At 38.6% G+C, this 56,889-nt stretch carries 47 protein-coding genes, 1 pseudogene and 2 other annotated features; of the genes and pseudogenes, 9 read left to right on the plus strand and 39 right to left on the minus strand.

The annotated features are described in order from the left end of the window. Positions 1-1,338: transposase (locus tag NC797_RS14080; RefSeq protein ID WP_272437445.1), on the minus strand; the 1,338-nt coding region annotated here is incomplete at its 3' end. Between the two features lie 343 nt (positions 1,339-1,681). On the opposite strand from NC797_RS14080, the gene NC797_RS14085 reads away from it, so the two are divergent. Further along, entirely contained in the window at positions 1,682-2,929 is a 1,248-nt protein-coding gene (locus tag NC797_RS14085; RefSeq protein ID WP_417168716.1) for an Nramp family divalent metal transporter, read from the plus strand. A gap of 314 nt (positions 2,930-3,243) precedes the next feature. Here NC797_RS14085 and NC797_RS14090 read toward each other — a convergent pair whose 3' ends face one another. After that, entirely contained in the window at positions 3,244-3,597 is a 354-nt protein-coding gene (locus NC797_RS14090; RefSeq protein WP_272437447.1) for a hypothetical protein, read from the minus strand. Positions 3,598-3,749: 152 nt separating this feature from the next. Between NC797_RS14090 and NC797_RS14095 the strand changes: the two genes are divergently transcribed. Next, complete coding sequence (locus NC797_RS14095; RefSeq protein ID WP_272437448.1) at positions 3,750-5,282, plus strand: Na+/H+ antiporter NhaC family protein; 1,533 nt, start codon at positions 3,750-3,752, stop codon at positions 5,280-5,282. 401 nt (positions 5,283-5,683) lie between these two features. Here NC797_RS14095 and NC797_RS14100 read toward each other — a convergent pair whose 3' ends face one another. The 13 genes from NC797_RS14100 to NC797_RS14160 all read right to left on the minus strand — a co-directional run bounded on the left by NC797_RS14100 (position 5,684) and on the right by NC797_RS14160 (position 17,279). Then, the gene (locus NC797_RS14100; protein WP_272437449.1) at positions 5,684-6,469 is read right to left on the minus strand and encodes an urease accessory protein UreH domain-containing protein; all 786 of its coding nucleotides are present in this window, start codon (positions 6,467-6,469) and stop codon (positions 5,684-5,686) included. Between the two features lie 158 nt (positions 6,470-6,627). Further along, positions 6,628-7,431, minus strand: coding sequence for an RnfABCDGE type electron transport complex subunit D (locus NC797_RS14105; protein WP_272437450.1), 804 nt, complete (start codon positions 7,429-7,431; stop codon positions 6,628-6,630). Beyond that, positions 7,428-8,021, minus strand: coding sequence for a peroxiredoxin family protein (locus NC797_RS14110; RefSeq protein WP_334313207.1), 594 nt, complete (start codon positions 8,019-8,021; stop codon positions 7,428-7,430). Before NC797_RS14110 ends, NC797_RS14105 begins: the two co-directional genes overlap by 4 nt. A 368-nt stretch (positions 8,022-8,389) precedes the next feature. Then, positions 8,390-9,775 (minus strand): sensor histidine kinase, encoded by a 1,386-nt coding sequence (locus NC797_RS14115; RefSeq protein ID WP_272437451.1) that lies wholly within the window; start codon positions 9,773-9,775, stop codon positions 8,390-8,392. Then, positions 9,768-10,481 carry a response regulator transcription factor gene (locus NC797_RS14120; protein ID WP_272437452.1) on the minus strand — a complete coding sequence of 238 codons (714 nt, stop codon included), beginning with the start codon at positions 10,479-10,481 and terminating at the stop codon, positions 9,768-9,770. Before NC797_RS14120 ends, NC797_RS14115 begins: the two co-directional genes overlap by 8 nt. Positions 10,482-10,714: 233 nt before the next feature. After that, entirely contained in the window at positions 10,715-11,296 is a 582-nt protein-coding gene (locus NC797_RS14125; protein WP_272437453.1) for a cell wall hydrolase, read from the minus strand. Positions 11,297-11,506: 210 nt separating this feature from the next. Beyond that, positions 11,507-12,685, minus strand: a complete 1,179-nt coding sequence (locus NC797_RS14130; RefSeq protein WP_272437454.1) for a D-alanyl-D-alanine carboxypeptidase family protein — start codon at positions 12,683-12,685, stop codon at positions 11,507-11,509. An 8-nt stretch (positions 12,686-12,693) separates the two neighbouring features. Beyond that, positions 12,694-14,154, minus strand: coding sequence for a UDP-N-acetylmuramoyl-L-alanyl-D-glutamate--2,6-diaminopimelate ligase (locus NC797_RS14135; protein ID WP_272437455.1), 1,461 nt, complete (start codon positions 14,152-14,154; stop codon positions 12,694-12,696). A 155-nt stretch (positions 14,155-14,309) separates the two neighbouring features. Further along, positions 14,310-14,516: a capping complex subunit for YIEGIA gene (locus tag NC797_RS14140; protein WP_272437456.1), complete on the minus strand. Its 207-nt coding sequence runs from the start codon at positions 14,514-14,516 to the stop codon at positions 14,310-14,312. A gap of 1 nt (position 14,517) precedes the next feature. Continuing rightward, the gene (locus NC797_RS14145) at positions 14,518-15,426 is read right to left on the minus strand and encodes a YIEGIA family protein (RefSeq protein ID WP_272437457.1); all 909 of its coding nucleotides are present in this window, start codon (positions 15,424-15,426) and stop codon (positions 14,518-14,520) included. Positions 15,427-15,586: 160 nt separating this feature from the next. Next, positions 15,587-15,946, minus strand: coding sequence for a hypothetical protein (locus tag NC797_RS14150; protein WP_272437458.1), 360 nt, complete (start codon positions 15,944-15,946; stop codon positions 15,587-15,589). A gap of 165 nt (positions 15,947-16,111) precedes the next feature. Then, positions 16,112-16,444, minus strand: a complete 333-nt coding sequence (locus NC797_RS14155) for an ArsR/SmtB family transcription factor (RefSeq protein WP_272437459.1) — start codon at positions 16,442-16,444, stop codon at positions 16,112-16,114. A 94-nt stretch (positions 16,445-16,538) separates the two neighbouring features. Next, the gene (locus tag NC797_RS14160; protein WP_272437460.1) at positions 16,539-17,279 is read right to left on the minus strand and encodes a ZIP family metal transporter; all 741 of its coding nucleotides are present in this window, start codon (positions 17,277-17,279) and stop codon (positions 16,539-16,541) included. A gap of 207 nt (positions 17,280-17,486) precedes the next feature. Between NC797_RS14160 and NC797_RS14165 the strand changes: the two genes are divergently transcribed. Then, positions 17,487-18,452 carry a cation diffusion facilitator family transporter gene (locus tag NC797_RS14165; RefSeq protein ID WP_272437461.1) on the plus strand — a complete coding sequence of 322 codons (966 nt, stop codon included), beginning with the start codon at positions 17,487-17,489 and terminating at the stop codon, positions 18,450-18,452. Positions 18,453-18,617: 165 nt separating this feature from the next. Next, on the plus strand, positions 18,618-20,237 hold the full coding sequence (locus NC797_RS14170; RefSeq protein ID WP_272437462.1) for an ABC-F family ATP-binding cassette domain-containing protein: 1,620 nt from the start codon (positions 18,618-18,620) through the stop codon (positions 20,235-20,237). A 142-nt stretch (positions 20,238-20,379) separates the two neighbouring features. On the opposite strand, the gene trpA is transcribed toward NC797_RS14170, so the two are convergent. The 10 genes and pseudogenes from trpA to NC797_RS14220 form a co-directional block, all read right to left on the minus strand. Beyond that, positions 20,380-21,168 (minus strand): tryptophan synthase subunit alpha, encoded by a 789-nt coding sequence (gene trpA, locus NC797_RS14175; RefSeq protein ID WP_272437463.1) that lies wholly within the window; start codon positions 21,166-21,168, stop codon positions 20,380-20,382. Continuing rightward, positions 21,161-22,366: a tryptophan synthase subunit beta gene (trpB, locus tag NC797_RS14180; protein ID WP_272437464.1), complete on the minus strand. Its 1,206-nt coding sequence runs from the start codon at positions 22,364-22,366 to the stop codon at positions 21,161-21,163. The genes trpA and trpB overlap by 8 nt, the downstream gene beginning before the upstream one ends. Continuing rightward, complete coding sequence (locus tag NC797_RS14185) at positions 22,344-22,997, minus strand: phosphoribosylanthranilate isomerase (protein WP_272437465.1); 654 nt, start codon at positions 22,995-22,997, stop codon at positions 22,344-22,346. The genes trpB and NC797_RS14185 overlap by 23 nt, the downstream gene beginning before the upstream one ends. A 13-nt stretch (positions 22,998-23,010) precedes the next feature. Further along, on the minus strand, positions 23,011-23,781 hold the full coding sequence (gene trpC / locus NC797_RS14190; protein ID WP_272437466.1) for an indole-3-glycerol phosphate synthase TrpC: 771 nt from the start codon (positions 23,779-23,781) through the stop codon (positions 23,011-23,013). A gap of 2 nt (positions 23,782-23,783) precedes the next feature. Then, the gene (trpD, locus tag NC797_RS14195) at positions 23,784-24,806 is read right to left on the minus strand and encodes an anthranilate phosphoribosyltransferase (RefSeq protein ID WP_272437467.1); all 1,023 of its coding nucleotides are present in this window, start codon (positions 24,804-24,806) and stop codon (positions 23,784-23,786) included. A 30-nt stretch (positions 24,807-24,836) separates the two neighbouring features. Beyond that, positions 24,837-25,427 carry an anthranilate synthase component II gene (locus tag NC797_RS14200; RefSeq protein ID WP_272437468.1) on the minus strand — a complete coding sequence of 197 codons (591 nt, stop codon included), beginning with the start codon at positions 25,425-25,427 and terminating at the stop codon, positions 24,837-24,839. Then, positions 25,411-26,823, minus strand: a complete 1,413-nt coding sequence (gene trpE / locus NC797_RS14205; protein WP_272437469.1) for an anthranilate synthase component I — start codon at positions 26,821-26,823, stop codon at positions 25,411-25,413. The genes NC797_RS14200 and trpE overlap by 17 nt, the downstream gene beginning before the upstream one ends. A gap of 275 nt (positions 26,824-27,098) precedes the next feature. Beyond that, positions 27,099-27,371, minus strand: a binding site (T-box leader). Positions 27,372-27,408: 37 nt separating this feature from the next. Further along, positions 27,409-27,658 (minus strand) — a binding site (T-box leader). 83 nt (positions 27,659-27,741) lie between these two features. Continuing rightward, positions 27,742-28,851, minus strand: a complete 1,110-nt coding sequence (locus NC797_RS14210; protein WP_272437470.1) for a DEAD/DEAH box helicase — start codon at positions 28,849-28,851, stop codon at positions 27,742-27,744. A gap of 396 nt (positions 28,852-29,247) precedes the next feature. Continuing rightward, positions 29,248-30,360: a transposase gene (locus NC797_RS14215; RefSeq protein WP_272437471.1), complete on the minus strand. Its 1,113-nt coding sequence runs from the start codon at positions 30,358-30,360 to the stop codon at positions 29,248-29,250. An 11-nt stretch (positions 30,361-30,371) separates the two neighbouring features. Beyond that, positions 30,372-30,615: pseudogene (locus tag NC797_RS14220) on the minus strand (transposase). A 202-nt stretch (positions 30,616-30,817) separates the two neighbouring features. Between NC797_RS14220 and NC797_RS14225 the strand changes: the two are divergent. Next, complete coding sequence (locus NC797_RS14225) at positions 30,818-30,982, plus strand: hypothetical protein (RefSeq protein ID WP_272437472.1); 165 nt, start codon at positions 30,818-30,820, stop codon at positions 30,980-30,982. A gap of 14 nt (positions 30,983-30,996) precedes the next feature. Here the strand turns inward: NC797_RS14225 and NC797_RS14230 are convergent, their stop codons facing one another. Beyond that, positions 30,997-31,707 carry a LysM peptidoglycan-binding and 3D domain-containing protein gene (locus NC797_RS14230; protein ID WP_272437473.1) on the minus strand — a complete coding sequence of 237 codons (711 nt, stop codon included), beginning with the start codon at positions 31,705-31,707 and terminating at the stop codon, positions 30,997-30,999. A 567-nt stretch (positions 31,708-32,274) separates the two neighbouring features. Here NC797_RS14230 and NC797_RS14235 point away from each other — a divergent pair. The 4 genes from NC797_RS14235 to NC797_RS14250 are packed head-to-tail and all read left to right on the plus strand — an operon-like array spanning position 32,275 to position 37,070. Next, positions 32,275-33,450 (plus strand): galactokinase, encoded by a 1,176-nt coding sequence (locus NC797_RS14235; RefSeq protein WP_272437474.1) that lies wholly within the window; start codon positions 32,275-32,277, stop codon positions 33,448-33,450. A gap of 57 nt (positions 33,451-33,507) precedes the next feature. Further along, positions 33,508-34,500: a UDP-glucose 4-epimerase GalE gene (gene galE / locus NC797_RS14240; protein WP_272437475.1), complete on the plus strand. Its 993-nt coding sequence runs from the start codon at positions 33,508-33,510 to the stop codon at positions 34,498-34,500. 7 nt (positions 34,501-34,507) lie between these two features. Further along, on the plus strand, positions 34,508-36,019 hold the full coding sequence (gene galT / locus NC797_RS14245) for a UDP-glucose--hexose-1-phosphate uridylyltransferase (RefSeq protein WP_272437476.1): 1,512 nt from the start codon (positions 34,508-34,510) through the stop codon (positions 36,017-36,019). A 4-nt stretch (positions 36,020-36,023) separates the two neighbouring features. Then, positions 36,024-37,070 (plus strand): aldose epimerase family protein, encoded by a 1,047-nt coding sequence (locus NC797_RS14250; protein WP_272437477.1) that lies wholly within the window; start codon positions 36,024-36,026, stop codon positions 37,068-37,070. Between the two features lie 1,151 nt (positions 37,071-38,221). Here NC797_RS14250 and NC797_RS14255 read toward each other — a convergent pair. The 13 genes from NC797_RS14255 to NC797_RS14315 form a co-directional block, all read right to left on the minus strand. Continuing rightward, positions 38,222-40,006 carry an L-lactate permease gene (locus NC797_RS14255; RefSeq protein ID WP_272437478.1) on the minus strand — a complete coding sequence of 595 codons (1,785 nt, stop codon included), beginning with the start codon at positions 40,004-40,006 and terminating at the stop codon, positions 38,222-38,224. 127 nt (positions 40,007-40,133) lie between these two features. Further along, positions 40,134-40,910, minus strand: coding sequence for an IclR family transcriptional regulator (locus NC797_RS14260; RefSeq protein ID WP_272437479.1), 777 nt, complete (start codon positions 40,908-40,910; stop codon positions 40,134-40,136). Positions 40,911-41,055: 145 nt separating this feature from the next. Then, the gene (locus tag NC797_RS14265; protein ID WP_272437480.1) at positions 41,056-41,835 is read right to left on the minus strand and encodes a fumarylacetoacetate hydrolase family protein; all 780 of its coding nucleotides are present in this window, start codon (positions 41,833-41,835) and stop codon (positions 41,056-41,058) included. A gap of 342 nt (positions 41,836-42,177) precedes the next feature. Beyond that, positions 42,178-44,358, minus strand: coding sequence for a malate synthase G (locus tag NC797_RS14270; RefSeq protein WP_272437481.1), 2,181 nt, complete (start codon positions 44,356-44,358; stop codon positions 42,178-42,180). Between the two features lie 181 nt (positions 44,359-44,539). Beyond that, positions 44,540-45,997: an FAD-linked oxidase C-terminal domain-containing protein gene (locus NC797_RS14275; protein ID WP_272437482.1), complete on the minus strand. Its 1,458-nt coding sequence runs from the start codon at positions 45,995-45,997 to the stop codon at positions 44,540-44,542. Continuing rightward, positions 45,997-47,355, minus strand: coding sequence for a (Fe-S)-binding protein (locus NC797_RS14280; RefSeq protein WP_272437483.1), 1,359 nt, complete (start codon positions 47,353-47,355; stop codon positions 45,997-45,999). Before NC797_RS14280 ends, NC797_RS14275 begins: the two co-directional genes overlap by 1 nt. A 2-nt stretch (positions 47,356-47,357) precedes the next feature. Next, the gene (locus NC797_RS14285; protein ID WP_272437484.1) at positions 47,358-48,680 is read right to left on the minus strand and encodes an FAD-binding oxidoreductase; all 1,323 of its coding nucleotides are present in this window, start codon (positions 48,678-48,680) and stop codon (positions 47,358-47,360) included. Positions 48,681-49,118: 438 nt separating this feature from the next. Further along, positions 49,119-50,276 (minus strand): multiple monosaccharide ABC transporter permease, encoded by a 1,158-nt coding sequence (mmsB, locus tag NC797_RS14290; protein WP_272437485.1) that lies wholly within the window; start codon positions 50,274-50,276, stop codon positions 49,119-49,121. 3 nt (positions 50,277-50,279) lie between these two features. Then, positions 50,280-51,812: a multiple monosaccharide ABC transporter ATP-binding protein gene (gene mmsA / locus NC797_RS14295; protein ID WP_272437486.1), complete on the minus strand. Its 1,533-nt coding sequence runs from the start codon at positions 51,810-51,812 to the stop codon at positions 50,280-50,282. Between the two features lie 87 nt (positions 51,813-51,899). After that, positions 51,900-52,976, minus strand: a complete 1,077-nt coding sequence (gene chvE, locus NC797_RS14300; protein WP_272437487.1) for a multiple monosaccharide ABC transporter substrate-binding protein — start codon at positions 52,974-52,976, stop codon at positions 51,900-51,902. A gap of 383 nt (positions 52,977-53,359) precedes the next feature. Then, the gene (locus NC797_RS14305) at positions 53,360-54,487 is read right to left on the minus strand and encodes a GntR family transcriptional regulator (RefSeq protein ID WP_272437488.1); all 1,128 of its coding nucleotides are present in this window, start codon (positions 54,485-54,487) and stop codon (positions 53,360-53,362) included. 153 nt (positions 54,488-54,640) lie between these two features. After that, positions 54,641-56,125 carry an L-arabinose isomerase gene (gene araA / locus NC797_RS14310; protein WP_272437489.1) on the minus strand — a complete coding sequence of 495 codons (1,485 nt, stop codon included), beginning with the start codon at positions 56,123-56,125 and terminating at the stop codon, positions 54,641-54,643. 43 nt (positions 56,126-56,168) lie between these two features. Continuing rightward, positions 56,169-56,889 (minus strand): FGGY-family carbohydrate kinase (locus NC797_RS14315; protein ID WP_272437490.1); only part of this gene is annotated, 721 nt, incomplete at its 5' end.

Below are 56,889 nucleotides of genomic sequence, written 5' to 3' on the forward strand. Positions count from 1 at the left end.
TATCCCCGCTTTTTCAGCTCTCGCCTTAATGGCTGTTGTCATTTTGTTGTAAGCAAACATAGAGAGACGAAGGTTCGCTTTCTTATTGCCATAAGGATGAGATGCTTTTGAAGTTGTTGTATCTAGCATTTCCATGGCAATTGGTTTCTTCAACCTTTCGGCAACGTTTACTAATTGAATGGCTTCTGCTTCGATTATTTTTGTAATTTGACCAGAAGTTTTGCCGAAAATGTCAAATGTTTGAGTCCAAGAGGAAACAAGTTGTCCCTTCCCATTTATATTGGAAATCGCAAAGTGATCCACATTGCAGTCAATGCCGATGACACCATCCGATTTAGAAAAATTACGATATTTCTTATCCTTTTCTCTTATGATACACTTAAAAATGTAATAGTCCCCATGGTCTTCTATAGACCACGCGATAGGTTGTCCATCTTTCTTTTTATTTTTACATTGATTTTGGGTTGCCATGGCGGCCTTAACTTTTTCTTGGCCATATGAAAAATGCAGATTTGGAATTTCTATTTCCTTGCCTTCTGGTGTTTTGAAATGTAATGTGCGGTGTTCTGGATGGTAGTGAAATACAAAATTGCCTGAGGAACCATCTTTCCGACCTGAAATGGTCATCGTATGATAACGGGCTTGCTTCCATTTGTTCAACCATTGTTGACGGTCGTCCATATACTTGTCGTTTGTATATTGTGATTGAAATAGTCTTTTTGTTCCAAAGACGACACTAGGTATGATGGTTTGGAGTCGTTGTAAGTCTTGTTCCAATTTATGTCGTTTAAAGGTTAGAAAACCAAGTCTTGCTTCTAACCTTTTGATTTCTGGTTCTAAGTAACTGTGTTCAAATTGATAGGGGTGATCATAGATGTCTGTTCGCTTCCTATACTTTACAACAAAGCGTTTCCCTTGTTTTTGTTCTTTCGTGTTCTTAGGGAAAGTAGGCTTACCCATGACAAAAGAAGCCTTCATCTTCTTTACCGTTGTTAGACGACTTTTCACTTGCTTCTGTTTCGTTTTAACCGCCTGGATCTGTGCCTGTTTATTCGTTTTATATAATTTATTTAGCTCTTGCAAGCTTTTTTGTTTGGCCTTTGCTTCTTGCACGGCACTGTTTGCATAGTAGTCATCCAAACCAAAACGTTCTTTGACGGTGAGATGGATGGATTTATTTCGCTTGCTATGGCCAGAACGTTTTTCTTTCGTAGATGTATCAAAGGCAAAATGTTTGGCACGATTGAAGTTAACAAGAACATCCGTAATGGCGTTGACATATGTAACGGCAATCTTGTTTTTATAGACTCGATTAGAGAAGTACGTTTTTGTGCCCATCGCCATTCTCCTTTCCCTTCATAACTGAATGATATCAGAACAAACGTTCCGTGTCAACAAAATTTCATCTCCTTCGAAAGGGCGATTCATCCCCCACTTATTATTGGTGTTACCCACCCACCTTCATATAATGGAAGTGGGGGTCTTCTCGCCCGTGAAAAGATAAATCTAAAATATTTGTTTACCCTAACTTTAGGATAGTCACCTATTTTTTATGTATTTGTTGCACAATGTTGGCTGTTGGAATATAATTTGGTTAAAGGAAACTTTTTATCGTTAACGAACAATTTATTGTGCGGAGGGTGAAAACAGCATGCGAACAGACGCTATCAAAAGAAAAGGGATGATAAATGCCGCGCAACAATCTCTAAATGGGCAATCACGGGGACTTAGAAGATTGCTACCCTTCTTAGGACCAGCGTTTATAGCGGCGGTAGCATATATTGATCCTGGGAACTTTGCGACCAATATCGCTGCTGGATCCCAATATGGGTATTTGTTGCTTTGGGTAGTATTATTATCCAATCTTATAGCCGTGTTAATACAATCAATGTCTGCTAAGCTCGGAATAGCAACAGGAAAAAATTTGCCTGAAATAGCTCGTGAACAGTTTCCAAAGCCTGTTTCTTTCGGTCTATGGATTCAAGGAGAATTAATTGTAATCGCAACGGATTTAGCCGAATTTATTGGAGCTGCTCTTGGACTTTACTTGATTTTTGGATTACCTCTTCTACCTTCAGCCATTATAGCTGCTGTTGGATCCTTTGCTATTCTTGAATTACAAAGGAGAGGTGTTCGGTCACTCGAGGCAGGAATCACTGGGCTTGTATTCATTGTTGTCGTTGCTTTTGCGATTCAAGTGTTTTATGCAGAACCAGAAATAAATCCATTAGTTAATGGATTATTTATTCCAAGGTTTGCCGATGTTAACAGTGTCCTTCTTGCGGCAGGAATTCTAGGTGCAACAGTTATGCCACATGCTATTTATTTGCATTCTGCACTTACACAAAGACGGATTGTTGGTAAAGATGAGGAAGAACGTAAAAAGATTTTTCGTTTTGAATTTATCGATATTGTGATCGCCATGATCATTGCAGGTGCTATCAATGCGAGTATGCTCATTGTAGCCGCATCTCTATTTTTTGAAAATGGTCTCGTTATACAGGATTTGGACGTAGCATTTGAACAATTAGGTGTGCTAATAGGTCCGTTTGCAGGTGTTTTATTTGGCATAGGCCTTCTCACAGCAGGGCTATCAAGTTCAACAGTGGGGACAATGTCTGGGGATATTATCATGCAGGGTTTTATCCAAAGAAGGATCCCGTTATATTTAAGGCGGCTTATTACCATTACCCCTCCATTAATAATTATTGCACTAGGTATTAATGCAACAAAAGCACTCGTAATGAGCCAAGTTGTTTTATCATTTGGTATTGCATTTGCGTTAATTCCGTTAGTTATTTTTACAAGCAAACGTAGCATCATGGGTGGATTGGTAAATAAGCGCATAACGACAATAACAGCATGGATCCTATCCATTATTATTATTGCATTAAATATATTTCTTCTTTATCAATCACTGTTCGGATAAGTCAAAACGATATGCTAGCGATTCTGTCAAATATTAGAGGCAACGAAAAACTCTTAGCGGACTGAGATACCGCTATTTTCAGAATAATGCCTGAATTCCATGGTTAAGCGGACTCACAGGCCGTTATTCGCTATAAAAGGTCTATTAATGGTTCGCTTTTTGGCAATTAGCGGTATCTCAGTCCGCTAAACCCTCCAATACCATGGTTTTTTGCCGAATAACGGCCTCTGAGTCCGCTAAATATGCTAAGCGGACTGAGAGGCCGTTATTTTCAGAACAAGGCCTTTAAAAACTCCGCAACCACTGCGTTTTATTTATTTGAGTTCCTCACCTTCCATAGTTGACATTTTCTTCATTTTCTCAGCCATTTGATCCATCATTTGTTTTATGTTCTCCATTTTTTTCATTTGCTGTTCAGACAACTTTCCAGAGTTCTGCAGTTCAGTGAATAGACTATTCATTTCTTTCATCATCATTTGATGCTTATCCATCATTGTTTTCATTTGTTCTTTCATCATTTCCATTTTGTCGGAGCAGTTTTTTTCCTTCATCACCTCTGAATTAGTCGTATCAACAGGAGCTTCTTCGTGAGCAGACACAGTTAAGGGAAGAGATACAGCTGCGGTGAACAAAAGTGTCAAAACAAGTTTAAGTATCCGATACCTCATATGATCATCACCTCCATAAATTTGTAGTAAATACAACAACATTAGTTTATCTAAGTTTAAGGAAACTATGTATGTAATAAGTGAACTCTAGAATAACCTATTAAGGATTGGGGACAAATAAAGAATATAAAAATACAAAGGGTGAATTGTTGATGGACTACGGATTATGGTTTTCTATTGCCCCATCTGTTATCGCTATTGTTTTGGCAACTTGGACAAAGCAGGTCATTCCATCTCTTTTAATCGGTTTATGGGTAGGTAGCTTTATTTTATCAGGCTCTTTTCTAGGATCCGTATCTCAAACGGTTGATTATATTGTTGGCGTTTTATCTGATCCTGGAAATTTGGATGTTCTTCTATTTCTATACGTCTTTAGTGGCTTGGTTGCCCTTATCCAACTATCAGGTGGTGTACAAGCTTTTGCCAAAATGATGGATAACTTTATCGACAATGCAAAGAAAACGTTACTTGTCTCATGGTTATTGCTTCCGATTACCTTTATCGATTGTGGTTTTCGCGTTGTAGCAACAGGATCAATTATGAAACCGTTGGCAGATCGTTTTTCCGTATCACGAGAACGATTAGCCTATATGCTAAATAATTCGGCTAGTCCCGTAATTGTACTAATACCTGTTGCTACCACTTATATAGGTTACATCATTGGAGTGTTACGCAAAGGAATGGATGCTGGTGGAATAGAAGGTTCAGCGATGCAGTTGTTTTTATCTAGCATACCTTTTCAATTTTTTAGTTTTACTTCCGTAACCGTTGCCCTATTATCTGTTATCATTGGATGGAATTTCGGTAGTATGAAGAAATTGATTCAATCTGCACAAGGATCAGTAAAACAGAACGCTTCCTCCCGTCCTGCACATGCAATGGAAATGTCTGAGGAACTTGGAAATACGGATAAAGCAGATTCGGCAAAAGATCAAATGGGTGTGACATCAAAAGGACAAATGGAAGATATGGACATGGGTATGGGGGAGCCCGCGTTGAAGCCTAGATTATCTAATTTGCTCATTCCAATTCTCGTTTTAATTCCGCTAAGTTTTTTTCTAATGTGGTGGAGTGGTCGACAGAAAACAGATGCAACAGGATTAATGGAAGTGTTCACAGCAGCTGATCCATCTCGCTCGATGTTTTTAGCATTATTCCTTACAGTCATCTTAACTGGCGCAATCTACCTGATTCAAGGATTAAAATTGAAGGAAATGACAGATCGTTTTATTAAAGGCGGGAACAAACTAATGGTTACGATTGTTATTTTGGCGGTAGCTTGGCCCATTTCTGACGTTTCACAAGACTTAGGTTTAACTGAGCTTATTCAGACAACATTAGGTGGAACATTATCAGCTAGTTGGGTTCCATTACTCATTTTTGCAGTTACGGGTGCTGTCACATATTTTATAGGATCTTCTTGGGGGGCATGGGCACTCATGATGCCCATTGCCATTCCATTAGCTGTAACAACAGGAGGCAGCCTTCCTATCGCGGCGGCTGCTGTATTATCTGGAGGAACTTTTGGAGATGTCACTTCACCCGTTTCTGGGATGACAGCCATGTCTGCCGGTGCTGCACAAGCTGATCATATGAAATACGTGAAGGCGATGACTCCGTACAATTTGCTAGCCGCATCATTGGCTGCAGCATTATTCTTAGTCATTCCTTTTATTATTTCCTAGAAGAGGATGTTCAAAAAGTCACCAAATGATAAGCGGCGCATCTCTTCGTTGGCTTGTTTTTCCGTTACTCACGTATTAAAAGCATACGCTCCGTTACTCAAAACAGCGCCGCCTCGACCTGCTTGCTTCTGATTTGTCGACTTTTTGAACACACACTAGAATAAGTCACAGTAGTAAGGAAGTGAAAAAATGGATGAATTACTATATATAGTTGCTTTTGTGGTAGCGATAATCGGAGCATTTTCATTTCTTCGGTATAGTAAATTGAACAAACAAAGAGGGGAAAAAAAGATAAATAAGAGGTAGGCATTTTGGGGAGGGTGCATTTGCTCTCATGAAAGCAAATGCACTCAAACCATTTGTTACTCATTGTTTCCATATACCGATGCCCCACTATAACATTACATAAACCAATAAGTGAACGTATCGTTAATTCCCGCTAACAGAAATATGATTGCAGCTACTTTTGTCATCCATCGATTGAACGATTTCGACTTTTTAAAGTACTTTTCTTTAATAATGTCAGTACTATCAATTAAGATAAGCACAAATACAATCAGCGGAACCGTCGTCCCTAATGCAAAAACGGTAGGTAATAGTATCCCTCCTGAAGTTTGGATACCTAATGGAATGAGCAGCCCAAAAAACAACCATACTAACGTCGGACAAAAAGCCAGTGCAAAAGCAATACCAAATCCAAATGCTCCTACAGGGGATCCTTCTGGCATTTTACTTTTCAGCCATTCGCTAACTCTTGTCCCAAATGAAACACGAAACCGTGAAAAACCGAGAAAATATAACCCTGCCAAAATCATGATCGGGCCAATAATCTTTCTAATCATAACAAGAATGGAAGTGTTTCCATTCACTGTTGTTAACTGTACGCCTAAATAAATTGCCACACCGCCAACAAGGGTATAAATCAATGTTTTACCAGCAATAAAAGCAAACATTTGTATCAATGTCTTCTTTTTGTTCGTTGCGTCCCGTGAGACAAACGCAAGTGCACTTGCATTTGTCGTTAATTGACATGGTGATGTAGTTGCAGCGAGACCTAGTAATAATGCAGTCAAAATTGGAATGTTCCACTGGTTTGTAATGTTAATAATAGGCTCTGCTACCTTTACCCCCATTTGTGTCAAAAACGAATACCATTGTATACTTAAATCACTGAGAAATTCCCCCATTTCTATCCCTCACTTTCACCTGCTTGACATTATTGCATTCATTCTACTTACTCAGAATTCGAGCGAACTCGTTTCAGCAAGCTGAAACATCGGGGAATCAGATGGAGTCTCGACTCCACCTGATTGGAAATAAGCCATTTTAAGATTACCTATATTCTTTAGGTGACAACCGAACGATTGCGATTTTTTGGCAATAGTTTGGTTGATTCTCCTATTCTCCATAACACTCGAACCAAACAAACAACAGCTAGGCTAATAAACAAGGCACTATGAACCTCTAGCTGAATCATTACTTGTCCTAAGATTGCTACAACCGAACCAAAAAATATTTGTCCTTTTTTACTATTCGGTGATGTCTTAGGGTCTGTAATCATAAAAAAGGTGAAGATTAAAAGCCCACCCCACATGAACTCATTGAATATTGCTTGAAATGTTTTGTCCCATATTAACATTCGAACTAAACCGCCCAATAAGAATGCAGATAAAAAGGAAGCAATGACAGGAAAACGACTCACCTTATAAACCATGTAAATTCCTGCCGTAATAATCACAAAGAGTAATGCCCAAATAAATCCCCATTGAAGTGGTGCTGTTGCAACGGTTATTGGGTATAAAAGTGCAACAACAACGATTCCAATATTAGATGGATTAAAGATATGATTGCCATCATAACGGATCCAATGTTTTGAACCAATCGCAATAATAGATGCCATTAAAAAAGGTGTCACCGTATCAGCCCTTAATAACAAAGCAATGCTCAGTGCTGTTATAATGGAACTTTTAGGAAATATAAGTTTGGCTTCTTTTGCATAAATTATCCCCACTTCCAATAACATACACACTACAAGTGTAACGATAACTTGTATTAGTGTTACTCTAAACTGCAAATAGACTAACCCTAATACAGTAAAACCAGTTAAGACTAAGATCTGGGCTATCCTAGGATCACGGATTTTTATCATAGTTTCTTTAGCTCCTCTAGAACTTCTTCAGTTGGTACATACATTTCTTGAATCGAAATTTCACTCCATTGTATGACTCCTTCTTTATCTATTACAAAAATGGAATGTGTATCGACTGGCCCCATATCCATCCCACCTGGCACATTGTATACACCATATTTACTTCCAAGCTGGTGGTTAGGGTCGTACATAATCGGATAATTTATGTTGTACTCTTCTGCTATTTGTTTCGACTGTTCTAATGGATCCGTTACAGCAGCGACAACGACAGCATCTTCCTGTTTCATATCAGAAAGATATTCATTCAACTCCACGAGTTGATCGACGCACGAACTTCAGGAATTCCCCTCATAAAAGTATAAAACAACATTTTTTCCCTTATAATCCGATAATGAAAGATCTCCTTCGGTAGACGTAAGGTTAAAATCTGGAGCAGGCGTCCCTGCTTCTAGTCCTGAAATATTTGTACTTCTTTCACTTTTTCCTTGTAGTACAGCTAAAGCGATGAACAGTACAGCTATGACTACAATGATCCATGGCATAATTCTTACTTTTCGTTTGTTTGTTTTTTTCTTTGATTTCTTACCCATTTTACGAACTCCTATCCTATTTATATTTTATAGGTCATGCGGTATAAATAATGACTGCACCTAACAGTTTAACCAGCAAATATGAAGATTCTTTGAGGTTACACTTTTTAATTTAACTATTTCTACCTGAAACAGACAATAGTAAAACTTTATTGGATCCAGAATCGTACAAAGTACTAATTACCGTTTTAAAATATGGCGAATGAAGGCAGCCACCAACAGTGGCAATCCCATCCACATGGAAAGGAGTAAAAACGTTTTAATGTAGGATCCTAATGTTGTCGCACCCCACATGATAGTGCCTGAAATGGTGAGGCAAATCATACCTATTAGGATCAATATAGGCACTATCAGTCTTTCAGTAAGTTTCATAAATCCTCCTCACTCACTGGGAAATGTAAATAGAAGGTTGTACCTTTATTTACATTGCTAGTTACTGTGATCGTCCCATTTTGAAGCTCAACCAAATTCTTTACAATTGCCAACCCTAATCCTGTACCTCCAAGCTCTCTTGAACGTGATTTATCAACACGATGAAAACGTTCAAAAATAAACGGAAGTTCTTTTTCAGGTATTCCAATACCCGTATCCTTTATCTCTACATGCACCCAGTCTTTTTCATACCAAACTCGAACATCTATGGTGCCGCTTTCTGTATAACGTACAGCGTTCCCTAATAAATTCATTAGTACTTGTTGTAAACGAAGGCCGTCCGCTTCGATATAAGGAATTTCTTTCTGTATATAGGTATTTAAATCTAGTCCTTTTGTTTGCATGTCTATTTTTATCGTTAATAGCGCCGCTTCTAGAACCTCTGTCAAATCAGTCGGTGCCATGTGGAGGTCTATTTTACCTTCTTCCATTTTAGATAGGTCAAACAAATCATCAATCAATCTGACCATCCGCTCTGTTTCATCCTCAATAATGGATAAATATTGGACTCTTTCCGCTTCGGTCTTATAGAGACCCTGCTTTAATACTTGGGCGTACCCTTTCATATAGGAAATCGGTGTGCGTAATTCATGAGAAATGTTCGCAAAAAACTCTTTTCGATTGGTTCGGTATCGATTTGTTTCAAATGCTAGGTCATTGATCGCCTTCCCTAATGATCCTAACTCATCACGCGATGGGATATTTACTCGAATATCTAAGTTTCCTTTGGCAATTTGACGTGTTGCTTGCTCCATTTCCAAAAGAGGATCAGACATTTTTTTTGACAGAATAAATGTTAATCCTAATGCTAAGAATAGTGCTCCTACTGCGGAAAGTATTAATAAATCTCGAACCTTTTCTACTGGTTTTATTACGTCATTGGTAGATGCTAAGACAAAAAAAGCGCCAATGAAAGAATCCTGTTGTGTAATGGGGTAACCAGACCCAAGGTAGCTGGATTCTGTTTCCACATCCATAAATTTCTTTCGAACAGGCTGCCCTTGTGACAATTGCTTCATTTCCTCTTCAGATATGTCCCCGACACGTATACCAGTTTTTGCTATTACACTGCCATTACTATCCACGATATAGATATCTTTGTTCGTTAGATCGGCAAGTGTTTTAAACATGTTCAGTATTTGCTCATCATCAAAAGAAGTGATCGTACGTGCGTATTTCTTTGATAGATCATCAATTTCTGTTCCTACCTGATTATAATAAAAACTGGTGAAGATCTGGTTTGCTACGTATCCTAGTGGCAATAATACAACTAAAAACAAAACCATAATCGTTCCGCCAAGTTTAAGAACAATTTTATTCATGTTCTGTTTGGTCCTCAGGCAAGTAAAATTTATATCCTACGCCCCAAACCGTTTTAATTGGGTTAAAGGATAATCCTGCATTCCTTAATTTTTCTCGTATATTTTTCACATGTGTGTCGACTGCTCGAACATCACGAAATTCTGTAGAAAGCCAAATACTGTCTAACAAAATATCTCTTGTAAATACTCTTTTAGGTTGACTTGCCACTGTATAGAGAATATCAAATTCTTTTGGTGTTAATTCAATTGGAGTTTTGTTGACCGTCACTTCCCGACTATCACGATAAATAGACAAATCCATAACGGATAAAGTGGCATCACTTGCATCTTCTTGATTATAGTCGTATCGCCGCAATAAAGCATTAACTCGAGCTACCAATTCTTCTGGCGCAAATGGTTTAACCAAATAATCATCTGCTCCTAAATTTAATCCGTGCACCCGATCCTTAATATCATTTCGAGCAGTTAACATTAAAATTGGTGTTCGTATCTTCTTCCGAAGGGTTGAGCATACTTCCCACCCGTCTATATCTGGTAACATAATGTCTAGCATAATAACATCATATTGGCGAACCAGAGCCTTTTGTAGTGCTTCTTTGCCATTTACTGCTTCATCAATTAGAATATTACCCTCTTTCGTTAAATAAATTCTAACTAGATTTCTCATGTTCCATTCATCATCAACAACTAGGATTCTTTTTTCCATCTGCAACCCTCATTTTTTTTATTTTACAAAACGAATTTGTGGAATCTGTGAGGATTTTCATTCCTAATTCCATTGTTTCTTCTATCGTATAACAAACATACATGTTCACACTAATAAGACGCTATCCTCTTGATCATAATCTTATATGTAGCTTAACTATCATTCAACAGGGATATACGTCACCAAACGTAAAAAACCGCTAACCCATGATTGAGCTAGCGGTGGTGTTAAAACTATTTCGCAAATCGGTGATCCCCAATTGTTGTCGTTACCTCTCTTGTTAATATCCACTCACTTTCAGCAGTATCAGGGTTGTAAAAGTATAGAGAGCCTCTTCCTTGACCCCTAAATGCTAATGCTTCATCGACAGCCTGTCTCGATTCTGAGTTTGCCGGTTTGTTAATTTCACCATTTTCTACGGGTGAAAATGCATAATAACCATTTGATCTTTGATAAATAACTTCCTTAATCGTGTTTGGGAATTTTGAACTATCTACACGATTTAAAACAACTGTAGCCACTGCAACTTTTCCTGCGTATGGTTCACCCTTTGCTTCAGCTTGAACAAGTCTTGCAAACAATTCCTTTTCAGATTCCGTAATTGTTGATGGTATTGTTAGGGTTTCACCAGCATAAATGAGGTTGTTATATTGGTTATTAGACTCCCTTATTGCAGAGAGCGGAACACCAAACTTATTACTAATTTTCCAAAGTGAATCACCGGTCTGCACCGTATAGGAAGATGCAGCGTTCGCTATTCCTGTAAGTGAAAATGATGAGATAATGAGGGTCATTACCATAATGATTTTTTTCATAGTCTATTGTCCTCCTGTTTTTCATATTTTCGCTACAAAAATAGGTTAACAGGATCATAGTGTTATTTCAGCAGGTAAGAAAAACCATTGACAGCTTGTATAAGGGCCAAACCTACTACAACTCTATGCTGATGCTGTAGTATTACAGTTTTGTTACACAAGTGGCTGCGTCCAATTTCATCCAATTTCAGAGAAAGTACATGTGAATTGCTAGATGTTTCGCATTTCTCGATAGCATGTAAGAAATATAATGAATACAATACTGAACACAATAAGCGCGATTAACGAAAAATGTTCTTCTAATGGTGAAGCTGTTGTTACATTTTGAGTCGCCTTACCTTGCACATCTGCACTTCTAGCATTATCATTGGGCATTTCTAATTTTTTTAACGAGAATGAAGTAATTGTTTCGCCATCTTGGTTCACGATATCCAATGTACCGTCCTTCTTAACATTTTCACTCCACTGTTCATTGATGGATGTTGTGAAAGATAAATCTTTCTCAGTCTTGTATTTTTGATCATCAATATCAAATGTTGTTCCCTTTGGAATGGTGGATGTTTGATAGTTTGCAAATGAATAGTCTAATAGATTACGAGAGTCATTATACGCAACAGATTGGATGTTACTATTTAATGTAATGACAATCACACTTAGGTTTTCTCTTTTTGCTGTAGTTGCCAGTGTAAAGCCTGATTGATCTACATAACCTGTCTTCCCACCCGTCACACCTTCATAAGCATATTCTCGCATCAGTTTGTTATGAGCGTACAGAGTAGTATCCCACGATTCACCATTCCACTTCAATTCCTTTGTGCCAAATATTTCCCTAAACACCTGATTCTTTCTTGCATATCGGGTAATGGTAGCCAAATCTTTTGCTGTTGTGACATGATTTGGATCAAATAGACCGTGGGGATTTTCAAAGTTTGTATTCGTTACTCCTATTTCTTTCTCCATATATTTATTTAAATCAGAAGCAAAATTTTCTACACTTCCACTCATATACTCAGCTATTGCTATTGCTGCATCGTTTCCAGAATTAATTAACAAGCCTTGAATCAGCTTTTTTAAGGTGACTTGCTCCCCTTCTTCTAAATAAACCCTTGTACCTTCTACATCTCTCGCTTTTTCACTCACCGTGACAACGTCATCCAAATTCCCTTTTTCTATCGCATAAATAGCAGTTGCGATTTTCGTCAAACTAGCGGGGTACATTTTTGCATTCGCATTTTTTTCGTACAGGATCGTACCTGTAAGCTCGTCCATTACAACTGCAGCCTCACTTGATACAGTCGGTGGTGTGACGGAATCCGCTTCTGCATTTACACGCAAGGAAAACCCCGCGATTAATAGAACCATTATAAAGGTCACTATCGTCTGTTTCATGTTGACACCTACTCCACTAAATTTTGGGCTATCGTGAGGTACTCAATTGTTTCTTTATCTGATTGTGTTGGCAGCTTATAGGTTTGCTGATACTTCTCATGACCTTTTCCTGTTAGAAATATCCACTGTTCAGACTCACTGTGCTCGATTGCATGTTTAATGGCTAATGTACGATCTAGAATAACTTTACCTTTTTCATTTCCATAGGTTTCGTGTAAATAGTGGAGCGTCTCTTCCATTTCATTCATTGAAATAGAATTAAGATCATCCAACGTTAAAATGTATTGGTCACTTTTCTCGGCAATGATCGAAAGCATTTCCTTTCTTTTGCCAGAATCCCTGTCACCTCTAAAACCAAAAACATGGGTAATACTCTTCGCACCATAATATCGTGCCGTGTTTAAACAATGAAATATAGCATCAGGTGTATGGGCGTAATCCACAACAACAGTGGCACCATTACTAAGTTTAGTCATTTCGAATCTACCATTTACACCTTGAAAATCATTAATGGATTCCGTAATGTAATTCTTATTTATAGGAAAGAAGTTTGCCGTAGCATATGCCATTACCGTGTTATATATGTTGTGAATGCCAATCATAGGTGATTGAATAAATCTAGAATCGTCCGCTTCTTTGACCACAACTAAAGAATCCCCAGCATTAATATGGGTCAATTGTAAGCGATTATCGTTAGACTGACCTATCGTATAACACCGTTTTCCTTCGCTTTGTAGCTTTACAAGTAGCTTTTTACCCCAACTGTCATCCGTATTGATCACCGCCATCCCATTTTCCTTCAGTTTTTCAAACAGTTTAACTTTAGCTTCAAAATAGGCTTCCATCGAACCATGGTAGTCTAAATGATCGTGGTTAAGATTGGTAAATAAGCAGTAATCAAATTCCAGCCCTTCTACACGATACTGTGTTAAACCATGGGATGACACCTCCATAATAACAACAGAATCGTTACTAGTTGCTAACAGTTTTTGCAACTGAAGTGGGCTAGGTGTTGAATTCATACTCGGTGTTACTTCTCCATTTACGACGTTTTGTATTGTTCCAATTAGAGAACAAGAATATCCATTACTCTCCAGAATATGTTTCAATATATAGCTTGTCGTTGTTTTTCCGTTCGTTCCAGTAATTCCGATCATAATCTTTTGAGATGTTGGATGGCCATAAAAAGAGCTAGCAATAATCCCTAAAGCTTTCCTGCTATTTTTCACTTGAATATACGGTTTCGATACGTGGGACAAGTCCTGTTCACCAATGATTACACTTGCACCTTTGTAGATGGCCTCCTCAATATAAGCATGGCCATCCAATTGAAAGCCCTTGATCGCAACGAAAACATAATCATCTTGCACATCTAATGAGCTGTCCGCTATCCCTTTTATTTCAATATTTCCAGCTTCTTTGTTTCTGTTTACTATCTCCAGTTCGCTAATTAGATGCTGAAGCCTCATATAAGGTACCCCTCATTTCAACTATATCATTCGAATATTGTACTTTATTTTTGTGGAGATTTTATGTATATTCATACATGTGTAACATACACTTAATTATTGATACGTACTCGTAATAAAATTAGATAAATATGGTTTATATGGACCACAATCACTTAAACACGGATCACCATGTAATCTCCATTTGTCAATTGAACGACATCTGCTTTTAATCCCTTTGCGATATCTACTGTCATTTCATTTGCATCTTTTTCTGATGTTGCAAACAGCGCAACTCCTGCACTAGCTATTACTCTGTCTTTGTTTGTTGTAACATAGGCTAGAACTTTATAATCTGGTTTCATTGACTGTTCTCTTCCCAATTTACTTTTCTCCTTTCAATTTAGGCTTTAAAATTTCATCCGCCTTTTTCGTACTTTCTAACAACGGACATTTTTTTACCACTTCAATTAATGCGTCAATATCTTGTTTAATCGGAACGAGAGCAATAATAATTCTACCCTCTTCATAATCTTTCCTTGTAAAATTCCAGCGCTTATTCCCTAATGCTCTTGTTGCTTCAAAAAGGGCTGCTTGTCTTTGCCCAAAGTTATCAAGGTTAATTCGATAGTGTTGCTCGTTCGGGTAAATGACGACAGCTAAACCTTCCTCTTTCACTAGTTTCGCTGCATTTTCTGTTCCTAACAGGTTACTAACATACATACCATCAACGTACAGACTAGAATCCTTCACCTCTATTTTTCCAGGTTTTACTTGAGCAATATCACCGATACTTTTACCTTTTGTGAAATATTTTAATAAGTAGAAAACAGTGATTCCAACCACTATTCCAATCGCACCGTTCACCCACAAATTAAATGGTAAAACAGTGATCACCAATGACGTGCATAATGCGGTAATAAAGGCAAGATAGTTTCTAGACTCAAACGTTTTTGCAATACCATCTATGTATGCGGACCCACGATATGTGTACTCCGTATTTTCAAGTTCGGTTAAACTTTCCTTTTCCATTTTTCGAACATCTCGAAATTGCTGTAAAGCTAAGGTTAGAAACGTTACAGCTACAAAATTTTTGGTCATCAATGCAGGTATTGCTACCGCGCCTAATGCAGCAGCAACAAAGCCTGTTACAACTTGTATTAAGTAACCATTGGGGAAACTCGGATATTGGCGATAATCTTCCTTTAAGACCAGTAGTCTTGCTAGGGTGCCAATAATCAGGGCTATTATAATAATCGTTATATCTTCAGATGAAATTTGCTGCTTTCCCACTCTATTCACTCCTCATTCCATAATTACCCCTATTATCCCCTTGCACATCATTTTTAAACGACAAGAGCTAGACATTGCCGCAAAAATAAATATATGAACATATAATCATGTTTTAAATTCATACAGATCCAATCCTAAAAGCCTTGATCAAATGGTCGAATTACTTTCTTCTAATTTTTTTCGGTAATTTTTTTCCGATAATCCGATCAACAGCAATTGCTAAAAAAGCAATACTCAATAACACGACAAAATCCCGAAATACATGGGAAAAAGTCATTTGATTGCTAATGACATACTGTTCTATTTCCGACCATGTATACGTATTGTAAGTCAAATAAGAAGAAGTAGTTTCACCATTATTCTTACTCTCATCTGTAGTTACTAAAACATTGTAAGAAGATAAATAATTATTATTATAAAACGGTACATTCCCATATGACACACTAATAATTAATGGTACTCCTACAAAAATAATGGCCAATAACAAAAGCAGGAACAATAAGTTGTTTTTTCTGCGCAACCTCACCACCCCCATTACTAATATATATTAAACTGGTATGTGAGAATATGCTCGGTTCATTGAGGATCACCAAATTAGTTATCATACTATTTTTAGAAAACAAAAAAGCACGGAAGGAATAGCTCCTTCCGTGCTTTTTTTTCCATATGGCTACGCATTCATTTGCTAATGATGAAGGGCGTGGTTGATTGTCTGCTTCAAAACATCCATGACATGCTCATCGTCATGGGAATAAAACAAGGTAGTTCCTGCTCTACGATATTTTACTAATCGCAGATTTTTCAAAAAGCGTAATTGGTGTGAAACCGTTGACTGTCTTAAGTGCAATGTGTCTGCAATTTCATTTACAGATAACTCTTTGTTAAATAACAAATATAAAATTCTAATTCTAGTCGGATCACTTAATGCTTTAAACGATTGGGATACAACAAACAACGTTTCGTCATCTAGCTCACGATATTCTTCCTCATCCTTACGATCATCTTTCTGTTTATCCATCTACTGACACCTCATATAGTAAAAACGATCCTTTATATGAACCCGATTTTACCCAAACCACAACAGCTTGTCAACAATCATTGCACTGTTATAATTAATGAATTTGGACATAATGAACGTAGAAAAAAATAGTTAACAGCCCCATGCCAAAATATTGAACGAAGTGCTTTAAACGTAAACTTCGAAAGGACCCCATGATTAATTCAATTACACTAACATAGCATAAAGTACCGATTGATATCCCCATAAAAATAGCTCTAATTCGTATATCTTGGAATATCCCTTGTTCCCCTATGAGTAAAGCAATAAAGAAGCATAATGCCAAAAAAAGAATAAATGAAACAAAGGATAACATGGAGTAAACCACGCTTCCAGCACTGATTAAAGAAAGAAAGATGGCAAGTCCTTCAGGTATTTGATGAATGATAAATGAAAAAATCAATTCATCTGTTAGATTATTATTAGCCGCGTTAGAAGATATTGCAATTCCAGATGGAAAATTGTGGATGGCTATTGCTATAACAAGAAAAAAAGTGCTTAAAGAAATAGCTCTCGTTTTTGATTGTTTTTCTTGTAATGAATGGGTAAAAAGATGAATTTGATGCATGAGCACAAGCCCAATTGCGATACTGATGGTTAATCCAAACCAATCAAATGCGGCAGATGTTTCAGGTATAATTTCAAACAAAACCATCCCAAAAACGAGTGCTCCTGAATAAACATATAGCTTGCTTACTTGTTTGATGACTTTGTTCATAATACTAGCTAATACTCCGCCGAGAAATAAACCAGTAAGTGCTAAAACACTTACTAGAATCATTTTATCCATATCCATTTTTATCCGTCCTAACCGTTGATGTTTTGTGAGAAGCTTTTTTAAAATATACATGAGTAAAAATGAAATTATGATAACTCGTCCATATTTTATATGTGAATGAGTTTGCAACATTTGGGTATACTTTTTATGAAAATAATAAATTATTGTTTCATATTAATGTTATATATGATAATATACTCATATATTGTTGTAGGAGGTGCTATAATGGGACACGGACATGATCACGGACATGATCATACACATGGAGCAAACAAACGTGTATTAATGATTGGATTTTTCATTACTACTGGTTATATGCTTGTAGAAGCAATTGGCGGATTTTTAACGAATTCCCTTGCACTTTTATCAGATGCAGGGCATATGTTAAGTGACTCTGTATCGCTTGGTGTTGGACTGTTAGCCTTTACGTTAGGTGAAAAGGCTGCTAATTATAGTAAAACGTATGGATACAAGCGATTTGAGATTTTAGCAGCAATTTTCAACGGCGCAACACTTATAGCCATCGCGTTTTATATCTTTTATGAAGCATACAAACGTTTTACAAACCCGCCTGAAGTTGCATCAGTCGGAATGTTAATTATCGGTGTGATCGGTTTACTCGTAAACATCCTTGTCGCTTGGATGCTTTTACGCGGCGGAGACACGAAAGAGAATTTAAACATACGCGCAGCATTTTTACACGTATTAGGTGACTTGCTAGGATCAGTGGGAGCGATTGTTGCAGCATTACTTATTATGTTTTTCAACTGGGGATGGGCAGATCCACTTGCTAGTGTGATTGTTGCTATTCTTGTACTAATAAGTGGCTGGCGTGTTTCAAAGGATGCCGTTCATGTGTTAATGGAAGGTACGCCACGAAATGTAAATATAGATGATATTGTTGAAGCTTTTAAAAAAGTACCTGAGATTATTAGCATTCATGATCTTCATGTATGGAGTATTACTAGTGGGCAAAATGCTCTATCTTGCCATGCGGTTGTAAGTGATTCATTATCCGTCAAAGATGGACAAACACTTCTATCCTCTATTGAAAAAAGATTGGTGGAAAAGGGGATTGGGCACGTTACGATCCAATTGGAAACAGGCAAACATGAACACGAAGATTCGATCATGTGCCAAGGAAGTGATTCCTCACATGATCACGACCATGATCACCAGCACGACCATTAATAGACGGTAGTGACCGATGTAAAAGCTGATTCCTTAAAAGGAATCAGCTTTTTATTCAAGCAATCCGTACACCGGGCTTAAAAAACTGTGTTTCATTGACTTCACGTGTTAAATCGCTTAAGCTAAGGTTTGAATCGAACGATAACTTGGAGGAATTTTATATATATGATTAACGTGCATAATGTAAGTTTGCGATATGGAGACAAGAAGTTGTTTGAGGATGTAAATATTAAATTTACACCTGGTAATTGCTATGGATTAATTGGTGCAAATGGAGCAGGTAAATCAACCTTTTTAAAAATCCTTTCTGGGGAAATTGAACCTCAATCAGGAAACGTCTCGCTCTCAACAGGAGAACGTTTAGCTGTTTTAAAACAGGATCACTTCGAATACGAAGAATATGAAGTGCTTAAAACTGTTGTTATGGGGCATGAGCGTCTTTATGAAATTATGGAAGAGAAAGATGCTATTTATATGAAAGCGGATTTCTCTGAGGAAGACGGAATGCGTGCTGCCGAATTAGAAGGTGAGTTTGCCGAATTAAATGGTTGGGAAGCAGAATCCAATGCAGCTGTCTTGTTAAAAGGGTTGGGCATTCAAGAAGAACTTCACGAAAAGAAAATGGCCGATTTAACAGGCTCTGAAAAGGTAAAAGTATTGCTGGCACAAGCCTTGTTCGGTAATCCAGATATTTTACTACTTGACGAGCCAACGAACCACCTTGATATTCAAGCAATCCAATGGCTGGAAGAGTTTTTAATTAACTTTGAGAATACCGTAATCGTTGTATCTCATGATCGTCACTTCCTTAACAAAGTGTGTACCCATATAGCAGATGTTGATTACGGAAAAATCCAAATTTATGTTGGTAATTACGATTTCTGGTATGAGTCAAGCCAGCTTGCACTTAGAATGGCACAGGAACAAAATAAGAAAAAAGAAGAAAAGATAAAAGAGTTGCAAAACTTTGTAGCTCGATTTAGTGCCAATGCATCAAAATCAAAACAAGCAACTTCTCGAAAGAAAACGTTGGAAAACATTACGTTAGATGACATCAAACCATCTTCTAGGCGCTATCCGTACATTGCCTTTTCACCAGAACGAGAAATAGGGAATGATTTATTAAGAGTAGAGGGTTTATCAAAATCAATTGACGGTGAAAGAGTGTTAGATAACGTAAGCTTTACGATGAATAAAGATGACAAAATCGCGCTTGTAGGTAAAGATGAGGTTGCCAAAACAACCTTATTGCGTATTTTAATGGGTGAAATCGAGCCCGACCAAGGTTCCTATAAGTGGGGTGTAACGACATCTCAATCCTATTTACCAAAGGATAACTCGAAGTACTTTGAAAATGCCGATCTAAATCTCGTTGATTGGTTACGCCAATATTCACCGGATGACCAAACCGAGACCTTTTTACGTGGCTTCTTAGGTAGGATGTTGTTTTCAGGGGAAGAAGCATTGAAAAAGTCCAACATACTATCTGGTGGGGAAAAAGTTCGTTGCATGCTATCCAAAATGATGTTAAGCAATTCCAATGTATTATTACTGGATGAGCCAACGAACCACTTAGACTTAGAGTCCATTACAGCTTTAAATAATGGTTTAGTTAAATTTAAAGGCTCTATACTGTTTACTTCCCATGACCACCAGTTTGTACAAAGTGTCTCCAACCGTTTGATCGAAATCACGCCTAGCGGATTAGTGGATAAAGAAATGAGCTATGATGAATATGTTGCAGATAAAGGATTACAGAAGGAAATAGAAGCAATGTATGCATAGCAACATTATCGGGCTTGGATGGTGGTAATGAATAATCACTGTTTAAGCCTTTTTTCTTATCTGTGAGGAAATAATTATTACCGCTCCATCCAAAACATAGATAGGGATAGCCCTTCTATATAAGCAGGCTATCCCTATCTCATTATACACTCTTCATTTTCCTTGCCGAGCCAACTAGCTCGCGAATGGTCTCCTTGTCATTGTTATGGAGCAAATCCACAATCCTACTACCAACTACAACCCCGTCACAATATTGACTAAGCTCTTTCACATGCTCTGGCGTGGATACACCAAAACCTGCCAATACTGGAGCTTCACAAATTTGCTTTAGTTCCTGTAAATGTGTTGCTAGATTTTGTTTGAACTCACTTCTTGCTCCTGTTGTTCCGGTAACGGTCACCGCATATAAGAAACCTTCTGTTCGTTTTGCGATTTCTACTAGCCTTTCCTTCGTACTTGTTAAAGCCGCTAGTCGGATAAGCGCAATGTCATGTGCTTTTATTTCCTCGGTAATGATTGTCTCCTCTTCCAATGGTAAGTCCGGAATGATTAAACCATCAACACCCGCTTCATCACACTCTTTCGCAAAGTCTTTAACTCCAACAGCATAGATCGGATTCATATAAGTCATAAGTACCACTGGAATCGTGCGCTTCTCTTTTATTCGTTTCAACTCATCTAACACTGCACGCAAGCTAACCCCATGTTCAAGTGCACGTAATCCAGCTGCCTGGATGGTTGGACCATCTGCAACAGGATCAGAAAATGGAATACCAAGCTCAACAACGGTTGCACCACTTTCCTCTAAAAACTGTAGGCGATTCTCAAGTTGATCTAGCCCACCATCACCTGCCATTATATACGGGACGAACGCTTTATCACCATCTTCTAGAACTTTTGCAAAAGCTTGATCTAACCTTTGTTTACCCATTTGCCTCACCTCCAAGGGCATCTCTTACCGTTTCAACATCTTTGTCTCCACGCCCAGATAAGCAGACGACCATTGTGTCATCTTGCTTCATCACTTTAGCTAGCTTCACGCTATAGGCGATTGCATGTGCACTCTCTAATGCAGGTAAGATTCCTTCCGTTTTGCACAACAGCTGTAAAGCGTCCAGTGCTTCCTTATCTGTAATCGAGTCATACGTCACACGATCCATTTCCTTTAAAAAGCTATGCTCAGGACCAACTCCTGGATAATCTAGTCCAGCAGAAATTGAGTGCGCTTCTTGAATTTGTCCATTTTCATCCTGGAGCAAATACGTCATTGTTCCGTGCAGAATTCCAGACTGTCCATCTGTTAACGTTGCAGCGTGTTTTCCGGTTTCGAGCCCAGATCCACCTGCCTCCACTCCATATAGCTTCACTTCTTTATCTTCTACAAATGGATAAAACATTCCCATTGCATTACTTCCACCACCAATACAAGCTACTACCGCCTCTGGTAGTCTCCCAACTTGTGCAAGAATTTGCTGTTTCGTTTCCGATCCAATGACACTTTGAAAATCACGAACGATTTGTGGGAAAGGATGTGGACCGACAACAGAACCGATAATGTAGTGCGTATCTTCTACATTGCTTACCCAATAGCGCAATGCTTCATTAACCGCATCTTTTAAAGTTCCACTACCTTGATCAACACTTTCTACTCGTGCACCTAACAGCTCCATCCGGAATACATTTAACTTTTGGCGACGAATGTCCTCCTTCCCCATGAAGATTACGCAATCTAAACCTAGTAATGCACAAACCGTAGCAGTAGCGACCCCGTGCTGACCTGCACCCGTTTCGGCAACTACCTTTTTCTTACCCATTCTCACTGTTAATAGTGCCTGACCGATGGCATTGTTAATTTTGTGTGCACCTGTATGGTTTAAATCTTCTCTTTTTAAATAAATTTTGGGACCGCCTAGCTGCTTTGACAAATGCTCCGCATAATAAAGTGGCGTTTCTCTCCCAATATATTGCTTAAAATAATAATCCAATTCCTTTGTAAAGTCTGGATCTTTGATGGCAGTTTCATATGCCTTTTCCAGCTCTAAAACTGCAGGCATGAGTGTTTCTGGTACAAATCTCCCCCCAAAAGAGCCAAAATGGCCTTGTTGGTCAGGATGTGTGTAGCTTGTCATTATGATCACGATCCTTTTCGATAGTGGTTGCTTTCTTTGCCTCTCTAATAAAGGCGGTAATTTTATTTAAATCCTTTTCTCCATCTGTCTCGACACCGCTTGAAACATCTACCCCTTGTGGATTAGCTTCTGCGATTGCTTGGGATACATTTTCACTCGATAGTCCACCAGCTAGGATTACCTTTCCTTTTACATTTGATAAGTGCTTCGTTAAACTCCAGTCAAATGCCGTTCCATTTCCGCCACGATATTTACCAGATGGGCTATCGAGTAGAAAGTAGGTACACTTATAATCGCGAATTGCATAAAAATCTTCTTTTGATTGAATCGAAAATGCCTTGATGACAGGATAAGGAACAGCATCACAAAATTCTGGTGTTTCATCGCCATGCAGTTGAACATAGTCCAGTCCAACAGTTGCTGCGATGTCCTTTATCGAGTCGAGCGGTTCATTCACAAATACTCCAACTTTTTTTACGTGACCTGGGATAATCTGTGCAATTTCTTTCGCTTGTTCCTTCGTTATTCGCCTTTTACTTTTGGCAAAAACGAACCCGATCAAATCAGCACCATTTTGAACTGCATGTTGAGCTGCTTCGATTGTCTTAATCCCGCATATTTTGACTTGCATGTACCATTACCCCCTACAGATTTACCCTTAAAGCATCAAAGGTATGTTGAAGATTTTCAGAACGCATCATAGTTTCCCCAACTAAAATACCTTTTACGCCGTTCTGTTTTACTCGCGCTACATCCTCCGTTGAACGAAATCCACTCTCACTTATTAACAATGTTTCATTACTGTTTACACTGCCAGCAAGTCGCTCGGTTATGGCTAAGTCAACCTCAAATGTCTTTAAATTTCGGTTGTTGATCCCAATAATAGTAGCACCTGTTTCTTGTGCCAGTTCCAGCTCTTGTTCATTATGCACTTCCACTAAAACCTCAAGGTCTAACCCTCTGGCATAGGTGAACAAAGCTTGGAGACGCTCTTTGGATAATGCTGCAACAATTAACAAAATGACATTTGCTCCATATTGCTTGGCACGGTTAATTTGAATCTCATCGATAATAAAATCTTTACACAGGATGGGGAGATTCACCTCTTCCCTAACAGCTCGTAAATCTTCCATTGTTCCTTTAAAAAAGGGTTCATCTGTCAACACGGAAATTGCTCCAGCACCTGAAGTTTCATAGTCTTTCGCTTGGTTGCGCGGATCTACGTTTTGATTAATGATTCCTCTAGAAGGTGAGGATCGTTTTATTTCCGCAATAATATTCATCCGATCCGACTGCTGAAACCGATCAAATAACGATCGTTTTTGATATGGAACAGTTGAATCTACCGTAAACGTAGCTTTTAGATGACGTACTTCTTTTTCTTTTTCTTGCAAAATCTGATCTAATATTGTCATTCTTACACCGCCTTGTGCGCTTTTTTACTGTAATTTACTAGGTATTCTAGCTTCGCCAAAGCAGCCCCTGAATCAATACTTTCCTTTGCAACTGCCACACCGTCTTGAACCGTTTCTGCCGTTCCACTAGCAAAAATAGCTAGACCTGCGTTTAGCAAAACGGTATCTCGATGTGCTCCCTTTTCCCCTTTTAAAACGTTATATAAAATGGCGGCATTTTCTTGCGCGTCTCCACCTTTAATGATTTCATTGTCGTAAACTGGTAACCCGACTTCTTCTGGTGTTAGTGTGAATCGAACAAGTTCACCACGTTCTAATAAGGTAACATGATTTTCGCCTGCAAGGGAAGCCTCATCCATGGAACCAGCACCATTGATTACAATTGCTCTTTTTCTACCTAAACGATGGAGTACATTTGCCATCATGTCTAACATATCACGGCGGTAAATCCCCAATAACTGGGTATCTAGCTCCATCGGATTCGTAAGTGGCCCGATCAAGTTAAATATGGTGGGAATTCTCAGCTCACGTCGAACACTCATGATTTTTTTTAATGCTGGATGTACATGTGGCGCAAACAGAAAAGCAATGCCGTTATCCTCTAACAGTTCATTCATTTGTTCCCCATTAAATTGGAGGGAAACCCCTAAATGTTCCAATACGTCGGCACTACCAGTTTTACTAGAAATGCTACGGTTTCCGTGCTTTGCGATTTTGATTCCAGCCCCAGCAATAACAAAGGCTGAGGTAGTACTCACATTAAAGCTTTGCGAGCCATCCCCACCGGTACCACAGTTGTCCATCACATGATCCAATTTATGTGGGACGGTTAGCGATTTTTCTCTAATTATGTTTACAAGTCCTGTGATTTCATCTGCACTTTCACCCTTCGCACGTAATGCTGTTAGAAATGCACCAATCTCTGCATGTGACGTTTCCTCGGCAAACAACTGCCTCGTTGCATCATGCATCTCCTCTAAGGTTAATGATTGTTGATTTACTAATTTATTCAAAAAATCTTTCATTTTACAAGCTCCTCTCTCCTATTTTTTAACTTAATGTACGATTGTAGCTTCCTTAACAAAGGTAAAGTAGTTTTGCAGGATTTGTTTCCCAACCTTTGTTCCGATTGACTCCGGATGAAACTGAAGGCCATAAATCGGTAATTGCTTATGTTTCACCGCCATAATTTCATCGTCCTCCTCTGAGGTTGCCAGAATTTCTAGCTCAGATGGAATCGTTTCTTTTTCTATTACTAATGAGTGATACCGCATGACTTCTAATGGATGATCAAGTCGTTTGAAAATTTGATTGTCATTATATTTTAGCTTTGATGTTTTCCCGTGCTTAATCATTTTCGCTTGTATAATGTTGCCGCCGAATGCTGCTCCAATTGCTTGATGGCCCAAGCAAATACCTAAAATCGGAAGGGTGTCGCCTAATTTTTGTACAACTTCTATACAAATTCCCGCTTCATCCGGTGTTCCAGGTCCTGGGGAAAGAATAATTACTTCAGGTCTACGTTCTTTTATTTCATTTACGGTTATTTCATCATTACGGACAACTTGCACTTCCTTACCAAGTTCCGAAATGTATTGAAAGAGATTATAGGTAAACGAATCATAATTATCAATCAATAAAATCATTTGCTTCCACCTCCAAGAGTGATTTGGCTTTATTAAGGGTTTCTTCGTATTCCTTTTCTGGGTCTGAGTCATACACAATTCCTGCACCGGCTTGCACATATGCTTCATTATTTTTAATAACTAACGTGCGAATGGCTAATGCAAAATCAAGATCCCCGTTGAAGTTAATATAACCGACAGATCCAGCATATACGCCACGTCTTTGTTTTTCTAACTCATTAATGATTTGCATTGCTCGTATTTTTGGTGCACCTGAAACTGTTCCTGCCGGCAAGGTTGAAATCAGTGCATCCAATGGACTGTGTGTTTTGTCGAGTGTGCCTTGGACTTCTGACACAATGTGCATAACATGTTGATAACGTTCAATCGTCATATATTTTGGTATGGTAATCGACCCTATTTCACAAACTCTACCAAGGTCATTCCTACTAAGATCGACTAACATCTTGTGTTCTGCAAGTTCTTTTTCATCTAATAGTAATTCTTCTGCTAAAGCATCATCTTCTTCTTTTGTTTTTCCTCGTCGTCTTGTACCAGCAATTGGGTTCGTGATGATTTGATCCCCTTGTGTTTTAATTAAACTTTCTGGAGAGGCACCCAATACCGTATAATCATCGAAGTCGATATAAAACATATATGGTGAAGGGTTTGACCTTCGTAAGCTACGGTAAAAGGTAAATGGATCCGATTCAAAGGTTGCTTTCATTCGTTGCGATAGAACGACTTGAAAAATATCCCCTGCGATAATCCGCTGTTTTGCTTGATCTACCATTTTTAAAAAAGCTTCTTTTTTTACCATTGGTTTGAATGCCGCTCTATCTGATCGTTGAGACGTAGCCTGTTTGTCTTGCACTATTTCTGATTGTATTTGTGTGATCCGTTCCTCTAATTGATCCTCAGACCTTTTTCCATCTACATTTATTGCTACAATCGATACCGTTTGTTTGACGTGATCAAAAATAATCACATCCTGGTAAAACATAAGATGGACATCCGGCATCCCTACTTGATCATCTGGTTCTTCTCCAATTGCTTCGTAAGCCCGAATGCTATCGTAGCCAATGTAGCCAATTGCACCACCATAAAAGGCAAATGGAAGCTGCAAATCAATTTGTGGAATGTGCCTTTTCACGATATCAAGAGGCCTACCTTGTTCTACTTCCTCCCTATTTTCTTTCGTATACATACACGTTGTCGTTGTGCCACGTCCTACGATCTCTTTGTACGGATTCGCACCAATAAAAGAATATCTTCCTTTTTCAGACAGCTTTGCAGAGCTCTCTAGTAAAAACTTTTTCGTACCCTTCAGTCGATTAAATACTGCTATTGGGGTTAACGTGTCCCCGACAATATCCCTTGTTTTATACGAAATAGCTTGTGTTCCTGTCGTTCCCATGACCCATGTCTCCTTTTTAAATAGTATTTATTTTAGTGCGTGTTCAAAAAGTCGACAAATTAGAAGCAAGCAGGTCGAGGCGGCGTAGTTTTGAGGAGCGCAGTGTAGACATAGCCTACATGAGCACCGGAAAAACAAGCCAACGAAGAGATGCGCAGCTTATCATTTGATGAATTTTTGAACATCCTTTTTTTACGATTATTTATTTGTAACGACGCTCTATGATTGTGTAACGACAACGAAAAAAGTCCCCTATACACAAACTAGGTTTGTGTATAGGGGACGGTTCTACCGCGGTGCCACCACTATTGAAGGACAACGGATCCTTCCACTTATCGGGTTTGACAAGGTTTTGGATGCATTTGCTTAAGTCATTCTGTCATCACCTTGTACCCTATCCCTGTAACGGAAGAACCCCGTGTATCCCTACGATCGTGTTCAGGATACCTCTCTTAAGTCCATTCTGCTAACGTTCGTACCGGTATTCCAGCGCCACCGGCTCTCTGTAACGAATTGGTAAGCATACTACTCTTAATCATTGATTTGAATTGGTTATGTTTTGACAATAAAAAAAGCCTCCCTATCCAAAAGGACGAGGAAACCCGTGGTACCACCTTATTAGCTGCACAACAGCCACTTTAACGAAACGAAGATAAATATTGATTCTTCGTTTCTGCCTCGTGTAACGATGAGACAATTCGCCAAAGCCTACTGTTTCATAAGTTCGGTTTGGAAGCTCCGAAGCCCATTCACTTAACTACACACACTGGTTCACACCACCCACCAGCTCTCTTTAGAGGTAATATAAGCTACTCTTCTTCATCAACGCTTATAAATTATCCGTAATTTCTAATGTTGTTCTTATCATATGACGATCATGATCATTTGTCAATGACTAAAATTACATATGTGTCTACTTCATAATGTTTTCTTCTTAATTTTTGTTTTAATACCGCGCTCAATAATCGTTAAGTATTGCTTATCCTTTGGTGCAACAAAGGTCACAGCGATGCCCGTTCCACCAGCCCGAGCAGTACGTCCAATTCGATGGATATAGCTCTCAACATCTTGTGGAATGTCATAATTGAAAACATGTGTTATCCCTTCTACATCAATCCCCCGTGCTGCGACATCTGTTGCAACTAAGTATTGAATTTTCATGTCGCGAAATCGTTGCATGACCTTTTCTCGTTTGGCTTGCGACAAATCACCATGGAGCTCATCTGCTTCATAACCATTCATCTGCAACGCTGCATTTAGTTTCATCACCCTCCGCTTCGTCCGACAAAAAATAACCGCGAGGAATGGGTGAAACTGATTTAGTACTGTCATTAATTGATTCTGTTTCTCACGATCAGTTGTTTCAATTACCATTTGTTTTACTTCTTCAAGAGTAATATTCTTTCCCATAATTTGTATATCAACAGGATCTATAAGATAATGATTTGCTATATGTTTAATCTCTTGAGGCATGGTTGCCGAAAAAAGCATGGATTGTCTTGTACTAGGCAACTGTTGCATCACTTCTTCTACATCCGGCAAAAATCCCATGTGCAGCATTTGATCAGCCTCGTCCAAAACAAACATGCGAATGTTCGATAAATCAACTGTATTTCTCCTAATGTGATCCAGCAATCTACCTGGTGTTGCTACTACCACATGAATGACATGTTTTAGTTTCTTAAGCTGATGCTCGATGTCCTGCCCCCCATAAATAGATAGTGCATGAACATGCTTTTTTTTATGAAGTAATTCTGTAAGATCATCCGTGATCTGTCGCGCAAGTTCTCTCGTAGGTGAAACGATTAATGCCTGGACAGATGTTTGTTCAGGATCAATCCTTTCGAGAATCGGTAACAAAAATGCCAGCGTTTTCCCTGTTCCTGTTTGCGCTTGAACAATCGCGTCCTTTTTTTCGAGTAATACCGGAATCGTTTCTCGTTGAACCTCGGTCGGAGTATGTATACCAAGTTCCTTTAACATCTCAATCTGTTCGCTAGAGATTCCGAGCATTTGAAAATCAGTCAAAATCAACTACTCCCTTTTTGCCTTAAAGTGCGTGTTCAAAAAGTCGCCGCTTATCATTTGGTGACTTTTTGAACATCATCTTATAGTTTTCTTCTATCATACCATGCATGTTTAGCATTCCAAACGACAACCTTTCTATTCCGCGAAATTAAATGGTAACACACGTTGACCTAATTTTAACGGAAAGGACGTGGCGATCATAAAGACTCTTTCTGAGATTTGTGTACATTTGCTAGTATTTACTATGGAATAATGGTAGATAACCAAGTGAACTACTCCCACCACTTACCATCCTTGCGGGTTGCTTGAAGTGGGGGCTTCTTGGGTAATCGCCACTTTTGGTAGCTGACAAAATTGACCAAGCTAACCCTCTTGTTCCAAGAGTTCATATTGTCTTTAGGCAGTTGCTAATAAGCGAATGCCTTCTTTTTTGATGTTTAGTGCTGAATTGTAATCTCTATCAAGATTTAGTCCACATAAACAAACATACATCCTAATATTCATAGGCATTGGTTGAGTATTTCCACAATTCGAGCAAGTTTTAGTAGATGGAAACCATTTGTCTATTTTGACAAGTTGTTTCCCTTGTCCTTTTAATTTGTACTGTAAGAAAGAAGTGAACATTCCCCACCCATTATCAGCTATGCTTTTGCCGAATTTAAGTGCTTGTGACATTCCTTTCATGTCTAAATCCTCAATTACAACAGCATCAAAGTTAGACACTAACTCCTTTGATTTATGGTGAAGAAAGTTCTTACGTTGATTGGCTGCTTTCTCTTGAATATTAGCTACTCGAATTCGTTGTTTATTCCAATTGGAAGAGCCTTTCTTTTTACGGGAAAGTTTACGTTGTTCTTTTGCTAATTTCTCAAGCATTTGTCGATAATACTTAGGGTAATTGGCTTTCTCACCTTCACTATCAACAAACAACCCATCCATCGCAAAGTCTAACCCTACAACGTCTTGAATTTCTTTCGCTTCGATCTCCTTCTCACACTCTGTAAGAATAGAAATATAGTATTTTCCTGATGCAGTCATAGATAGGGTACAGGATTTCATTTTGCATTCCAAAGGTATTTCTCTGTGTTGTTTGACTTTAACCTTTTTCAGTTTAGGTAATTTGATATGACCATCGAACAATTCAATATTTCCATTGACGAGATTTGTTGTGTAACTTTGTTTATGTCGCTTACTTTTGAATTTTGGAAACTTAGCGTTACCTTTGAAAAAGGCCTTATATGCCTTATCTAAGTTCAGTTGAGCGTTCGCTAATGCCAAAGAGTCCACTTCTTTTAGCCATTCGAATTCTTTTTTGTATTTAGCGGGAGTTGAATGTTTTACCTTTTTCAATGCTCCTTTATCCTCTTTTAGGCTTTCATACGTTTCTTTTCGTTCTGCTAACATTTTGTTGTAGACAAAACGAACACAGCCGAAAGTTTTGCGTATAACCAAAGCTTGTTCATCTGTTGGATACAACCTAAACTTATACGCTTTATTTTGTTTAGCCATATCAAATCACCTCACTTTATCACTTGGTTTTCAATATATTTTTTCACCATTTCGATAGGCGAACCACCAGTCGTCAACAAACAAAAACTTCTTGACCAAAACATTTCTTTCCATAGCCTTTTACGAACATGAGGGAAATCCTTCTTGATAAGTCTTGAACTGGCACTTTTATAGGCAATGATAAACTTCGATAATTCACAACACAAGGTGGTAATACATCAATAATACTGAATGATTATTACTGTCTAATTTCATTGTTATAACAATCCTTGTACTTTATAATACTGATTATACCACATTGAGAAAAAAGACAAAAGAAAAAGCCTTTGGGCTAAGCCCAACCGAAATTCATCTCCCCCTTATCGTTGGGCTAAGCCCTTCACACGCTTGAAGAGGGAGACTTCTTTCGGAAGTGCGTTAAAATAGAAAGAGGAAAAGAAAGGGGAGAATCCACAAAATGAAAAACGTACTAACCCTAATATTTCTTCTCATTATTCTAGTATTTGGCATTATTGGGTTTGCCAATTTGGCCAACCAACCAGATCGAGAAAAACAAATAGATAACGAGGCATCTAGCAATGGTCAGCCTGATTATTTCATAGAAATGAGGGAGCTAACATAGTAGCTCCCTCATTTCTATCCTAATATCGTCACTTTTACTTTTCGAACGCCCCACTCATAGGCTTGTTCTTTTGTTGGAACATTGATGTCGATTCTATTTCCGACAATTGCACTACCAACATCTCCGGCTATTGCCTCTCCGTAGCCTTCTACATAAACTTTCGTACCAAGTGGAATCACTTCAGGGTCAACAGCTATTACTTTTGCATCTCTATCATTATTTAAGTTAATACCGGTTTTCGTTATGCCTGAACAGCCTTCGCAATCAGCAGTATAGGCTGTTGCAGTTACGGTCAGTGTTTCCTGGGTTTGTTCTGATGTAACTGCTTGCGCTTCAGCTGAAACGGCTTGTCCACGATCAGAATCAACTGGATCTGTAAACACCGTTAACTTCTGCTCTGGCAAAATTAAATCGGAATCAAGGTCATTCCACTCTAGTAATTCATCAACCGTTACATCATATTCTAATGCAATATATGAGAGTGTATCACCTTTTTCTACTATATACGTTTGTTCCACATCTATTTCTAGTAATTGTTCTGGAAAAATTAGGTCTGAGCGTAAGTCGTTCTTATTCTTTAAGCGATTTACAGAGGTACCAAACGTATTAGCTATCTCCCACAAACTATCTCCCAACTCCACCTGGTATTGCTTAGCGGATGCAGTTGTTCCAAAACTACTTGCGATTATGAGGAACAAAGCTAGAGAAACTATCGTTTTCTTCATTTCTTTTCCTCCTTTTTGTAACACGACATATCCTAACATATTTACTAGACACTTTGGTTACAGTTTGCTTAAGTGTCTATTACAAAGGTTACAAATAATAGAACCCTTTCTCATTATGGGACGGAATTAATAGATTTATACCTTGATCCTTCATTTTTTTATAAAAATGTGAATTTAATGCTACTTCCTCGTGAATACTTCTACCATTTTGTTTCAGCTTGCTGAAACAAGTTCGCGTTTTCGCACAAAAATAGCCCTATGGTGATGGGGGTAACATGCACCATAGGGCCAGGCAAAAAAGTTGTATATCACTTGGGGTAAACATGATTAAGCAATTTTATCAGCATGACTGATATGATATTGATAATCATTATCAACTAATTCCACTATATCAAACTTTTTATTTTTGTCAAGTGCGTTTTATTTTTTTGTTTGAACAACCTCTAAAATTATTTTTCAAAAATTTTTTACATATATCAGTTGAATACGAGTGCTGTTCATTGTATGCTTTAGATAGTTAATTAATTTAATTAAGTTAAATAATTGGTAATGTGTAGGAGGAACAGTATGACGATTCCAGAGCTCATCAACGAATTTAACAAACAGTTTTCGGCAGGAGCCACACCCAGGATATTCTTTGCTCCAGGTCGGATTAATTTAATCGGTGAACATATGGACTATAATGGTGGTCACGTATTCCCAGCAGCTATTTCATTCGGAACCTATGCACTAGCAACGAAACGAACCGATCAAAAGCTGCGATTTTATTCTATGAATTTTCCCGAAACAGGAATAGTAGAGTGTGATCTATCTAATTTAGCCTATAATGATGAACATGACTGGGCCAATTATTCGAAAGGCATGATACACTATATGATGGAAGAAGGGCACACCCTTTCGCATGGAGCAGACATCTTATACTACGGAAATATTCCTAACGGAGCAGGACTTTCCTCATCTGCCTCAATTGAAATGGTAACAGGCATATTATTAGAAAGCATGTATCAATTAAAAAAAGACCGGATCCGCATGATACAAGTCGGACAACAGGTTGAAAACGAGTACATCGGTGTGAATAGTGGTATCATGGACCAGTTTGCGATCGGAATGGGTAAGAAAGATCATGCCCTCCTATTAAACTGCCAAACATTAGACTACCAATATGCCCCCTTAGCACTCGATCAGCATGTTATTATAATGATGAATACAAATAAAAGAAGAACGCTGGCTGGATCAAAATACAATGAAAGAAGAATCCAGTGTGAGTTCGCATTAAAAGATCTTCAAACGAAACTAGACATTAATCATCTTGGTGATGTAACAAAGGATCAATTTGAACAGCATAAACATTTAATTACGGATGAGATAAACCGTAAACGCGCAAAGCATGTTGTATATGAAAACGCTCGTACAATAGAAGCACTTGAAAAACTACAACAACATGATCTTTTTGGATTTGGCGCGTTAATGAATCAGTCTCATTTATCTCTTCAAAACGACTATGAGGTTACAGGGCACGAACTAGACACGATCACAAAGGCAGCATGGGAACAAGATGGCGTTGTTGGCGCTAGGATGACAGGTGCGGGCTTTGGTGGATGCGCGATTGCAATTATCCCGATTGAACAGATCGACAGTTTCCGTCAAAATGTCAACCGCATTTATCAAAAGAAAGTCGGCTATGAAGCTACATTTTATACAGCAACAATTGGCGATGAGGCAAAAGAACTTAGTATCTGGTAGTGATACCTGGATTTATTTATTCACTTTTATATTAACTTTCAAGAGGAGTGTATCTAAATGAGTGTTTTAGTATTAGGAGGTGCAGGTTACATTGGTTCTCATGCCGTATACCAATTAATCGATCAAAAAAGAAAAGTTGTTGTAATTGATAACCTTGAAACGGGTCACCGAGAAGCAGTGCACCCTGAAGCAACCTTTTATCAAGGCGATATTCGCAACATCGGTTTTTTACGAGAAATATTTGAAAAAGAATCGATTGACTCTGTCGTACATTTTGCAGCAAATTCACTTGTAGGCGAATCGATGGAAGATCCGCTCAAATATTTTGATAACAACGTGCATGGAACCCAAGTCCTACTTCAAGTCATGAAGGAACATGACGTAAAGGTAATCGTTTTTTCCTCCACAGCCGCCACTTATGGCGAACCAGAATCCGTACCAATTACAGAAAAAATGAGGACGGAACCTACCAATACGTACGGGGAAACCAAACTTACCATGGAAAAATTAATGAAATGGTGTGAAGCTGCACATGGTATTCGACATGTGTCCTTACGCTATTTTAACGTGGCTGGTGCAAGAAAATCGGGTGAAATAGGCGAGGATCATCAACCTGAGACACATTTAATTCCTATTATTTTGCAGGTTGCCCTTGGTCAACGTGAACACATATCCATTTTTGGAAATAATTACAACACACCTGATGGTACATGTATACGGGATTACATTCACGTTGAAGATTTAATAAATGCCCATCTTTTGGCACTCAACTATCTGAAACAAGGTGGAAAAAGTGATGTCTTTAACTTAGGCAGCAGCCAAGGATTTTCGGTAAAAGAAATGATTGAAACAGCAAGGAATGTAACTAATAAAGACATCCCAGCACGTACAGCAAAACGGAGAGCAGGAGATCCTAGTGTTCTTATTGCTTCATCAGAAAAAGCGAGAAATACGCTCGGGTGGAATCCAACTCGTACCTCTATCAATGAAATTATGAAAGATGCGTGGAATTGGCATCGTAACAATCCAAATGGATACAAGAGGATGTGAAAGCCTAATGATGACAATTTACCAGAAGCTTTCTGCACTAATCGAACAGGCAGTGATTGTTCAGCTTATCGATGTAGAGGATAAAATATACGTACGGAACCAGTTACTTGGTCTCCTTCAGTTAGATTCCTACACAGAGCCTGACACTTTTGAAACAAATCAGTCGATTCCAGACTTATTGGAGGCACTGATCACCTATGCAGTTCAACAAGGTGTCATAGAAAATGTTTTTGATGACAAAGAAATATTATCGGCAAAGATCATGAATTTGTTTGTTGCTCGACCATCTGTCATCCATGATACCTTCTATGACAAATATGAGGATTCACCTGAAGCGGCAACCGATTATTTTTATCAGTTAAGTAAAAACAGTAATTACATTCAAATGAATCGCATACAAAAAAACATCCAGTTCCAAGCGGACACTCTATACGGTACATTGGACATTACGATTAATCTATCCAAGCCTGAAAAAGATCCTAAACAGTTGAAACGCGAACGTGCTCTAAAAGTAAACACTGGATATCCTAAATGCGTTCTCTGTGTTGAAAATGAAGGATATGTTGGTCGTACAGGACATCCAGCAAGATCCAATCACCGGATTGTTCGCATTCCTTTAACAAATGAAAACTGGTATCTCCAGTATTCACCATACGTCTATTACAAGGAACACTGCATTCTATTGGCAGAAGAACATAGGGATATGAGGATCGATCAAGCAACCTTTGAGAGGCTCCTTACATTTGTTGAGAAATTCCCCCACTATTTTATTGGTTCTAACGCTGATTTGCCAATTGTTGGTGGATCTATTTTAGATCATGATCATTATCAAGGTGGACGCTATACATTTGCCATGACAGGTGCAGAGACCGCTTTTACTTTTACCCTAAACGGTTTTGACAACATAAGCGCATCTGTCTTGAAATGGCCATTGTCTGTTATTCGGCTACAAAGCACAACAAAAGATACATTATTACACGCTGCGGCACATGTGTTAAACACTTGGAATGAGTACAGTGATGAGACAGTAGATATAATAGCCTTTACAAACGAAACACCTCATAACACGATTACACCAATTGCACGCATGCGCGGCGGAAATTTCGAGCTAGATCTTGTTTTACGAAACAACCGGACAACGGAAGAACATCCATTAGGTATTTTTCATCCGCATGCAGATGTCCATCATATCAAAAAGGAAAACATTGGATTAATTGAAGTGATGGGTCTTGCAGTTTTACCAGCCAGGTTAGAGAGTGAGTTACAGGAAATGAAACTGTTCCTACTTGGAGAAACGTGTAATGTCGAACCTTATCACGTAGATTGGGCCAACCAACTAAAAGAAAAGTATGGGAAACAATCAAATGAGGACGAAGCGGACTCGATCATAAAAAAGGAACTAGGTCACAAATTTTGTAAGGTGTTGGAGCATGCAGGTGTATTCAAACAAAATGATGTAGGAAGAACAGCCTTCCAGCGATTCATCAAGGTGTTAAACGAGACTAGTAATGGGAGCTGATGAAATGCATATAGATATACAGGATATGAACGTAACAGACGATATTACTTGGAAACTTTTCACCCTTTCCAATGAACATGATATGGAAGTACATTTTTTAAATTACGGTGGGATCATAACAAAAGTGCTCGTCCCAGACAAAAATGGTAACGTAGAAAATGTAGTCCTCGGCTATAAAAACGACCAGGATTACGTGAAAAATCCGAATTACTTTGGCGCTATTGTCGGAAGAGTTGCAGGAAGGATACAAGATTCTGCGTTTGAGCTTGATGGACAAAAATATGCTCTACCCGCCAATGAAGGGATGAACCATCTTCATGGCGGGACGAATGGTTTCCATCAAGTGGTTTGGAAGTCAGAGACGTTTCAGACGGCCTCCACTGTTGGAGTGAAATTTTCCCACCAAAGTCCTGATGGAGAAAATGGATATCCTGGCAACTTAGACATCTCTGTCATCTATGAACTAAATAATCAAAATCAACTCATCTTAACGTATCATGGAAAAGTAGACAAAGCTACCCCATTAACGATGACAAATCATTCTTACTTTAATTTAAGTGGGAATATAAAGGATACAATTCAAAACCATGATATCACGATTCATAGTAGCAAATTCGTGGAATTAGATGAACATTTAATTCCAACAGGTAACATACTGGATGTTGACGGAACTCCGTTTGATTTTCGTAAAAGCAGGAAAATATATTCTGGCATAACCTCAAACTATTACCAAAATAAAATTGCTGGGGCAGGCTACGACCATTATTTTATTTTTGATCCTTCACAAAAGGAAAACGTTGTGGTGAAGGACAAACAAAGCGGACGTAAGCTAACAGTTGAAACAGACCAGCCAGGTATGGTTATGTACACCTCTAATAAGCTCGGGGATGATCTTGAGCTTTCAGAGGGAAAATCCCGACGTTATCTAGGTTTATGTTTGGAAACCCAAGCATCTCCCGCATCTTTACACCACGCCGGGTTTCCTTCCGTTGTGTTGGAAGCGGGGAACACCTATCAAACAAAGACGGTATTTTCGTTTGGTGTGGAGTGAAAAACGTCCTTCGTCAGCTCTATGAAGGGCGTTTCGTTGCTCTAATGCGTGGAATTGTCCTTCATCGGCTCTATGAAGGGCGTTTCTCGGCTCTTTTGCGTGGGATTTGTCCTTCATCGGCTTTATGAAGGGCGTTTCTCGGCTCTTTTGTGCGGGATTTGTCCTTCATCAGCTCTATGAACCACTTTCCCTGGCTCTTTTGCGTGGGATTTGTCCTTCATCAGCTCTATGAAGGGCGTTTCTCGGCTCTTTTGTGCGGGATTTGTCCTTCATCAGCTCTATGAACCACTTTCCCTGGCTCTTTTGCGTGGGATTTGTCCTTCATCAGCTCTATGAAGGGCGTTTCTCGGCTCTTTTGCGCGGGATTTGTCCTTCATCGGCTTTATGAACCACTTTTCCCGGCTCTTTTGTGCGGGATTTGTCCTTCATCGGCTCTATGAACCACTTTCCCTGGCTCTTTTGCGTGGGATTTGTCCTTCACCGGCTTTATGAACCACTTTCCCTGGCTCTTTTGCGTGGGATTTGTCCTTCATCAGCTCTATGAAGGGCGTTTCTCGGCTCTTTTGCATGGGATTTGTCCTTCACCGGCTCTATGAACCACTTTTCCCGGCTCTTTTGCGTGGGATTTGTCCTTCATCGGCTCTATGAACCACTTTCCCTGGCTCTTTTGCGTGGGATTTGTCCTTCATCGGCTTTATGAACCACTTTTCTCGGCTCTTTTGCGCGGGATTTGTCCTTCATCGGCTTTATGAACCACTTTCCCTGGCTCTTTTGTGCGGGATTTGTCCTTCATCGGCTTTATGAACCACTTTCCCTGACTCTTTTGTGCGGGATTTGTCCTTCACCGGCTCTATGAACCACTTTTCCCGGCTCTTTTGCGCGGGATTTGTCCTTCATCGGCTCTATGAACCACTTTTCTCGGCTCTTTTGTGCGGGATTTGGCGTCTAGAAATGAATTGACGACGAAATTTATACACTAGTTTAGGAAACCCTAGAGTAAAAGGAAAAAATCTAGATGAAATTATCTAGATTTTTCCCTTTCTTATCCTTCAACCCTGAGACTACTACTCTGCTGTCGCCTTAAAGACTTGGCAATCACCGAGGTTTTTTTAAACTCAGGTAGATTTATTAAGTTCACCAAGCACTGATCATTATTTTATACCGATTGATGAATCTTTCGGTATTATCACGTTTGTTCGTTTGTGATTCGTTGCGATAATATAGATCACGGCAAACACAATTAAAGCTGTAATCAACGAACCGAGGTTGAAGATTCCTTTTTCAGAATACCATACAATAGAATACCCGATCGATCCTGTTAAGAGTGCATAATACGTGAATGGAATTAAGGTTTTCCGAATAACCGCCCCTTCTTTTCCTACTAAACCAACTACTGCCGAGGCCGCCACTACATTGTGAACACAAATCATGTTACCAGCAGCTCCGCCCACTGCTTGAAGCGCTACAACCCAAGTGGGATCTACGCCGATTTGAGAACCAACGTTGAATTGGAACAAAGAAAACATCATGTTGCTTACAGTATTACTACCTGCAATAAATGCACCTAATCCCCCAATAAATGTTGAGAAAAACGGCCAATACTCCCCTGCTAAAGCTGCAACCCCATTCGCTAGCTCAACTGGCATTTGTTCAAATCCTGCTGCTCCTCCACCTGAGTTTAAAAACACTTGCACCATTGGAACCGTAAATACAAGTGCCGATGAGGCTGCAATCATTGTTTTCCCAGAATGTGCCCAAGCCCGTTTGTATGCGCTTCCATTCATTCCGTGAATAAAGAATGTAATAAGAGAGACGATTACAAAAATGGTTCCAGGCAAATACAATGGTTGAAAGCTTGCAGAAATATCTGTTCCAAACATGTTCGAGATCTCTACATTCCATGATTTAATCCATTCAAGGAACGGAAGCGATTTTAATCTTGTTAACACTAACAATAAACCAATTAAGATATACGGTGTCCATGCACGAACCATGCTCATGCTTCCACTCTTATGTGCGATGTCTTTTATTTCTATTGTTCCTGTCCATTCTGGGTCCCATTTTGATTTATCCTCAAAATCCCATTCTTCCTCTTTTGGAGGCATAAGAAAACCTTTTTTCGCTGCTGGTACAACAATTGCTAGACCTATTAATCCCCCTACCATGGATGGGAATTCAGGCCCAAGTACATTTGCAACAATTACATATGGAATCGTCATGGAAAAGGCTGCAAACAATGCAAATTTCCAAACCTTAATCCCTTCTGAAAATGATTTGTTTTTGCCAAAAAATCTCGTCATTAATGCAACGACAAAAAGCGGAATGAGTGTACCTGCAATCATATGAAGAATTGCAACTTTTCCACCAATCATAGTTACCATTGCAAGAAGATCATTCGTTATACTTGAACCTGATGATAATCCACTTTGTACACCTACTAAAATTGGTGTTCCAACAGCACCAAAGGAAACGGGTGTACTTTGAATAACCATGCCAGCAATAACTGCAGCCATCGCTGGGAATCCTAACCCAACTAGTAATGGTACGGCTACTGCTGCCGGTGTACCAAATCCTGCCGACCCTTCAATAAAGGATCCGAACAACCATGCAATGATAATGACTTGAATACGGCGATCTGCTGAAACGTCTGTGAAACCTTGCCGAATGGTTTTGATTCCACCGCTTTCTTGCAATGTGTTTAAAAGTAAAATTGCGCCAAAAATAATGTACAAGAGCGTTCCAGCTACAACTAAACCATTGATAGATGCAGCAGCCACATTTGCCCCAGGTATCCTCCAAATGAACAAGGCAAGTACAACGGTCGCTAAGTAAGCAACTGGCATTGCTTTACTTGCTGGCCATCTCATTCCAACTAATAGAACACCGACTACGATAATCGGAACAAGAGACAATAATGCTAACATTCCAGTACTCATTACTTTTTCCCCTCTCTGTAATGTAATAATAACAAGCCTTTACGAAATTAATAATTCAACACTATTGTTAATTTTCAGTATTTTTTTGACGTTCCATACCGTTCTATAAACAATATGGAACTGATTTTTAATTTATTCCACTTACATTTCCAAGCCTTATAGATATGTTTTTACCCGTTTCTATCATACGAGCCTTCAGTTGTTCGATTCGATTATCTGTCATCCGAATAGTTGGTCCAGAAACACTAACAGCTGCGGTAACTTTTCCTAAATGATTAAAAATAGGTGCTGCAATACAGATGATTCCAAATTCATTTTCCTCTAGATCAAGGGCATACCCCCTTTTTTTCACTTCTATGAGCTCTCGAAGGAAAGCCTCCTTGTCGGTAATCGTTTTGTCTGTGTGGGCAGGCATTCCACTTCGTTCCATAATATCCAATACAACACTTGTTGGTAGATGAGCTAGGATTGCTTTTCCAACTGACGTACAATGCACAGGGGCTCTTTTTCCTACTTTGGAGTGCATACGTAACGTTTCGTTTCCTTCTAGTTTTTCAATATAAACAACTTCATCCTGATCAAATACAACAAGATGAATTACCTCATTTGTTTCTTCTTCCAACTCCAGTAAGTAAGGCCTTGCCTCCGATCTTAGATCAATTGAATCTAGTAAATTTGTGCTAACCTCCAAAAATTTGTACCCGAGCTTATACCTACCCTTTTCTTCTTCTTGTTCGATATATCCATATTGTGCAAGTGTCGATAGGATTCGATAGACAGAACTTTTATTAATGTCTATTTGATTTGCTATCTCTGTAACACCTAATCCGTCTTTTTTTGAACTTATTAATTGAATAATATCCAATGCCCGGCTAACAGACTTCACCATATTCTCTCTTTCCACAATTGACCACCTCTAGTGCTAATCTTTACATGGTTTTAGGGTTTCATTTCCAATCAGGTGGAGTCGAGACTTCATCTGATTCCCCAATGTTTCAGCTAGTTGAAACGAGTTCGCTTATATTTATTGTTGCCGGGTATTTGGGCAATTAATAATTGTTTGCTGTTTTTCTAGAAGCTACAAACGTATTTCTTAATGTTCCAATCTGTTTAATTTCACATTCAATTACGTCCCCCTCTCCTACAAACTCAGCACCAACAGGACTTCCTGTTAAAATGACATCTCCAGGTTTAAGCGTCGTAACGGTAGTAAGATAGGAAATCATTTTTCTAATTGGAATAATCATTAATCCAGTTGAACTGTTTTGTTTTTCATTCCCGTTAAGGTTAGCTTTGACATAAACGCTAGACGGATCGAGGTCTGTTTCCACCACGGGACCTAATGGTGTGAATGTGTCAAACGATTTACCGATTGTCCAATGACCATCTTCATGAAAAAATTGCGGTGCTGTTACGTCGTTTCCAATCGTATAACCAAATACATAGTCTAACACCTCTGATTCAGGCACATTTTTTGCTTCTTTCCCAATAACAACGGCTAATTCTGATTCAAATTTCACTTGATCAACACGATCAGGGATAACAATTTTATCTTCTGGCCCAATTACGGATGATGTAGATTTGAAGAAAAATACTGGAATGTCTGGCAGCTCATTCGGAATATCTTCCACTTTAGCAACGTAGTTTGCCCCGATTCCAATCACCTGATTCGGTTCTATCGGTGCGAGTAACTTTATTTCATTCTCAGCAAATGATGCACCTGTATACTCCCAATCACCAAAAATATCACCTGTGATTTCCTTTACCTTATGATCATCTAAAACACCTGTCGTAACTTTGTCGTTTACAGTAAATCTAGCAATTTTCATTATCATAACCCCTTCTGTGTGATATTTCCTTCTAGTGTGCGTTCAAATTTGAAAGAATACTCCAGTACAATGAACCATAGAACATTCTAAATCTGGTAAAATGCCCTATGGCTTTATTGCCTTCTAGTGCGTGTTCAAAAAGTCGGCAAATTAGAAGCAAGCAGGTCGAGGCGGCGTAGTTTTGAGTAGCGCAGCGTATGCTTTTAATACGTGAGCAAAAGGAATGCTTCCCCGAATAAACTCCGCACGCAGGAAAAGCGAGTTTCTTTTCCAAGGAACGGAAAAACAAGCCAACGAAGAGATGCGCAGCTTATCATTTGGTGACTTTTTGAACATCCTCTTCTATTGTTTTACTGGGTACTTTGCTTTAGCTTCCAGTCTTTTGCGATGCAAGATCGGTTCTGTGTATCCATTTGGCTGGTCATAGCCTTTGAATATTAGTTCACTTGCAGCTTGAAATCCGACAGAACTGTCAAAGTCAGGAGACATTGCTCTGTATGCTGGATCACCAGCATTTTGTTGATCCACCACTTTGGCCATTCGTTTTAACGTTTCTACCACCTGTTCTTTCGTACAAACTCCATGATGAAGCCAGTTAGCCAAAAGTTGACTGCCGATCCTAAGAGTAGCACGGTCTTCCATCAATGCCACATCATTGATATCTGGTACTTTGGAACAGCCAATGCCTTGTTCTACCCAGCGTACGACATAACCAAGTATACTTTGGGCATTATTATCAAGCTCTTGCTGAATGTCTTCAGGGCTCCACTGCGGATTTTTTGCAATTGGAAATTCCAATATATCATCACGAAAATTTTTCGATTCATTGGCCATTTCGTTTTGCACTTTTGTCACATCTGTTTGGTGATAATGAAGCGCATGCAAGGTAGCTGAAGTAGGAGAAGGTACCCATGCGGTATTCGCACCTGTTTTTAGTTGTGCCCCCTTTTGTTTTAACATGTCTTCCATCTGATCAGGCATTGCCCACATTCCTTTACCAATTTGTGCTTTACCTTGAAAACCACTTGTTAAACCAATACTTACATTCGATTGTTCATAGCCCTGTAACCATTTGGATGATTTCATGTCACCCTTACGAATCATTGGTCCTGCTTCCATGGAAGTATGGATTTCATCGCCAGTTCGGTCCAAAAACCCTGTATTAATGAATGCAACCCTATCCTTCACCTGATTGATACAAGCTTTCAAATTCAATGTAGTACGACGTTCCTCATCCATCACACCTATTTTAAGTGTATTCCGTTCTAGTCCGAGCATGTCTTCCGTACGGTCAAATAGCTCATTGGCAAAAGCCACTTCTTCTGACCCATGCATTTTTGGTTTCACTATATATACCGAATTCTTTGATGTATTTTGATATTTTCCATTACCTAATAGTGTATGTTTCGCTATTAAACTTGTAATAACAGTATCTAGAATCCCTTCTTGAATTTCTTGGCCATTCTGATCTAGTATCGTATTATTCGTCATTAAGTGGCCTACATTTCGGACAAACATAAGCGAGCGCCCTCTTAAAGTGACCGCTTTTCCAGCTGGGGATGTGTATTTACGATCTGGATGAAGGGTTCTCGTAATTTGCTTTCCACCCTTCTCGAATGTAGAAGTCAAATCTCCTTTCATTAGACCTAACCAATTACGATAAACCTCTACCTTATCCTCAGCATCTACGGCAGTTACAGAATCCTCACAATCCATGATCGTTGTAATTGCAGACTCCATAACAATATCTTTAACACCTGCTTGATCCGTCTTGCCAATAGCATGATTTCGATCAATTTGAATTTCAAAATGCAGTCCGTTATTCTTAAGTAAGATTGTGGATGGATTATCAGGATCTCCTTGGTAACCAGAAAATTTAGTACCATCCTGAAGGGTTGTTGTCCCCCCATTGCGTAATGAAACGACCAATGCACCACCGACGACAGTATATTTCGTTACGTCTTTATGTGAATGCACTTCTAGTGGTACCGATTGATCAAGAAAATCTTTTGCATAAGAAATAACTTTCTCCCCACGAACCGGATTATATGCCCCCTTAAGTTCAGCTCCGCCTTCTTCACTAATCGCATCCGTACCATATAAAGCGTCATACAAACTTCCCCAACGGGCATTAGCAGCATTAATCGCATAACGCGCATTATTTACCGGAACTACTAATTGTGGCCCAGCTTGTATAGCAATTTCATCATCTATATCTTTTGTAGTAATTTGAAAATCTTCTACCTCAGGTTCTAAGTAGCCAATCTCATGCAAAAATGATGTATACTTTTCAAAATCAAAACGATCATTATTTTCCTTATGCCATGCATTGATTTTATTTTGGATCTCATCTCGATGCTCTAATAATGCTTTATTTTTTGGAGTAAAGTCCTGTATCAATGTTTCGAGATCCGACCAGAACTGTTCCTTATTCAACCCCGTCTCTGGTAATGCTTCAGCGTTAATAAATTCATAAAAAACGGAATCCACTTGGAGTTTTCCTACATTTAAATAGTTACTCAAAATTAAATTTCCTCCCTCATATAATATAAATTCTTTAAAATAATTCAAAAATTTAAGCTTATGTTTTTCATTAAGAAACATTGTTTCGTTTTACTTTCAAAAATAGGATACTGCGGTGTTCCTTCTATTTCAATAGGTTTTTTTAATCGCTTTTTCACCATATAAACAATACGTTTTGCTGTTATACAGAAGCAGCTTCCTTCGTTTCTATCTTTACTTCAACACAACGACCAGGAGTTGGAAATAATTTTCCTGCATTTAAAAGACTTTTCTGATTGAACACTTCACGAACGTCTGTCTGAGCCATGATTTCGTCGTCACTAAACACGAACCGCATTTCTTCCTTTTTTTCAATTCCAACTCCATGTTCACCTGTGATCGAGCCACCAACATCAGCACATACTTGTAAGCATTCGGTTCCAGCCTTTAGGGCACTTTCTGTTTCACCTGGGTTTCTGGCATCAAAAAGAACAAGTGGATGAAGATTACCATCGCCAGCATGAAAAATATTAGCGATACGCAAACCATATTTATCACTGATTTGGTTTATTCTATTTAACACTTCTGGTAACTTACTACGTGGAATCACACCGTCTTGCACTAAATAATCTGGGGAAATTGTGCCCATCGCACCAAAACCCGTTTTGCGATTTGCCCACCATCTTCCTCTTTCTTCTTCATCTTGTGCTACTTTTACTTCGCGAACATTTCTGTTGTTACATACTTCCATTATTTGTTCTATTTGCTCGCCAATTCCTGCAGAGATGCCATCAACTTCAATAAGCAATAACGCTTCAATGTCCCTAGGGTGCCCTACTGGAAACGAAGCAGATTCTACGGCCTCTATCGCTGTTTTATCCATCATTTCAAGTGCAGCTGGAACAATCCCCTTTGAAATAATATCCGATACAGCTTGACTTCCATCTGTAACCTCATCGAAATAGGCCAACACCGTCTGTTTTGCTTCTGGTGTTTTCAAAATTCGTACGGTTATTTTCGTAACAATACCTAAAGTCCCTTCAGATCCTGTTAAAATTCCCAACAAATCATATCCAGGACGATCTGGAACACCATCTTTACCAATTTCAATAATTTCTCCATTTGGCAACACAACCTCTAGTCCTAAAATATGGTTTGTTGTTACACCATATTTCAGACAGTGTGCTCCACCTGCATTTTCAGCAACATTTCCACCAATCGTACAACAGGATTGACTCGAAGGATCTGGTGCATAATAATACCCTTTATCAGATATTGAGTTTGTCAGCTTTAGATTAATAAAACCAGGTTCTACAACAGCGTATCTATTCTCTAAGTCTACCTGCAAAAGACGCTTCATCCGTACTAAACTAATGATGACTTCCCCATTTAACGGAACAGCACCACCACTTAAGCCTGTTCCAGCACCGCGGGCAAGAAAGGGTAACTCGTTATCATCACAATATTTCACAAGTTTCGCTACCTGCTCTGTATCTTTTGGGAAAACAACCGCTTTCGGCAAATGGCGATGAAGTGTGAAGCCATCACAATCATAGGAAATTAAATCTTCTTCATGATAAAGAATGGAACGTGGGCTTTCAACAATTCGAGCCAGATTTTTAATGTGTTTATCCTTTGTTTTAACTTTTTTTACTGCCATTACTCCCCCTCCTTGACGCTATCCTCTTTTTGATAGGCCCAATCTAGCAACTGAACCGTATGGACAATTTTTTGATTTCTCCCATACTTTTGTACTCCCATTGCCATTTGAAGCATGCAGCCAGGATTGCCCATTGCTATCATTTCAACGTCTTCTGGGACATTCTCCATCTTGCTTTCGAGTACTTCTCCAGCCATTTCTGGATTCGTAATATTGTAGATACCAGCACTTCCACAGCAACGGTCTGCATTTGGCATGTGAACCATTTCTACCCCAGGAATATCAAGTAACAGGTCACGTGGTTGTTGACGTACACCTTGACCATGTGCAAGATGACAGGCATCATGATATGTTATCCGTTTATTGATTTCTGCTTTTGGTGTCTCATATCCTGTGTCATAAAGGTACTTTGAAATATCTTCAACCTTCTCAGAAAAGGCTTCTGCTTTATCACGCCACTCTGGATCTTCTCGAAATAGTTCCGGATACTCCTTCATTGCACATCCACAACCAGCTGCATTGACAATTACTTTTTCAGAGTCCTTAAATGCTTCGATATTTTGTTTAGCTAGCTTTCTTCCTGTTTCACGATCACCAGCATGCACATGTAATGCCCCACAGCATGTTTGCGTTTGTGGTATCGTTACATCATTTCCGTTACGTGTTAAGACATTGACAGTAGATTCATTAATATCACTAAACATGACATCCATCACACACCCAGTTAACAGTGCAACTTCATGTTTCGTTTCCCCTTTTGATTTGACCACTTGTTCGTTTTTATACTTTTTTCTTACAGAGTCCTTTACTTCTGGCATAATCGCTTCCATTTCCATCAAATGTTGTGGCATCACATGCAACATCCCCGTTTTTCTTACTACCTTTTGTACGCCACTTTTTTGATAGAATTTCAATAGATTCCCTAGTGAATTTAAGCGATTCTGATGGGGAAACAGGCCTTGAAGAAAAAATTTACTTACTGTTCCTTTCCATCCTGTTAAGGGCATTGCTTGACGAATTTGTCCCCGAGCCTCTTCAATTAACCCCCCCACATCCACATCGGCAGGGCAAGCTGTCGTACATGCTTTACAGTCAAGACACGCAAAAACAGGATCCATAAACTGCTCATTCACTTTTAGTTTACCTTCCGAAACAGACTTAATTAGATGGACACGTCCACGAGGAGAGTGCTGTTCCTGCCCTGTTATCTCATAGGTTGGACAAGCCTCCAAACACATGCCACAATGCACGCAATCTGCCCATTTGTTTTCGTCAGGATGATCACTCCAAAGATAATTGCTTAAGCTTGTGGTTGAACATGCAGGTTCTTTTTTTACACTGCTAGCTGTTTGGCTCACGTTTATATCCCTCCCACAAATCGTTTATGATTCAAGACATTGTTTGGATCAATCTTTGATTTCATTTGTTTTAATAAGAAGAAATACGATGGTTGTTCACCCCAAACATCGATTTGTTGACGTAATGAAAGAGGTAGATGTGTAATCGTCACATATCCACCAAGCTGTACAACAAAATACCTTAGCTGCTTGATGGCTGCCACGACATCATCACTCGCACCTTTTAAAATCACTTGGCATAGCCCATGCCCTAATCCGCCATGTGCTTGGATGACAAGATTGTTAGCATCTTGTAAAACGTGAGCTTCTTTTATAACCTTGAGAACATCAAGATTCACGATACCTATTTTCAATGCTGCCTCTGTTTCATTATTAGTGATAAGCTCTGTGCCATTTGGACGAATGGTATAGAATTCATCCCAAAACGCTTGTGTTTCCTTTTGTCGTAAAATTGATACTTCCGCATTATGCTCACTGTTATTTATGAAATTTTCCTGGTAATGCACGGATTTTTCTACATCTTCAAAGGAAATGGCTAATGTGTAGTGTGCTCTATTTATCAACCTATTTGACAAGGCTGGGCTTAACAATTCAAGTGAGGTCGGTTCCATTGGTGCATCTAAAAGGTCGATAACGAAAGATCGAATTTCCTCCATATTTCCTTTTGGAAACGATAGAAGAACTAGACTTTCATGCTTAGGCACGGGACGTAATTTAACGGTCACTTCCGAAACAACTCCTAATGTACCCATCGAACCGATAAAAAGTTTGTTCATATCATAACCGGCCACATTTTTTACTACTTTTGCACCTGTACGAATAATCGTTCCATTTGGATAAACAACTTTCATCCCGATCACAACATCTCTAGCTGATCCATAACCAAGTCGTTTGGGTCCGCTTTCATTTGCTGCAATTATCCCGCCTATTGTTGCATATTCTGGCCATGCAGGATCCAGTGATACTTTTTGGTCATGCTCTGCTAAATAATCCTGTATTTCTTTAAACGTAGTACCAGGCCTAACTGTTAATGTCATGTCTCCAACAGTATGTTCGATAATTCCTTTATAATCGGATAATGAGAGTAAGATATCAGCAGTCTCTACTAAACCACCATATCCCCTTTTTGTCCCACCTCCCATTACCGATATGTTTTTGCCATTCTCATTTGCGTATTTGAGGATACTTGCAATCTCTGCTTCGGACTTAGGGTAGACCGTCACCTGTCCCCTGTTTCCCAATGAATGGTTTTGTCTTTCCTCTTCCTTCACCTGACCTTCAGGTATCAAAGATTTTAGATCTGTTAAAATATCTGCTACGATCAATCCCAACACCTCCTATTGTTTCGTAATAACAAACATCGTTTCGTTAATTACGCAAAAAAATATTTCTTTATAATGGTTCCTAATTTTTACAACCGCTTCTGATCTGACAAAAACACAAAGATGCAATAGAAATCGAGTCCTTAAAAATCTGATGTGGTTAACAGTAGATTTTTCCACGCTCCACATGTGATGGATTGATAGATAACTTCACTATGATGATTATGTTCCTATTTAGCCGGATATACATAAAAAATGAATGGATGTTATTCTGTACATTAATTAAACCATTTAAATGGAAGATTTGCAATGAGTTTTTTGAATTTTTGGTTAGTTCTGGAGTGTAGGTGGTTTGCTATACAGCATTGACCCATATAAGAATACTTACTGTCACCTAGTATCAAAAAAGCCAAAGCAAATTTTGCTTTGGCTTTTTTTAATCTACTTATTTTTATTTAATACGTCAAATGCAACAGCCGCCAACAAAACAAGCCCTTTTATAGCCTGTTGCCAATCAATGCCAATACCCATCAAAGACATCCCGTTGTTCAAAACACCCATAACAAGGGCACCAATAACCGCCCCAAAGACAGTACCTACTCCACCAGTGAATGACGCTCCACCGATGACTGCCGCCGCAATAGCATCTAATTCAAATAGATTACCTGCTTGAGGGGTTGCTGCATTAAGTCTTCCAGCGAATATTATTCCACTCAGTGCTGAGAGAACTCCCATGTTTATAAAAACCAAGAATTTCATCTTTTTTGTTTTTACCCCTGATAATTGAGCCGCATTAGCGTTACCACCAACTGCATAGATATGACGGCCGTAAACTGTATTATTCATAATAAATGTGTAACCAATAATTAATACTATTAAAGTTATTAGCACATATGGTAATCCCTCATATAGGGCTAACTCATAAGTCAATAAATTGATAACTACCGTAATGATGAAAAGTTTTGTAACAAACAACGAAAATGAGCTAACCTGAAAATTATATTTTTGCTCATTTTTTCGTATTCTTAACTCATTTATAATGTAAAAGAAAGAGAGCATAATACCAATAATGACCGTAAAAAACTGCAAACTTCCTCCCCCAAAAATATCGGGTAGAAAGTCGGAACTTAAACTTCGAAAGCTATCGGGAAATGGTGCAATTGTTTTACCATCCAATACAACGAGTGTTAAACCCCGAAACAGCAACATACCTGCAAGTGTTACAATAAAGGATGGGATGTTTACATATGCTACCCAAAATCCTTGCCAAGCTCCAATAATAACACCGAATACCAAGCATAAAAGAATGCCTAAAAAAACTGGCATATCATAGGTGACAATAAACAAACCAGCAATAGCACCAATGAAAGCAGCAACTGAACCAACTGATAAATCAATTTCACCAGTGATAATAATTAACATCATACCTATAGCCAGCACAATGATATAACTATTTTGCATAATAATGTTTGTAACGTTTAATGGTTTTAATAGTATACCACCAGTTAAAACCTGAAATAATATAATTATTCCAATTAAAGCAATGATCATGCCGAATTTTCTTATATTATTGTTGATTAAATTTTTTATTCCATCCACTGTTTATGCCCTCCAGTCTTCGGTCATGTATTTCATCAATATTTCTTGATTTGCATCTTGTTTATTAACTTCACCAGTAATTTTACCTTCTGCCATCGTATAAATCCTATCACACATTCCTAGTAATTCAGGAAGTTCTGAAGATATCATAATGATGCTTTTACCCTTATCTGCTAGTTCATTGATAATTTTATAGATTTCAAACTTTGCACCCACGTCAATTCCGCGGGTAGGTTCATCCAAAATTAAAATTTCGGGATCTGTGTAAATCCATTTCCCAAGCACTACTTTTTGTTGATTTCCACCACTTAGGTTTAACGCTTTTTGATAAATGGTTGGTGCCTTGATATTTATCTTAGATTTGATAGACTCAGCTACTTTTACTTCCTCATTAGAATTTAAAATACTATTGTTTGAAACTTGATGTAAGCCTGCAAGCGTAATGTTGTTTTTGACGCTTTCTATTAAAATTAATCCAAACTCTTTACGGTTTTCTGAAACATAGGCTATGCCATTTTCTATGGCGCGACCAACGTTCTTTATATCTATTTCCACTCCATTTTTGTATGCTTTTCCTGTTATTTTCTTACCATAGGACTTACCGAAAATACTCATTGCTAGTTCTGTTCTACCAGCTCCCATTAAACCAGCTATTCCAATTATTTCGCCTTTTCTTACATTGAATTTGACATCAAACAATATTTGTCTGTCTGAGTTTACAGGGTGATATGCCGACCAGTTTTCCACTTCAAATAAAACCTCTCCAATGTTTGGATTCCTAACGGGAAACAGATTTGAAAGATCTCTACCAACCATTCCTTTAATGATACGATCCTCACTAATTTCATCCTCATCAAGAGTTAATGTTTCAATGGTCTTGCCATCCCTGAGAATAGTTATTCTGTCTGAAACCTTAATAAGTTCCTTTAATTTATGGGAAATAAGAATAGAGGTGATTCCCTGCTTTTTAAAATCAAGTAACAAGTTAAGTAAATTTTGACTATCTTCCTCGTTGAGTGCGGATGTAGGCTCATCCAAAATTAACAATTTTACATCTTTTGATAGCGCTTTTGCAATTTCAACTAATTGCTGTTGCCCAACACCGATATCTTTGATTTGTACCTTAGGTGATATATTTAATCCTACTTTTTTTAGGAGTTCCTTCGTTTTTGTAATCGTTTCATTCCAGTGGACAATACCTCTGCTTGCCTGTTCATTTCCTAAAAAAATGTTTTCCGCAATAGAAAGTTCAGGAATCAACGCCAATTCTTGGTGGATGATAACAATACCTAATGCCTCGCTTTGATTAATATCTTTAAAGTCACATTTTTTACCGTTTAATATAATGTCCCCAGAGTAACTACCATATGGATGCACACCGCTTAATACCTTCATTAATGTAGACTTTCCAGCACCGTTTTCCCCAATTAAAGCATGAATTTCTCCCTTTTCCACATTTAAATTCACGTTATCTAATGCTTTGACACCAGGAAATGATTTTGTAATTTCGCTCATTTCCAATATGGTTCCAGACATTTTCTCACACACCCTTATATGAAAATAAGTAGGATGATTTAGTGATGAATCTTCATCACTAAATCATCTATAGAAATATACGGTTCCCTAGTTTAAGTCTTCCTCCGTGTAATACTCGGAATCAACTAATATTTCCTTGTAATTGTTAATATCCACGGAAACCGGCTTTAATAAATAAGAAGGAACTATTTTTTTCCCGTTATCATATGTTTCAGTATCATTCACTTCAGGTTCTTCTCCCTTAAGTACAGAATCTCCCATGTCCACTGCTTTTTTGGCAAGTTCTCTAGTATCTTTGAATACAGTTTGTGTTTGTTCACCCTCAATGATAGATTTAACAGAAGCTAATTCCGCATCTTGTCCAGTGATGATTGGCATTGGTTTATCACTTGTCCCGTAACCTACTGCCTTTAGAGACGAAATAATCCCAATGCTTATTCCATCGTAAGGTGAAAGTACTGCATCGATTTTTTCGCTAGAATAATTAGAGCTTATCAGGTTATCCATTCTTTCCTGTGCTTTTGACCCACTCCACCTTAACGTAGCGCTTTGTTCAAAATCTGTTTGGCCACTCTTAACTACTAATTTTCCATTATCGATATATGGCTGCAATATAGACAAAGCTCCATCCCAGAAGAAGTACGCATTGTTATCATCAGGAGACCCTGCAAATAACTCAATGTTAAACGGACCTTCCCCATCCTTTAAGCCAAGCTTATCCTCTATATAAGTACCTTGTTGTACACCAACCTGAAAGTTATCAAACGTAGCATAATAACTTACATAATCACTGTTCATGATCAAGCGGTCATATGCGATAACAGGAATCTCTTGTTTTTGTGCTTGATCTAGCACATCTGATAGTGCTTCACCATCAATGGAGGCGATTACAAGAAGGTCAACGCCTTTTGTTATCATGTTCTCAATTTGTGAAATTTGATTTTCTACAACATCTTGTGCATACTGTAAATCCGTCTTATATCCTAACTTTTCAAATTCTCCAACCATGTTTTCCCCATCTTTTACCCAGCGTTCTGATGATTTAGTCGGCATTGCAATTCCTACAGATTTCTCATCGCCCCCAGTTCCACCCGCTTGATTACCACAACCTACTAAAGCGATCACTAGAATCAAAAGCGATAACATAAAGCCTACTTTCTTCATTTTTTCTCCCCCTTTTAGTTAATGCTTACCCATTTATGTATTTAACACAAATGGATGTTTTCATAGAAAGAAATGTATAGATAGCGCTTACATTGTTGTGAAAAAATATGATAATTTCTAAAGATTATCTTCATTTTCTCATCTATGAAATCTCGACATGTTCGTACAAAATAAATAAAAATAAAACCATGTTGTACGTACATATATTATAGGTTATCGAAATATATTTTGCAATATGAATTTTTGTATTTTTTTTAAATTACTCCGTGTAATTTATTGTAGAGATTCTACTCATTAAAGTATCACTTATTCGTAATAATTAACCTTCTAAAACAGACGTGTTCAACTAAAAGCAATAACTTTATTAATAGAACCTACCGCCGCTAAGAACCTATCTTCAAAGGATTTAATTCTTTTGTTGAATTTCTAACAGCCATTTCTGGTGGATACACAATAGATTCCACTTTGGTCATTTCATTATGCTTGCTGCTTTCTTTAAGGCTGATTAACTCAATAATCATTTTAGCTGCTTCCCGTCCCATCTCACTCTTTGGGTGAATAACCGAAGTCAATTTTACTTCGGAAACCTCGGCCAAAAAAGAATCATCATAGCCAACAATCGATAAATCACTTGGAACATGAATACTTTTCTCTCTTAACACGTCAAGAAACTTGATTGCAAGTTCATCATTATAGCAGACCATTCCAGTTGGCATGTCTTGATTTCCTGATAATAATTTTTGTAGTTCATTGATTGGCTTTGTCTGTTTTTCTTTGGTGTTGTATGTGATGATATTTTTTGGATTTAGAGGAATTTGGTATTCCCTATGCGCCTTCAAATAACCCTTCATTCTCTTTGTTCCTTGAAGGTCATCTGTCTTAAAGCAACCAATAATATCCTTGTGCCCAAGTTTAATGAGGTGTTCTGTTTGCATAAATCCACCTCTTTCATCGTCCATTACAATGCTAAGTGGCTCTAATTCGTCGTAATAAGCGTTGATCATAATATACGGAATCGATAACCTCTCTAGATTTAAATAATAATTTATATTAGGGTTAGAATAGGCACTTTTTGTCGGCTCTATAATCACTCCATCAAAAGACTGAGAAAGAATCTTTTCAAGGAGTTTCCTTTCCGTTTCATGATCGTTATTCGTACTAAATAAACTAACTTGATATCCCTCTTCACTAAGTATTGATTCTGCTCCACGAATGATTGAAGGGAAAATATAATCTGAAATATACGTTGTAATAATGGCAATATTCTTCTGTCTTGATCCAGTTTTTGTTTGTTGGGTGCTTCGGTCCGCACAATAGGTCCCTGAACCTTGCTCCCTATATAACCATCCTTGATTTACTAAATCTCCAATAGCTAATCGAACAGTATGTCGACTAACACCGAACTGCTTCATTAACTCACTCTCTGAATTGATTTTTTGATGAGAAGTAAAAGTTCCATCTATTATTTTTGATTTGACTGCTTGTTTTACAATGTTATATTTCGTTTCCATAAGAGCACCTCAATCACATATACTTAACAGCTTCACGACTGCGTTTTAGTATTACTTGTTCGTATAAGCATCATATCATATCTACGGTTATAGACACTAAAGTTTAAATGGTTTGCAGAACGACCTTTTCTGATCGCTCTGCTATACGATTTTTCACCTCCAAACAGCCTCACTATATTTCAATTCATTTCTTAACTGTCTAGATTGTGTGTGTTTATCAATCACTACGCACTCCACTCCGACCATTTCAGCAAAATCATAAAGCTGTTCCGTGGTAACAGTAAAAGAAAATACAGTATGGTGGGCACCCCCAGCATAAATCCACGACTCGGTAGCCTCACTTAAAGATGGATCTGGCTTCCAAAGCACCTTAGCAACAGGTAAGTTTGGCGTTTCTTGCTTAGGTTGTTCCGCCACCACTTCGTTTATTACCAAACGAAATCTACCACCTAACTCCACAAGCGATGCATTGATTGCAGATCCTCCTTGTCCGTCAAAAACTAACCTAGCAGGATCTGCCTTCCCACCAATCGAAAGTGGGCTCACCACAATTTTAGGCGTTGTCGCTGCTACAGTCGGACAAATTTCAAGCATATGTGATCCGAGTATCATTTCATTTCCTGGTTCTAGGTGGTACGTATAATCCTCCATAAAGGATGTCCCTTCATTATTTGAAATAATCTTCATTAACCTAAGAAGAGCTGCTGTTCTCCAATCGCCTTCACCAGCAAAACCATAACCTTGTTCCATTAGTCGTTGAGCAGCTAACCCAGGTAATTGCTTCATACCGTGCAAATCCTCGAAATTAGTTGTGAACGCTGTGTAGTTTCCTTCTTCTAAGAACCCCTTTAATCCTAATTCAATTCTTGCTTGTTCTATAATTGATTCTTTCACTGAACCATTTACTTTATCCTCTGGGTCAATGTCATAAATCTGTGTATATTCATTAAATAACAAATGTACTGCTTCGTCAGAAACTTGATTGATCTTCTCTACTAAATCACCAACACCATAATAATCGACGGTCCAACCAAATTTAATTTGAGCTTCAACCTTGTCTCCATCCGTTACTGCAACATGTCGCATGTTATCCCCAAAACGAGCCACCCGAATATTATTTCCTTCAACGTAACCTACTGCAATTCTCATCCAATCCCCTATTTTTTGTCTCACTTCTTGATTGCCCCAATGCCCAACGACAACTTTCCGAGCAAGTTTCATTCGTGTGCCAATAAACCCATATTCACGGTCACCGTGGGCTGATTGGTTTAAATTCATAAAATCCATATCAATCTTGCCCCAAGGTATATCTCGATTAAACTGAGTGTGCAGATGCAATAATGGCTTCTGTAACTTAGCGAGACCGGAAACCCACATTTTACCTGGGGAAAATGTGTGCATCCACGTTATTAGCCCCGCACAGTTATCATTTGAATTAGCTTCAAGACTAGTTCTTCTTATTTCTTCAGCGGTTGTTAAAACAGATTTAAAAATAACTCTGAAAGGAAGTTTGCCTTCTTCATTTAAACCTTCCACTATTTTTTGTGAGTTATTTTCTACTTCTAAGAGTGCTTCTTTCCCGTATAAGTGTTGGCTACCAGTAACAAACCAAAATTCATAGGTCTTTGTTGTTAACACGATGATCCCCCCTTGATATAATTTAAAAAATAGAATCGTAGTTTTAGCGAAATGATTTTAATCGCTTCATGACATCATTTTCGCCGCGGCCAAAGTAGTCATGTAATGTTGAATATTCTTTGTATAATTTTTCGTACACGGCAACATTTTCAGGAATTGGTGTAACCACTTCATCTTTGACACGCGCCATTTTTTCTGCTGCTTCCAGAATAGAGTCATATCCACCATTATCCACCCCTGCTGCCACAGCCCCAAACATCGCTGCCCCTAAAGCAGGCGTTTGTTTCGATGCTGCTATTTTAATCGTACGATTTGTTACATCTGCATATATTTGCATTAATAGCTTATTTTTTTGTGGGAGACCGCCACATGCGTACAACTCGTCGACTGGTACTCCATTTTCGTGGAATGCGTCCACAATCTTTTTCGTTCCAAATGCCGTTGCTTCCAGTAAGGCACGATAGATCTCTTCTGGCTTTGTTTGCAGTGTTGCCCCGATTAACAAGCCACTTAGCTCTGTGTCTACTAGAACAGAACGATTGCCATTCCACCAATCTAGTGCTAACAGCCCCGTTTCACCTGGCTGATATACCGCCGCTTTCTGTTCTAGCCACTGGTGAACATTAATCCCTTCTTTCTCTGCTTCTTTTTCTACATAGGCTGGAACACCTTGATTGACATACCAAGCAAAGATATCTCCAACTGCTGATTGTCCTGCTTCATATCCATAATATCCAGGAATAATGCCATCTTCGACCACACCA

Origin of the sequence: Terrihalobacillus insolitus, assembly GCF_028416575.1 — a bacterium.
Classification (GTDB): Bacteria; Bacillota; Bacilli; order Bacillales; family Amphibacillaceae; genus Terrihalobacillus; species Terrihalobacillus insolitus.

Bases quoted from the DNA above. Each gene is read 5' to 3' on its own strand.
- NC797_RS14085 (WP_417168716.1), top strand. From the start codon at position 1,682: ATGATAAATGCCGCGCAACAATCTCTAAATGGGCAATCACGGGGACTT.
- NC797_RS14090 (WP_272437447.1), bottom strand. From the start codon at position 3,597: ATGAGGTATCGGATACTTAAACTTGTTTTGACACTTTTGTTCACCGCA.
- NC797_RS14095 (WP_272437448.1), top strand. From the start codon at position 3,750: ATGGACTACGGATTATGGTTTTCTATTGCCCCATCTGTTATCGCTATT.
- NC797_RS14100 (WP_272437449.1), bottom strand. From the start codon at position 6,469: ATGGGGGAATTTCTCAGTGATTTAAGTATACAATGGTATTCGTTTTTG.
- NC797_RS14105 (WP_272437450.1), bottom strand. From the start codon at position 7,431: ATGATAAAAATCCGTGATCCTAGGATAGCCCAGATCTTAGTCTTAACT.
- NC797_RS14115 (WP_272437451.1), bottom strand. From the start codon at position 9,775: ATGAATAAAATTGTTCTTAAACTTGGCGGAACGATTATGGTTTTGTTT.
- NC797_RS14120 (WP_272437452.1), bottom strand. From the start codon at position 10,481: ATGGAAAAAAGAATCCTAGTTGTTGATGATGAATGGAACATGAGAAAT.
- NC797_RS14125 (WP_272437453.1), bottom strand. From the start codon at position 11,296: ATGAAAAAAATCATTATGGTAATGACCCTCATTATCTCATCATTTTCA.
- NC797_RS14130 (WP_272437454.1), bottom strand. From the start codon at position 12,685: ATGAAACAGACGATAGTGACCTTTATAATGGTTCTATTAATCGCGGGG.
- NC797_RS14135 (WP_272437455.1), bottom strand. From the start codon at position 14,154: ATGAGGCTTCAGCATCTAATTAGCGAACTGGAGATAGTAAACAGAAAC.
- NC797_RS14155 (WP_272437459.1), bottom strand. From the start codon at position 16,444: ATGGATAAACAGAAAGATGATCGTAAGGATGAGGAAGAATATCGTGAG.
- NC797_RS14160 (WP_272437460.1), bottom strand. From the start codon at position 17,279: ATGGATATGGATAAAATGATTCTAGTAAGTGTTTTAGCACTTACTGGT.
- NC797_RS14165 (WP_272437461.1), top strand. From the start codon at position 17,487: ATGGGACACGGACATGATCACGGACATGATCATACACATGGAGCAAAC.
- NC797_RS14170 (WP_272437462.1), top strand. From the start codon at position 18,618: ATGATTAACGTGCATAATGTAAGTTTGCGATATGGAGACAAGAAGTTG.
- trpA (WP_272437463.1), bottom strand. From the start codon at position 21,168: ATGGGTAAACAAAGGTTAGATCAAGCTTTTGCAAAAGTTCTAGAAGAT.
- trpB (WP_272437464.1), bottom strand. From the start codon at position 22,366: ATGACAAGCTACACACATCCTGACCAACAAGGCCATTTTGGCTCTTTT.
- NC797_RS14185 (WP_272437465.1), bottom strand. From the start codon at position 22,997: ATGCAAGTCAAAATATGCGGGATTAAGACAATCGAAGCAGCTCAACAT.
- trpC (WP_272437466.1), bottom strand. From the start codon at position 23,781: ATGACAATATTAGATCAGATTTTGCAAGAAAAAGAAAAAGAAGTACGT.
- trpD (WP_272437467.1), bottom strand. From the start codon at position 24,806: ATGAAAGATTTTTTGAATAAATTAGTAAATCAACAATCATTAACCTTA.
- NC797_RS14200 (WP_272437468.1), bottom strand. From the start codon at position 25,427: ATGATTTTATTGATTGATAATTATGATTCGTTTACCTATAATCTCTTT.
- trpE (WP_272437469.1), bottom strand. From the start codon at position 26,823: ATGGGAACGACAGGAACACAAGCTATTTCGTATAAAACAAGGGATATT.
- NC797_RS14215 (WP_272437471.1), bottom strand. From the start codon at position 30,360: ATGGCTAAACAAAATAAAGCGTATAAGTTTAGGTTGTATCCAACAGAT.
- NC797_RS14225 (WP_272437472.1), top strand. From the start codon at position 30,818: ATGAAAAACGTACTAACCCTAATATTTCTTCTCATTATTCTAGTATTT.
- NC797_RS14230 (WP_272437473.1), bottom strand. From the start codon at position 31,707: ATGAAGAAAACGATAGTTTCTCTAGCTTTGTTCCTCATAATCGCAAGT.
- NC797_RS14235 (WP_272437474.1), top strand. From the start codon at position 32,275: ATGACGATTCCAGAGCTCATCAACGAATTTAACAAACAGTTTTCGGCA.
- galE (WP_272437475.1), top strand. From the start codon at position 33,508: ATGAGTGTTTTAGTATTAGGAGGTGCAGGTTACATTGGTTCTCATGCC.
- galT (WP_272437476.1), top strand. From the start codon at position 34,508: ATGATGACAATTTACCAGAAGCTTTCTGCACTAATCGAACAGGCAGTG.
- NC797_RS14250 (WP_272437477.1), top strand. From the start codon at position 36,024: ATGCATATAGATATACAGGATATGAACGTAACAGACGATATTACTTGG.
- NC797_RS14255 (WP_272437478.1), bottom strand. From the start codon at position 40,006: ATGAGTACTGGAATGTTAGCATTATTGTCTCTTGTTCCGATTATCGTA.
- NC797_RS14265 (WP_272437480.1), bottom strand. From the start codon at position 41,835: ATGAAAATTGCTAGATTTACTGTAAACGACAAAGTTACGACAGGTGTT.
- NC797_RS14275 (WP_272437482.1), bottom strand. From the start codon at position 45,997: ATGGCAGTAAAAAAAGTTAAAACAAAGGATAAACACATTAAAAATCTG.
- mmsA (WP_272437486.1), bottom strand. From the start codon at position 51,812: ATGTCTGGAACCATATTGGAAATGAGCGAAATTACAAAATCATTTCCT.
- chvE (WP_272437487.1), bottom strand. From the start codon at position 52,976: ATGAAGAAAGTAGGCTTTATGTTATCGCTTTTGATTCTAGTGATCGCT.
- NC797_RS14305 (WP_272437488.1), bottom strand. From the start codon at position 54,487: ATGGAAACGAAATATAACATTGTAAAACAAGCAGTCAAATCAAAAATA.